The organism is Amycolatopsis sp. NPDC033938 (assembly GCF_055575975.1).
Map to the genome: position 1 here is coordinate 79,020 of NZ_JBVIRO010000001.1, position 52,299 is coordinate 131,318.

The 52,299-nt window shown below is 68.3% G+C and carries 53 protein-coding genes; 21 read left to right on the forward strand and 32 right to left on the reverse strand.

Translation table 11 applies throughout. From position 1 onward, the window contains the following. Positions 1 to 338 precede the first annotated feature (338 nt). A complete protein-coding gene (gene purQ, locus ACZ5ZX_RS00415; protein WP_465499949.1) occupies positions 339 to 1,022 on the reverse strand; it encodes a phosphoribosylformylglycinamidine synthase subunit PurQ in 684 nt (227 codons plus the stop codon). Further along, on the reverse strand, positions 1,019 to 1,258 hold the full coding sequence (purS, locus tag ACZ5ZX_RS00420) for a phosphoribosylformylglycinamidine synthase subunit PurS (protein WP_003056885.1): 240 nt from the start codon (positions 1,256 to 1,258) through the stop codon (positions 1,019 to 1,021). Before purS ends, purQ begins: the two co-directional genes overlap by 4 nt. 66 nt (positions 1,259 to 1,324) lie before the next feature. Between purS and ACZ5ZX_RS00425 the strand changes: the two genes are divergently transcribed. Next, positions 1,325 to 2,110, forward strand: coding sequence for a hypothetical protein (locus ACZ5ZX_RS00425; RefSeq protein ID WP_465499950.1), 786 nt, complete (start codon positions 1,325 to 1,327; stop codon positions 2,108 to 2,110). Between the two features lie 105 nt (positions 2,111 to 2,215). Further along, positions 2,216 to 3,796, forward strand: coding sequence for a GMC family oxidoreductase (locus ACZ5ZX_RS00430; protein WP_465499951.1), 1,581 nt, complete (start codon positions 2,216 to 2,218; stop codon positions 3,794 to 3,796). A gap of 95 nt (positions 3,797 to 3,891) precedes the next feature. Here the strand turns inward: ACZ5ZX_RS00430 and ACZ5ZX_RS00435 are convergent, their stop codons facing one another. Both ACZ5ZX_RS00435 and ACZ5ZX_RS00440 read right to left on the reverse strand, forming a co-directional pair. After that, a complete protein-coding gene (locus ACZ5ZX_RS00435) occupies positions 3,892 to 5,394 on the reverse strand; it encodes an aldehyde dehydrogenase family protein (RefSeq protein ID WP_465499952.1) in 1,503 nt (500 codons plus the stop codon). Positions 5,395 to 5,427: 33 nt separating this feature from the next. Continuing rightward, positions 5,428 to 6,570: an MFS transporter gene (locus ACZ5ZX_RS00440; RefSeq protein ID WP_465499953.1), complete on the reverse strand. Its 1,143-nt coding sequence runs from the start codon at positions 6,568 to 6,570 to the stop codon at positions 5,428 to 5,430. Between the two features lie 61 nt (positions 6,571 to 6,631). Here ACZ5ZX_RS00440 and ACZ5ZX_RS00445 point away from each other — a divergent pair, with 61 nt between their 5' ends. Then, positions 6,632 to 7,576, forward strand: a complete 945-nt coding sequence (locus tag ACZ5ZX_RS00445) for an ArsR/SmtB family transcription factor (protein WP_465499954.1) — start codon at positions 6,632 to 6,634, stop codon at positions 7,574 to 7,576. A 32-nt stretch (positions 7,577 to 7,608) separates the two neighbouring features. Beyond that, on the forward strand, positions 7,609 to 8,244 hold the full coding sequence (locus ACZ5ZX_RS00450; protein ID WP_465499955.1) for an MBL fold metallo-hydrolase: 636 nt from the start codon (positions 7,609 to 7,611) through the stop codon (positions 8,242 to 8,244). Here ACZ5ZX_RS00450 and ACZ5ZX_RS00455 read toward each other — a convergent pair. Further along, positions 8,241 to 9,119, reverse strand: a complete 879-nt coding sequence (locus ACZ5ZX_RS00455; protein WP_465499956.1) for an SDR family NAD(P)-dependent oxidoreductase — start codon at positions 9,117 to 9,119, stop codon at positions 8,241 to 8,243. The genes ACZ5ZX_RS00450 and ACZ5ZX_RS00455 overlap by 4 nt on opposite strands. A gap of 79 nt (positions 9,120 to 9,198) precedes the next feature. On the opposite strand from ACZ5ZX_RS00455, the gene ACZ5ZX_RS00460 reads away from it, so the two are divergent. Next, complete coding sequence (locus ACZ5ZX_RS00460; protein WP_465499957.1) at positions 9,199 to 9,783, forward strand: TetR/AcrR family transcriptional regulator; 585 nt, start codon at positions 9,199 to 9,201, stop codon at positions 9,781 to 9,783. Positions 9,784 to 9,881: 98 nt separating this feature from the next. Here the strand turns inward: ACZ5ZX_RS00460 and ACZ5ZX_RS00465 are convergent, their stop codons facing one another. From ACZ5ZX_RS00465 to ACZ5ZX_RS00480, 4 genes are all read right to left on the reverse strand, one after another. Further along, the gene (locus tag ACZ5ZX_RS00465) at positions 9,882 to 11,045 is read right to left on the reverse strand and encodes a DUF418 domain-containing protein (RefSeq protein ID WP_465499958.1); all 1,164 of its coding nucleotides are present in this window, start codon (positions 11,043 to 11,045) and stop codon (positions 9,882 to 9,884) included. A 138-nt stretch (positions 11,046 to 11,183) separates the two neighbouring features. Then, the gene (locus tag ACZ5ZX_RS00470; protein ID WP_465499959.1) at positions 11,184 to 11,918 is read right to left on the reverse strand and encodes a TetR/AcrR family transcriptional regulator; all 735 of its coding nucleotides are present in this window, start codon (positions 11,916 to 11,918) and stop codon (positions 11,184 to 11,186) included. Positions 11,919 to 11,937: 19 nt separating this feature from the next. Beyond that, a complete protein-coding gene (locus ACZ5ZX_RS00475; RefSeq protein ID WP_465499960.1) occupies positions 11,938 to 12,648 on the reverse strand; it encodes a DUF2334 domain-containing protein in 711 nt (236 codons plus the stop codon). Between the two features lie 95 nt (positions 12,649 to 12,743). Further along, entirely contained in the window at positions 12,744 to 13,625 is an 882-nt protein-coding gene (locus ACZ5ZX_RS00480; protein ID WP_465499961.1) for a phosphoribosylaminoimidazolesuccinocarboxamide synthase, read from the reverse strand. A 35-nt stretch (positions 13,626 to 13,660) separates the two neighbouring features. Here ACZ5ZX_RS00480 and ACZ5ZX_RS00485 point away from each other — a divergent pair, with 35 nt between their 5' ends. Continuing rightward, on the forward strand, positions 13,661 to 14,467 hold the full coding sequence (locus ACZ5ZX_RS00485; protein ID WP_465499962.1) for an SAM hydrolase/SAM-dependent halogenase family protein: 807 nt from the start codon (positions 13,661 to 13,663) through the stop codon (positions 14,465 to 14,467). Here ACZ5ZX_RS00485 and ACZ5ZX_RS00490 read toward each other — a convergent pair. From ACZ5ZX_RS00490 to ACZ5ZX_RS00535, 10 genes are all read right to left on the reverse strand, one after another. Beyond that, positions 14,350 to 15,237 (reverse strand): MOSC domain-containing protein, encoded by an 888-nt coding sequence (locus ACZ5ZX_RS00490; RefSeq protein ID WP_465499963.1) that lies wholly within the window; start codon positions 15,235 to 15,237, stop codon positions 14,350 to 14,352. The genes ACZ5ZX_RS00485 and ACZ5ZX_RS00490 overlap by 118 nt on opposite strands. Before the next feature lie 26 nt (positions 15,238 to 15,263). Beyond that, positions 15,264 to 16,010, reverse strand: a complete 747-nt coding sequence (locus ACZ5ZX_RS00495) for an amino acid ABC transporter ATP-binding protein (RefSeq protein WP_465499964.1) — start codon at positions 16,008 to 16,010, stop codon at positions 15,264 to 15,266. Further along, positions 16,007 to 16,765 carry an amino acid ABC transporter permease gene (locus tag ACZ5ZX_RS00500; protein WP_465499965.1) on the reverse strand — a complete coding sequence of 253 codons (759 nt, stop codon included), beginning with the start codon at positions 16,763 to 16,765 and terminating at the stop codon, positions 16,007 to 16,009. Before ACZ5ZX_RS00500 ends, ACZ5ZX_RS00495 begins: the two co-directional genes overlap by 4 nt. Next, positions 16,766 to 17,548 (reverse strand): ABC transporter substrate-binding protein, encoded by a 783-nt coding sequence (locus ACZ5ZX_RS00505; RefSeq protein WP_465499966.1) that lies wholly within the window; start codon positions 17,546 to 17,548, stop codon positions 16,766 to 16,768. Positions 17,549 to 17,556: 8 nt separating this feature from the next. After that, positions 17,557 to 18,330 (reverse strand): ABC transporter substrate-binding protein, encoded by a 774-nt coding sequence (locus ACZ5ZX_RS00510; protein WP_465499967.1) that lies wholly within the window; start codon positions 18,328 to 18,330, stop codon positions 17,557 to 17,559. Positions 18,331 to 18,335: 5 nt separating this feature from the next. Beyond that, complete coding sequence (locus ACZ5ZX_RS00515; RefSeq protein ID WP_465499968.1) at positions 18,336 to 19,163, reverse strand: substrate-binding periplasmic protein; 828 nt, start codon at positions 19,161 to 19,163, stop codon at positions 18,336 to 18,338. Between the two features lie 275 nt (positions 19,164 to 19,438). Further along, positions 19,439 to 20,869 (reverse strand): adenylosuccinate lyase, encoded by a 1,431-nt coding sequence (gene purB / locus ACZ5ZX_RS00520; RefSeq protein ID WP_465499969.1) that lies wholly within the window; start codon positions 20,867 to 20,869, stop codon positions 19,439 to 19,441. Between the two features lie 49 nt (positions 20,870 to 20,918). Then, positions 20,919 to 21,512: a TetR/AcrR family transcriptional regulator gene (locus tag ACZ5ZX_RS00525; RefSeq protein ID WP_465499970.1), complete on the reverse strand. Its 594-nt coding sequence runs from the start codon at positions 21,510 to 21,512 to the stop codon at positions 20,919 to 20,921. Between the two features lie 39 nt (positions 21,513 to 21,551). Further along, on the reverse strand, positions 21,552 to 22,256 hold the full coding sequence (locus ACZ5ZX_RS00530) for a hypothetical protein (protein WP_465499971.1): 705 nt from the start codon (positions 22,254 to 22,256) through the stop codon (positions 21,552 to 21,554). After that, positions 22,243 to 22,761 (reverse strand): SigE family RNA polymerase sigma factor, encoded by a 519-nt coding sequence (locus ACZ5ZX_RS00535; protein ID WP_465499972.1) that lies wholly within the window; start codon positions 22,759 to 22,761, stop codon positions 22,243 to 22,245. The genes ACZ5ZX_RS00530 and ACZ5ZX_RS00535 overlap by 14 nt, the downstream gene beginning before the upstream one ends. 134 nt (positions 22,762 to 22,895) lie before the next feature. On the opposite strand from ACZ5ZX_RS00535, the gene ACZ5ZX_RS00540 reads away from it, so the two are divergent. From ACZ5ZX_RS00540 to ACZ5ZX_RS00550, 3 genes are all read left to right on the forward strand, one after another. Continuing rightward, entirely contained in the window at positions 22,896 to 23,924 is a 1,029-nt protein-coding gene (locus tag ACZ5ZX_RS00540; RefSeq protein ID WP_465499973.1) for a threonine aldolase family protein, read from the forward strand. 2 nt (positions 23,925 to 23,926) lie between these two features. After that, on the forward strand, positions 23,927 to 24,517 hold the full coding sequence (locus ACZ5ZX_RS00545) for an HAD family hydrolase (RefSeq protein ID WP_465499974.1): 591 nt from the start codon (positions 23,927 to 23,929) through the stop codon (positions 24,515 to 24,517). 90 nt (positions 24,518 to 24,607) lie between these two features. After that, the gene (locus tag ACZ5ZX_RS00550) at positions 24,608 to 25,435 is read left to right on the forward strand and encodes an SAM-dependent methyltransferase (protein WP_465499975.1); all 828 of its coding nucleotides are present in this window, start codon (positions 24,608 to 24,610) and stop codon (positions 25,433 to 25,435) included. Here ACZ5ZX_RS00550 and ACZ5ZX_RS00555 read toward each other — a convergent pair. From ACZ5ZX_RS00555 to ACZ5ZX_RS00565, 3 genes are all read right to left on the reverse strand, one after another. Continuing rightward, on the reverse strand, positions 25,432 to 25,617 hold the full coding sequence (locus ACZ5ZX_RS00555; protein ID WP_037320551.1) for a hypothetical protein: 186 nt from the start codon (positions 25,615 to 25,617) through the stop codon (positions 25,432 to 25,434). The two genes, ACZ5ZX_RS00550 and ACZ5ZX_RS00555, sit on opposite strands and share 4 nt — an antisense overlap. A gap of 134 nt (positions 25,618 to 25,751) precedes the next feature. Further along, a complete protein-coding gene (locus ACZ5ZX_RS00560; protein WP_465499976.1) occupies positions 25,752 to 26,918 on the reverse strand; it encodes a pyridoxal phosphate-dependent aminotransferase in 1,167 nt (388 codons plus the stop codon). Between the two features lie 9 nt (positions 26,919 to 26,927). After that, positions 26,928 to 27,830, reverse strand: a complete 903-nt coding sequence (locus tag ACZ5ZX_RS00565) for a TetR/AcrR family transcriptional regulator C-terminal domain-containing protein (RefSeq protein WP_465499977.1) — start codon at positions 27,828 to 27,830, stop codon at positions 26,928 to 26,930. A 172-nt stretch (positions 27,831 to 28,002) separates the two neighbouring features. Here ACZ5ZX_RS00565 and ACZ5ZX_RS00570 point away from each other — a divergent pair, with 172 nt between their 5' ends. Continuing rightward, the gene (locus ACZ5ZX_RS00570) at positions 28,003 to 29,187 is read left to right on the forward strand and encodes an FAD-dependent monooxygenase (protein WP_465499978.1); all 1,185 of its coding nucleotides are present in this window, start codon (positions 28,003 to 28,005) and stop codon (positions 29,185 to 29,187) included. A gap of 92 nt (positions 29,188 to 29,279) precedes the next feature. Here ACZ5ZX_RS00570 and ACZ5ZX_RS00575 read toward each other — a convergent pair whose 3' ends face one another. The 7 genes from ACZ5ZX_RS00575 to purD form a co-directional block, all read right to left on the reverse strand. Further along, the gene (locus tag ACZ5ZX_RS00575; protein ID WP_465499979.1) at positions 29,280 to 30,392 is read right to left on the reverse strand and encodes a transglycosylase SLT domain-containing protein; all 1,113 of its coding nucleotides are present in this window, start codon (positions 30,390 to 30,392) and stop codon (positions 29,280 to 29,282) included. 46 nt (positions 30,393 to 30,438) lie between these two features. Beyond that, a complete protein-coding gene (locus tag ACZ5ZX_RS00580) occupies positions 30,439 to 30,756 on the reverse strand; it encodes a hypothetical protein (RefSeq protein ID WP_061981869.1) in 318 nt (105 codons plus the stop codon). Positions 30,757 to 30,931: 175 nt separating this feature from the next. After that, positions 30,932 to 31,702 carry an ESX secretion-associated protein EspG gene (locus ACZ5ZX_RS00585; protein ID WP_465499980.1) on the reverse strand — a complete coding sequence of 257 codons (771 nt, stop codon included), beginning with the start codon at positions 31,700 to 31,702 and terminating at the stop codon, positions 30,932 to 30,934. 4 nt (positions 31,703 to 31,706) lie between these two features. Beyond that, complete coding sequence (locus tag ACZ5ZX_RS00590; protein WP_465499981.1) at positions 31,707 to 33,383, reverse strand: hypothetical protein; 1,677 nt, start codon at positions 33,381 to 33,383, stop codon at positions 31,707 to 31,709. Positions 33,384 to 33,393: 10 nt separating this feature from the next. Beyond that, positions 33,394 to 33,978, reverse strand: a complete 585-nt coding sequence (locus tag ACZ5ZX_RS00595) for a DUF3558 domain-containing protein (protein ID WP_465500989.1) — start codon at positions 33,976 to 33,978, stop codon at positions 33,394 to 33,396. Between the two features lie 7 nt (positions 33,979 to 33,985). Continuing rightward, a complete protein-coding gene (locus ACZ5ZX_RS00600; RefSeq protein ID WP_061981866.1) occupies positions 33,986 to 34,372 on the reverse strand; it encodes a PE domain-containing protein in 387 nt (128 codons plus the stop codon). Between the two features lie 136 nt (positions 34,373 to 34,508). After that, positions 34,509 to 35,771: a phosphoribosylamine--glycine ligase gene (gene purD, locus ACZ5ZX_RS00605; RefSeq protein ID WP_465499982.1), complete on the reverse strand. Its 1,263-nt coding sequence runs from the start codon at positions 35,769 to 35,771 to the stop codon at positions 34,509 to 34,511. Between the two features lie 176 nt (positions 35,772 to 35,947). Between purD and ACZ5ZX_RS00610 the strand changes: the two genes are divergently transcribed. After that, positions 35,948 to 37,066, forward strand: a complete 1,119-nt coding sequence (locus ACZ5ZX_RS00610) for a glycerophosphodiester phosphodiesterase (RefSeq protein WP_465499983.1) — start codon at positions 35,948 to 35,950, stop codon at positions 37,064 to 37,066. 173 nt (positions 37,067 to 37,239) lie between these two features. Then, complete coding sequence (locus ACZ5ZX_RS00615; protein ID WP_465499984.1) at positions 37,240 to 38,778, forward strand: amino acid permease; 1,539 nt, start codon at positions 37,240 to 37,242, stop codon at positions 38,776 to 38,778. Here the strand turns inward: ACZ5ZX_RS00615 and ACZ5ZX_RS00620 are convergent. After that, on the reverse strand, positions 38,762 to 39,979 hold the full coding sequence (locus ACZ5ZX_RS00620) for an MFS transporter (RefSeq protein WP_465499985.1): 1,218 nt from the start codon (positions 39,977 to 39,979) through the stop codon (positions 38,762 to 38,764). The two genes, ACZ5ZX_RS00615 and ACZ5ZX_RS00620, sit on opposite strands and share 17 nt — an antisense overlap. Positions 39,980 to 40,063: 84 nt before the next feature. Further along, on the reverse strand, positions 40,064 to 40,999 hold the full coding sequence (locus ACZ5ZX_RS00625) for an LLM class F420-dependent oxidoreductase (RefSeq protein WP_465499986.1): 936 nt from the start codon (positions 40,997 to 40,999) through the stop codon (positions 40,064 to 40,066). A gap of 123 nt (positions 41,000 to 41,122) precedes the next feature. Between ACZ5ZX_RS00625 and ACZ5ZX_RS00630 the strand changes: the two genes are divergently transcribed. Continuing rightward, positions 41,123 to 41,620: an OsmC family protein gene (locus ACZ5ZX_RS00630; RefSeq protein ID WP_465499987.1), complete on the forward strand. Its 498-nt coding sequence runs from the start codon at positions 41,123 to 41,125 to the stop codon at positions 41,618 to 41,620. Positions 41,621 to 41,690: 70 nt separating this feature from the next. On the opposite strand, the gene ACZ5ZX_RS00635 is transcribed toward ACZ5ZX_RS00630, so the two are convergent. Continuing rightward, positions 41,691 to 42,977: an adenylosuccinate synthase gene (locus tag ACZ5ZX_RS00635; protein ID WP_061981861.1), complete on the reverse strand. Its 1,287-nt coding sequence runs from the start codon at positions 42,975 to 42,977 to the stop codon at positions 41,691 to 41,693. A gap of 54 nt (positions 42,978 to 43,031) precedes the next feature. Here ACZ5ZX_RS00635 and ACZ5ZX_RS00640 point away from each other — a divergent pair, with 54 nt between their 5' ends. The 8 genes from ACZ5ZX_RS00640 (at position 43,032) to ACZ5ZX_RS00675 (ending at position 52,164) form a co-directional block, all read left to right on the forward strand. After that, the gene (locus tag ACZ5ZX_RS00640) at positions 43,032 to 43,712 is read left to right on the forward strand and encodes a hypothetical protein (RefSeq protein ID WP_465499988.1); all 681 of its coding nucleotides are present in this window, start codon (positions 43,032 to 43,034) and stop codon (positions 43,710 to 43,712) included. Positions 43,713 to 44,006: 294 nt separating this feature from the next. Next, positions 44,007 to 44,645: a GmrSD restriction endonuclease domain-containing protein gene (locus tag ACZ5ZX_RS00645; RefSeq protein WP_465499989.1), complete on the forward strand. Its 639-nt coding sequence runs from the start codon at positions 44,007 to 44,009 to the stop codon at positions 44,643 to 44,645. A 419-nt stretch (positions 44,646 to 45,064) separates the two neighbouring features. Further along, a complete protein-coding gene (locus ACZ5ZX_RS00650; protein ID WP_465499990.1) occupies positions 45,065 to 46,672 on the forward strand; it encodes an ABC transporter substrate-binding protein in 1,608 nt (535 codons plus the stop codon). Beyond that, on the forward strand, positions 46,669 to 47,619 hold the full coding sequence (locus tag ACZ5ZX_RS00655; protein ID WP_465499991.1) for an ABC transporter permease: 951 nt from the start codon (positions 46,669 to 46,671) through the stop codon (positions 47,617 to 47,619). Before ACZ5ZX_RS00650 ends, ACZ5ZX_RS00655 begins: the two co-directional genes overlap by 4 nt. Then, on the forward strand, positions 47,612 to 48,424 hold the full coding sequence (locus tag ACZ5ZX_RS00660; RefSeq protein ID WP_465499992.1) for an ABC transporter permease: 813 nt from the start codon (positions 47,612 to 47,614) through the stop codon (positions 48,422 to 48,424). The genes ACZ5ZX_RS00655 and ACZ5ZX_RS00660 overlap by 8 nt, the downstream gene beginning before the upstream one ends. Then, on the forward strand, positions 48,421 to 49,998 hold the full coding sequence (locus tag ACZ5ZX_RS00665) for a dipeptide ABC transporter ATP-binding protein (RefSeq protein WP_465499993.1): 1,578 nt from the start codon (positions 48,421 to 48,423) through the stop codon (positions 49,996 to 49,998). The genes ACZ5ZX_RS00660 and ACZ5ZX_RS00665 overlap by 4 nt, the downstream gene beginning before the upstream one ends. Further along, positions 49,995 to 51,035, forward strand: a complete 1,041-nt coding sequence (locus ACZ5ZX_RS00670) for an LLM class flavin-dependent oxidoreductase (protein WP_465499994.1) — start codon at positions 49,995 to 49,997, stop codon at positions 51,033 to 51,035. Before ACZ5ZX_RS00665 ends, ACZ5ZX_RS00670 begins: the two co-directional genes overlap by 4 nt. 10 nt (positions 51,036 to 51,045) lie before the next feature. After that, on the forward strand, positions 51,046 to 52,164 hold the full coding sequence (locus tag ACZ5ZX_RS00675; protein WP_465499995.1) for a glycosyltransferase: 1,119 nt from the start codon (positions 51,046 to 51,048) through the stop codon (positions 52,162 to 52,164). The last annotated feature ends 135 nt before the right edge of the window (positions 52,165 to 52,299 follow it).

Consider the following 52,299-nt stretch of genomic DNA (forward strand, 5'->3'; position numbering starts at 1 on the left):
GGGGGGCGCTCGGGGGGGGGGGGGGGCGGGGGGTGGGGGGGGGGGGCGGGGGGGGGGGGCGGTTCCGGCCCCCGCCCGGGGGGGGGCCCGGGGGGAAGGGGGCCTTCACGCGCAGCCGCGAGCCAGGGGGACAAGGCTGCAAGGAAAGGTCCTTTCCTCGCAAATTTTGCCAGGAAAGGACCTTTCATGGCGTGCGCTGGACCGAAAACGCGTCTCCCCAAGGGCCTTCACGTCGAGCGCCCTCTTGTGGCCGAAGGCCCCTGTGAACACGATGAAGGGGCGCCCTCCGCACTCAACGTGAGTCGAGTACGAAACGGCGCCCCTTCGTCGGGTTTACGTCAGCGCGCGACCAACGAGAGAGCGTCCACGGCGCTGTAGAACATGCCGAGGCCGTCATCGGAAGGGCCGGTGAGGGCGTCGATGGCGTGCTCCGGGTGCGGCATGAGCCCGACGACGCGGCCGTTCGCGCTGCGGATCCCGGCGATGTCGTTGCGGGAGCCGTTCGGGTTTCCGCCGACGTAGCGGAACACCACGCGGCCTTCACCCTCCAGCTCGTCGAGGGTGGCTTGCTCGGCGACGAAGCAGCCGTCGATGTTCTTCATCGGGATGAGGATCTCGGCGTCCTTGTCGTACCGGGTGGTCCATGCGGTGTCGTTGTTCTCGACACGCAGCCACTGGTCACGGCAGATGAAGTGCAGACCCGCGTTGCGGATCATCGCGCCCGGCAGCAGCCCGGCCTCGCACAGGATCTGGAAGCCGTTGCAGATGCCCAGCACCGGCATGCCCTTGTGGGCGGCCTCGATCACCGAAGACATCACGGGCGCGAAGCGCGCGATGACGCCGGCGCGCAGGTAGTCGCCGTAGGAGAAGCCACCGGGGACGACGACGGCGTCGACGCCCTTGAGGTCCTCGTCCGCGTGCCACAGCGGCACGGCTTCGGCGTCGGCGTAGCGGACCGCGCGGGCCGCGTCACCGTCGTCGAGTGTGCCGGGGAAGGTGATGACCCCGATCCGCGCGCTCACGCGTCGACCCGCTTGATGGTCCACTGCTCGATGACGGGGTTCGCGAGGAAGCCCTCGGCGATCTTTTCGAGCGTCGCATCGTCGACGGTGTCGTCGACCTCGATCTCGAAGTGCTTGCCCTGACGGATCTCGGTGATCCCGGTGAAGCCGAGACGACCGGCCGCACCGAGCGCGGCTTGGCCCTGCGGGTCGAGGATTTCGGGCTTGGGCATGACGTCGACAACGACTCGGGCCACGGCAGGCTGCTCCTTATTCACGCAGGTCGTGGGTACCGCCAGAGCCTACTTCACTACTGTTGCCGCATGACCTACGGGCAACCGCAGTACGGGTACCAGCAGCCGCCGAAGAAGCCGAAGACGTGGCTCTGGGTGACGCTCACGCTGGTCATCCTGCTGGCGGGCGGGATCGCGTTCACCGGCTGGGTGACGCCCGGGTTCTTCAAGACCGAGCTCGACACCGAGTCGCGTGCGACGCCGGAGCAGCTGAGCCGGTCGTTCGTGAACGGCGTCGCCGAAGACCGCGTCAGCCGGCTGTGGTGCCCGATCCGCTCGAAGCGGTCCTACACCTTCGAGCAGACCATGGCCGCCTCCGAAGGCGCACAACTGAGCACACCCGCGCATCAGCGTGCGGAGCAGGAGTGGTCCGCCGTGTTCACCGCGTCGGGCATGACCGTCGGGATCGCGATGATCCCCGGCGAAGGCGGCTGGTGCGTGCGCGACGCCAAGATCGGCGGCGAGCCCGAGCCGCTGCGGAGCATCGAGACGAAGCCCGCGCCGCGGCCCGAGGTCAAGACCGGCGAAGAGTCGGGGAAGAAGTTCGTCGACGCGATCAACGAGCGCGACATCCCGGCCGCGTTGTCCGTGCTGTGCGGGAAGGTGCCCGACACGACCCGTGACGGCGTGCAGCAGATCATCCACGGCGAGGCGAGGTACACCGTCGAGAAGGCCGACGTGCTGACCACCGCCAAGCAGACGATCCTGCATCTGGACGGTCTCGTCGACGGGGTGCGGAAGCCAGGACGAGTCGAAACCGAGGACGACGCCGAGGGCGGCCCCTGCGTGACCTCTTTTTCACCCGACTCCGACTGAGCTCGCCCCAATCCTTCGACTGGGGGATGCTCGGAGCGCGACGCTGGGCCAAGATGAGCCCATTGGCGGGATGCCAACACCGGGTGAGCGACAGCAGGAGGCACCGTGGCCGATCAGGACTCCTTCGATTACGTCATCGTCGGCGCGGGCAGCGCGGGCTGCGTGCTGGCGAACCGGCTGAGTGAGGATCCGTCAGCGCGGGTGCTGCTGCTCGAAGCCGGCGGCGAGGACGATGCCGACGAGATCCACATCCCGGCCGCGTTCCCTGGCCTGTTCAAGACGAAGTGGGACTGGAACTACGAAACGGTCGAGCAGAAGCACACCGGCAAGACCCTCTACTGGCCGCGCGGGAAGACACTCGGCGGCTGTTCCTCGATCAACGCGATGATCTACATCCGCGGCAACCGCGCGGACTACGACGGCTGGCGCGACGGATACGGCGCCGAGGGCTGGGGTTTCGACGACGTCCTGCCGTATTTCAAGCGGGCGGAAGGGAACCAGCGGCTCGGCGGACCGTTACATGGCACCGATGGGCCGCTGAACGTCGAGGACCGTCGCTTCACGCACGAGCTTTCCCACGCCTGGGTGGATTCCGCGGTCGCGTGGGGCCTCAAGCGCACCGACGACTTCAACGGCGAATCGCAGGAAGGCGCCGGCGTCTACCAGGTGACGTGCAAGAAGGGCCGCCGCTGGTCCACGGCCGACGCGTACCTGCGGCCCGCGCTGTCCCGCCCGAACCTCACCGTGCGGACCAACGCGCAGACGACCCGTATCGTCTTCGAAGGAACCCGCGCCGTTGGTGTGTCCTATTTGGACAAGGGTGCCGAGACGACGGTGCGCGCGTCCACCGAAGTCCTGCTCAGCGGCGGCGCGGTGAACTCGCCGCAGCTGCTCATGCTTTCCGGCGTCGGCCCGGCGGAACACCTGCGGGAACACGGGATCGACGTGGTGGCCGCGCTTCCCGGCGTCGGCGACAATCTCCACGACCACCCGGCCTGCGGGATCATCTGGTCCACCCGCGGCACCACCGACCTCGTGGACGCGGCGACGCCGGGCGGTCTCGTGCGGTACCAGCTCACCAAACGTGGCCCGCTGACCTCGAACATCGGCGAGGCGGGCGCGTTCCTCCCCGCCGCGGACGGTGTTTCGCCGCCGGACATGCAGATCCACGTCGCGCCGACGTTGTTCTACGACAACGGAATGCGCGAACCGACCGTGCCCGGCTTCACGTCGGCGGCGACACTGGTGGATGTCGCGAGCCGGGGACGCCTGCGGCTGAAGTCGCCGAATCCCTTGTGGAAGCCCGAAATCGACCCGGCCTACTACGCCGATTCCGTGGACATGGAGAAGATGCTGGCCGGGCTGCGCGCCCTGGTGGAGATCGGGAAGTCCGGACCGCTGGCGCGATACCTGGACAAGCCGTTCCTGCCGGAGCGGCACGACCTGACCGACACCGAACTGGCCGACTACGTGCGCGAGAAGACGCAGACGCTGTACCACCCGGTGGGGACCTGCTCGATGGGGACGGGCGAGAACGCCGTCGTCGACCCATCGCTGAAGGTGCGCGGCGTGGAGGGACTGCGAGTGGTGGACGCGTCGGTGATGCCCGTGGTGCCGCGCGGGAACACGAACGCGCCGACGATCATGGTCGCGGAGAAGGCGGCGGACCTCATCCGGGGCTCGTGACCGGTCCTTTCACGCTTCCGGCGATGTTATGAACGGGACTTTCATTGCAGAATCTGCAATGAAAGTCCCGTTCATAACACGCGGGGGTTGACGGCTCAGCGTTTTCCGTGCAGCACGGTCATCAGCTTCGCCACCAGTGCGTCGGTCTTTTCCTTGCGGGAGAACGAGGTCAGCACGATCGGCGCGGTGAAGCGCTGCCGTGCGACGGCCTTCGGCCTGGCGAACTCGCGCAGGCCTTCGGGACCGTGGATCCGCCCGAAGCCCGAGTCGCCGACGCCACCGAAGGGCAGCGAAGCGATACCGGCGAAGGAAAGCGGCGCGTTGATCGACGTCATGCCGGTGCGCAGGCGGGCGGCCAGTTCCAGGCCGCGCGACTTCGAGAACACCGTGGAACCGAGGCCGTACTTGGTGTCGTTGGCCTTCTCGACGGCCTCGTCCATGTCGCGCACCTTGGCGATGGTGACGGTCGGGCCGAACGTCTCTTCCTTGACCGCAGAGGAGTCCTCCGGCACGTCGACGAGCACTGTCGGCTGCACGTACCGGTCGCCGACCGCGTCGACGCCGCCGACCAGTGCCTTGCCGCCGCGTTCGATGGCGTCCGCGATGTGGCGCTTGATCACGGCGAGCTGCGAGGGCATCGTCACCGGGCCGTACTGCGCGGCCTCGTCCGAACCGGCCCGCACGTCCTTCGACTTCTCGACGACCTTCGCGACGAACTCGTCGTGCACGCGCTCGTGGACGTACACGCGCTCGACGCCGATGCAGGTCTGGCCCGAGTTGGAGAACGCGCCCCAGACGGTCGCGTCGGCGGCGGCTTCGAGGTCGGCATCCGCGTCGACCAGGACCGCGTCCTTGCCGCCCGCCTCGATGATCACCGGCGTCAGTGTTTCGGCGGCCGCGGCCATGATCTTCTTGCCGGTACCGGTCGAACCGGTGAAGGCGATCTTGTCGACACCCGCGCCGACGAGCGAAGCGCCTGTCTCACCGAAGCCGGTGATCAGCTGCAGCACCGGCCACTCCGGGACCACCTCGTTGAAGGCGTCGACCAGCCACTTGCCGACCCCCGGGGTGTACTCGCTCGGCTTGAACACGACGGTGTTGCCGGCGGCGAGGGCGTAGGCGATGGAGCCGAGCGGGGTGAAGACCGGGTAGTTCCAGGGGCCGATCACGCCCACGACGCCGAGCGGCTGGTACTCGACCGTCGCCGCCTGGTTCGACATCATCAGCCCGGTCGCGCGGCGCTGTTTGCCGAGCACCTTGCGGGCGTTCTTGCCTGCCCAAGCGATGTGCTCGATGGCGAGGACGCTCTCCAGCTGCGCGTCCGCGAGCGGCTTGCCGGTCTCGTCGCGGACGACCTGGCAAAGCTGCGGCAGCCGCCGGGTGATGACGCCCTTCCAGCGACGAAGCCGCTCCGCGCGACCGTCGAAACCGAGCCCGGACCACCAGTCGGCGGCGTCCCTCGCGCGGGCCACGGTGGCGCGGACGTCCTCCCTGGTGTGCACCGGGTAGGTACCGACGACCTCGTCGGTCGCCGGGCTGAGGGAATCGAAGGTCTCCCCCACGCTGTGCGCGGTCGGCTTCGGCTGGACTGCGGTCATCGACTTCTCCCGTGTCTCGGCTCAAAGCCCAGGCTACGACGTTACTGACGGCGTGCCAATAGCTCGCCTGGGGTGTGCCACCAGCATCGCACAGGTGACGAGGGCCGCGAGGACACCGAACAGCGGCGCCAGCCATACCGGCAGCACACCGATCGCCAGCGACCCCAGCCCGAACCCCGACGCCTGCACGGTGAAGGCCAGCGAGAACCCTTCCGACCGGCGTCGTTCCGGCAGCAGCCGCTGCAGGCTGACCGACGAGACGGCCATCAGCGGACCGGTGCAGAGCCCGATCAGCGCGACGCCGCCGAGCAGCCCGGCCCAGCCGAGACCCGCCGACACCACGATCCCGCCGACCACGAATCCGGCGAGGAACAGCCGCGGATCGCCGACCTTCCCCCGCGCCGCGTACAACGCGCTCCCGGTGATGCTGGCGGCGCACAGCACGACGATCACGACCGCGGTCGTCGATTCGGGCGCGCCGAGCCGCTGGACCAGCGGCAACAGGCCGACCTCGATGGTCGACAGCAGCAAGCCGACGCTGAACAGCCCGGACAGCCAAGGGACACAGGCGGCGACCGGGATCTGCTGCCGATCGACTGTCCTTTGTGGAGCATGAGCCACCGTCCGCCGTGGCACCAGAAGAGCCGCGAGCAGGGCGACGACCGCCATCGCGAGTACGGGGACGGCCGGGCCGGACGTCGCGAGAAGCGCCACCAGCAGTGGTCCGCCGACGATGACACCTTCGAGGATCATCGCGTCGACCGAAACCGCCCGGGGTAGCTGCTCGTCGGTCACGGTCCCGGCGAGCAGTGTCCGGAATCCGCCGTTGAGTCCGCCCGCGACCAGTCCTGGCGGGATCGCCAGCGCGAGCAGTACGAGATCCGGTACGCCGGCGGAAGCGACCGCGGCCAGCAGGAACAGTCCGGCGGCGACCAGCGACAGCAGCGCGACGAGGCCGCGTGCGGGGCCGACGCGGTCGAGCAGCCGTCCGGTCGGCACCGCGCCGACCATCTCGGCGGCCACGAAAACGGCCATCATGACCCCGCCGAGCCGGTACGAACCGGTGGTCTCGGTGGTCAGCACGGTGAAGGCCAGCGGCGCCATCGTGGCGGGCAGGCGGTTCAGCTGCGCCCCCGCCGACCAGCGCCAATACCCGGAATTACGGAGCAAGGTCATACCGCGAACACTGCCGAAAGCGTCCTGGCGAGAACTACTGATTAGGGAATAGCCTAATCGAATGATCGAGCTGGTCCTGACCGCCGAGAGCGCCAACCGCGTCCGGTTCGGCATCTCCCCGCTCGACGAGACCATGGGCGCGATGCAGACCCTGCTCGGGCGGCGCGGTCATCCGAGTCATCTGCCATGGCTGCGCGGGGCCGCCGCGAAGCTGCCGGAGTTGCCCATCGGCGACTTCGCCAAGGTGATGAGCGCACGGCACTACATCACCGACTTCCTCAGCCCACCGCCGAACGGACCCGAGACCACCGCGTCCGCCCAGCTCGCCGAAATCCGCCGCACCGCACCGGCGCAGGTCGCGTATGAGCTGTCCAAAGTGGACGCCGACCTGAGCGGGCTCCCCGAAGACCCGGCCGAGGCAAGGGATCTGCTCGCCGGGCAGATGGAGATCGCCTGGACCAAACTGGTCGAACCGCACTGGCCGCGGATGCGCCGGTTCCTCGCCGCCGACATCGAGGAGCGCTCGCGGCGGCTGGCCGACGGCGGCATCGCGCTGGTACTGGCGGACATCCATCCGCGCGTGCGGCTCGTCGACGACGTCCTGGTCATCGAGATGAAGGAACGCGGCCGGGTTCACCTCGATCGACGCGGGCTGTTGCTGATCCCCGGCGTCTTCGCGTGGCCGTCGGTCGGTGTGATCACGATGGAGCCGTGGCAACCTTCGCTCCTGTACCCGGCTCGCGGCGTGGCCGAACTGTGGTCGGACCCCGAACGCCCGTCCGGCGCGCTCGCCGGGATTCTCGGCCGCACCAAGGCCGCCCTGCTCACGACACTCAACGAGCCCGCGAGCACCACCGAGCTGGCGCGAAGACTGGACTTCTCGGCGCCGACGGTCTCACAGCATCTGACCGCGATGCGCGCGGCGGGGCTGCTCGACGCCAGGCGCCGGGGTCGCGAAGTCCGCTACCTCCGCACCGAACTTGGCGACGCCCTGCTGCGGGCATAGGCTGGAATTGACCGACCGCGAAGGAGAAAACCATGCGTATTGTCCATTTTGGACACGCTTGCGTACTGCTGGAGACCGAGGGCGCACGGATCCTGATCGACCCCGGTGCCTTCTCGGCGGGTTTCGAGGACGAGCGTGAACTGGACGCCATCCTGATCACCCACCAGCATTTCGACCACCTCGACGCCGACAGGCTGCCCGCGCTGCTGGAGGCGAATCCCGGCGCTCAGCTGATCGTGGACCCGGGCTCGGCCGAAGCCGTCGAGAAGCTCGGCGCCGAGTTCCAGATCGCGAACCCCGGCGACGCCTTCGGTATCGGCTCCAGCGGCATCAACGTCGTCGGCGGCGAGCACGCCGTGATCCACGACGAGATCCCGGTGATCCCGAACGTCGGCTACATCGTCGACCACGGCGCGTTCTACCACCCCGGCGACTCGTTCTTCGTGCCCGAGCAGAAGATCGACGTCCTCGGCCTGCCAACCGGTGCCCCGTGGCTCAAGGCGGGCGAAGCCGTGGACTACCTGCGCGCGGTCTCCCCGCGGCTCGCCGTGCCGATCCACGAAGCCGTGCTCGCGCGGCCGCAGATGCACTACGGCCTGTTCGCCAACCTCGCCCCGGAAGGCACCGAGGTGAAGGTCCTCGACCGAGGCGAGCACGTGAAGCTCTAGAGTCCGGCGAGCCGGGACGCCTCGCGCCACAACGTCTCCTCGCGGACCTCGTCGTAGGACTCCGGGGACGACGGCACGACACGCCCCCGGTCGATGTACGCCCCCGATTCGCCAGGACGCGGCCCGGAGAAGACATCCGCGAGCAAACGGCCGGCGATCTCGACCGTGGTGGACAGCGGAGTCCTGCTCAGCACCGGTAGCACGGCACGGAACGCCAGCCGCGTGACCGGACCGGCGTCACGGGCGAGGCCGGTGCCGGGTACCAGACCGGGGTTGTACGAGTAACAGTCCACCCCGGCGGGCAGCCGCCGCGCCAGCGCGTGGATCTGGTAAATGACACCGAGTTTGCTGGTGGCGTAAGCCCTTCTGCCTTCCTGAGTGCGGCTCGCCCGGCGCCCGGTTCCCGGCCGGGCGAGTTCGGTGGGTTGAGCCCAGCGGGGTGCCGGGACCAGGCCCAAGCCGTGCTTGAAGTCGCCGAAGTGGACATCGCTGGCCGTGATGACGATGCGCGACGGCGCGGCGAACCGGTCCAGCAGCAGACCGAGCAGCAGCTGGTTCGCCAGCACGTTGATCCCGAAGGTCCGCTCGAAACCGTCGGCGGTCGTCCGCGTCGTCGACGTCATCTGTACCCCGGCATTGCCGAGAAAACCGCGCAACGGCGGGATTTCCCCCGCGTCCAGCAACCGCGTGACCCGCTTGGCGGCCGCGCGGACGTCGTCAAGTGAGGCCAGATCGCAGGGAATCGTGCCTTCGGCCGCCCCGCTCTCGCGGCCGAGGACCAGTAGGTGCCGGTCCGGGTCATCGCGCAGCCGTTCGGCGGCCACACGGCCGATCCCCCGGCTCGCGCCGGTCATCAGCAGGGTATGGGTCGGCACGGCCGCCTCCTTGACACCAAGTTTCAAATGGTACTGAGTACCATACAGAACTCGATACCGGATCCGCTAGGATCGCCCCATGCCGGATGACCGCCCGCTACTCGCCCGCAAACAACAGAGGGCGCGCGAAAAGATCGTCGAAGCCGCCTTCGACCTGTTCGAGGAGCGGGGATTCGCCGAGGTCACGGTCACCGACATCGCCGCGCGGGCCGAGGTCGGCCGCACGACGTTCTTCCGCTACTTCGGCGACAAGCAGGAGGTCGTGTTCGCCGATGAGCAGCGGCTGCTGGAGACGGTAACGGGCGAGCGCCCCACCACCGCTCCGGCGGATCTCGGCGAAGCGCTGGCGCAGGCCCGCGCACTCGTCGTCCGGTTGTGCCGGGCAGTCACGAGGGATCCCACGCACTACGAACGGCACGAGAGGCTGCTGGCGCGCAACAGCGAGCTGTACGACCGTAGCCTGCGCAAGCTGCGGCGGTTCGCCGACGTGATGACCGACGATCTGGCAGCCAAGGGCACCGACATGACGGTCGCGGCCCTCGCGCCGCAGCTGGCACTTGCCTGCTACCACGCGGGACGCCGGATCGCCGGCCCGGACGCGGCCGGGTTGATCCCGGCGGTCGAAACGGCTTTCGCGGAGCTGGCGGACCTCAGGAAGCGGTGAGCCGTAGGTGGTCCCGCGGTTCTCCAGCGAGACGTCGACGGCGTCGAGGAACGCCTCCCGCGGTCCCGGCCGGGCCGGTGCCCCGAGGTCACCACGTCTTACCGTCGGTAGGCGAGTTTGCGTACCAGGATCTCCGCCGGGCCACGGTAGGACTTGCGGTGCATCAGGTACGCGACGACGACCGACAACAGCCACACACCGAGTCCGCAGGCCGCCGCCACGAAGGTCGGGTTCTTGGCTTGGCCACCGAGGCCCAGCATGAACGGGGGCGCCAGGATCAGCCACGCCACCGACTGGAACAGGTAGGCACTCAGCGTGCGCTGCCCGAGTGCGGAGATCGCGGTGACGACCACGCCACGGTCAGCGGCCGTCCGCTTCCGGTCGAGCGCCATGCCGATGAGGCCGAACAGGCTGATGTAGCCGATCGCGCCGAACAAACCGGCTCCCTCGTACATCGATTTGGCGAGCGCGGCGGTGCCGGCGTCGAACTGGAGATAGTCACCGGTGAAGAGGCCCATCGGCAGGGCGCCCGCGATGGCGATCCCGAAGCCGCCGAACATCCCGGCCCACAGCAGCTTCCGGTTCTTTTCCGGCTCCTCCAGGACGCGTTTCTTCGCCGCCCACGCGCCGACCCAGACGAAGAGGATCGACGACAGCAGGACGGCCGTGGTGATCGGCCATTCCGTCAGGCGCTCGCGCAGGGCGTCGCCGTAGGCCGACGCGAGCGAGGACGGATCCTCGCTCGACGGAACCGGCGCCGCATCCGAGGTGTTGCCGGTGACCACCAGATACATCAGCACGGCGAGGTAGCAGAGACCGAAACCCAGGTACAGCAACGGAATTCGATAGAAGCCCGTGCCGCGCCGCAGAAGCAGCAGGGTGAACACCACGCCGATGACGCCATACGCGCCGAGTACGTCACCGGAGAAGAACAGCACCCCGTCGACAGCGCCGAAGGCCAGTAGCCACGCGTGCCGCCGGAGCAACACGCCACGCGTGGTCGGCCACGGCTGCCCCAGTTCCCGCTGCCGGTCGGCGAACTGCACCATCCCGTAGCCGAGCATCATGCCGAACAGCGGCAGCGCGCACGCGTGCACCAACACGAACAGCACCACGAAGTAAGGACGTTCCAGGCCCTCCGGCGTCTGATCGACTCCCGGTGTGTTCCCGAGAAAGATGCTCGCGGTATGCGCCAGCGCGACCAGCAGCAGCGCGAAACCCCTCGCCAGATCGGGTGCCAGCACTCGCTCACTGGTCGGCACTGACGTGACCGCCCCTGGACGCGCTGGTGTGGTTCGGATTGTGCTCGACACGGCTTGCCCCTCAGTCTCCGGAAGTAATTCGTGTCCAACGTACACTAAATAATGTCCGGCGGATACTAACTCTGGAGCAGGGGTTGTTCAGCGAGCGTCGATGAGGGCGGCTACGCCGTTGAGAACGACATCGAGACCGAAGGCGAAGTCATGGTCGTCGGCCTGTTCTGGCTCCACGCCGAAGCCGAAGGCCAGGAAGCCCGCCGCGTCGGGGAACCGCTCCGCGTCGATCAGCCCGGCGAGCCCCTTGCCGTAGGCCTGCTCGGCCTGCGCCTGGCTCAACCCGCTGTTCTTCCTGCCCTCGGCGAGCTGGATGGCCTGCGCGCACGCGAGGCGGACGTAGCCACCGACCAAGAGCAGGATCCCGCCCTTGGTGCCCCAGTCGAGACCGGTGTCGCGCAGCGTGCGCAGGATCGCGTCCATCCAGGCGACGGCGTGCGGGCCGGCGGGCGGACCGGAAAGCGGTAACTCGACCAGCCACGGGTGGTTCATCAGCACCTCGCGGTTGGCCTCGGCCAGCGTGGTCAGCTCGGCCCGCCAGTCACCGGTGGACTCCAGCGCCGGTGGGTCGCCGATGGCGACGTCGGCCATCAGTTCCAGCAGCTCCGGCTTCGAGCCGATGTGGCGATAGAGCGACATCTTCGTGACGCCCAGCTCCTTCGCCACGTTCGCCAAGGTCACGTTCGCGACGCCTTCGCGATCGGCGAGCTCCACCGCCGCCGCCACGACGCTGTCGATGTCGAGCACCGACGGCCGTCCGCGCGTCGGACGCTCCGACCGCCGCCAGAGCCGCATCAACGTTTCCGGTGCGTCGTCGGTCATCCCGTCAATCTAGTCGCCTTCAGAGGACTGAACGCGGGCGCGGGAGCGAGCCGTAGGTGGTCCCGAAGGCGCGGTTCTCCAACGAGACGTCGACGGCGTCGAGGAACGCCTGCCGCAGTCCCGGCCTGGTGAGGTCGGCGGCGTCGATGCCGAGCCGCACCAGCCCACCGCGTCGCGCGGCCCTGGCGGCGGCCAGCACCAGCGCGAAGCACCGGACGGTCTCCGTCCGCTGCGACGGTCCGCCGAACTCCTGCACCCTCGCGCGCTGGACCTGGCCGGACACCAGATCCCGCACCGAGACCAGATCCGCGCACAGGGTGAACCCGTGCTCGCGCAGGGCCTGCACGGTGCCCTCCGACGCGATCCAGCGCGGTGGCGCGAATCCGTCGACGGCCATGCCGTTGGCGTCGAGCGCCGCCTTCGCCGCGATCAGCCGCAGCCGCGCCTCGTGCGCGGGAAGAGCCGCGAACTCGGCGCGTTTGCCCAGGTAGACGGCACGATGAGTGGGTGGGACTCGGTGGTCGTAACCGTGCAGGAGGACGGAGTCACCACGAGCGCGGCGGGTCCGTACCCATTCGGTCACCGGGCCCTCGCCGGTACGAGCGGCGTAGAGCACGGACAACGGGACCTTGCGCCGGTCGAGTTCGGCCGCGAGGTCGGCACAGCGGTGCAACGTCCGGGTGGTCACGCCGGACAGGGAAACCAGCAAACGTGCGTCCACGATGCCCATTGGGCCAGACCGGCCTTGCGTCGGACTGACGACCGAGTAAACGCCGCAGGTCAGGCATACGAGGATTGACCGGCCCGTTCACTCGGCCGGGGGAATCAGGCCGGCCAGTCGTCCAGCGAACGGCCGGTGATGCGTTCGTAGGCGTCGATGTACCTCGCCCGGGTGGCGGCGACGATCTCATCGGGCAACGGTGGCGGCTCCGGTCTCTCGAGCCGGTGCCAGCCGGACGCGGGACCGGTGAGCCAGTCACGCAGCGGCTGCTTGTCGAACGAGGGCCGGGGGCTGCCCGGTGTCCAGCCGCCGGCGGGCCAGTAGCGGGACGAATCCGGGGTCAGGACCTCGTCGGCGAGTACGAGGTTCCCTTCACGGTCGACGCCGAACTCCAGCTTCGTGTCGGCGAGCAGGATCCCGCGTTCGGCGGCGAACTCCGCACCACGGCGATAGACCGCCAGCGTCGCTTCGCGGACTTCCTCCGCCCGCTTGCGGCCGAATTGCCCGACGACGTCGGAGAAAGCGATGTTTTCGTCGTGCGAACCGTGATCGGCCTTGGTCGCCGGGGTGAAAATGGGTTCGGGGAGCCGGGAAGACTCGGTCAGGCCGGGGGGAAGTTCGACGCCGCAGACCGAGCCGTGCGCGCGATAATCGGCGAGACCGGTACCGGTGAGGTAGCCGCGGGCGACGGCTTCGACCGGCAGCATCGCCAGCCGCCGCACCAGCAGCGCGCGGCCGCGGACCTCGGCGGGGATGCGTTCGTCGTCGTAGGAGACCAGATGGTTGGGGAGGACATCGGAGAGCTGGGAGAACCAGAACACGCTCATCGCGGTGAGCACCCGCCCCTTGTCGGGGATGGGCGTGTTGAAGATGACGTCGTAGGCGGAGATCCTGTCCGAAGTGACGAGCAGCAGATGCTCGTCATCGACGGCGTAAAGCTCACGGACCTTGCCGGCGGCGATCTTCGGGTATTCGAGCGTCGTCACGGCTGCACCCTAGCGATCAAGGATGTTGGCTGATCATGCCGATCCACTGCGTCTCCTTCACGACCGACTACGGCTTGAGCGACGGTTTCGTGGCCGCTTGCCACGGTGTGATCGCGCGGATCGCACCCTCGGCGAGGCTCATCGACGTGAGCCACGAGATCCCTCCGCAGCAGGTCAGGACCGGCGCCGAGGTGCTGGCGCAGACCGCGCCCTTCCTCCCGGACGCGGTGCACCTCGCCGTCGTCGACCCCGGAGTCGGCACCGCGCGGCGCGGCGTCGTGGTCGTCGCCGGGCGCGGAATCCTCGTCGGCCCGGACAACGGACTTCTCCTCCCGGCGGCCGAAGCACTCGGCGGAGTGAAAGCCGCCTACGAATTGACCGCTCCGGAATACCGCCTTCCGGTGACGTCGTCGACCTTCCACGGACGCGACGTCTTCGCCCCCGCGGCGGCGCATCTCGCGCTCGGCGTCGCCCCCGAGGAGTTCGGGCCGCCCGTCGACGACCTCGTGCGGCTGCCGGATCCGTTCGTCGCGGTTTTCCCCGGCAAGCTGGTCGCCGAGGTGCTCACGGTCGACCACTTCGGCAACGTCCAGCTGGCCGCGAGCCCCGCCGACCTCGAACTGGCCGGACTGTCCGGCACGGTCTCGGTCAGCAGCGCCCGCGTGCTGGTGAAAGCGCTGGTCGGCGACACCTTCGGCACGGTGCCGCCAGGAGAGAACGTGCTCTACACCGATTCCGCGGGGCGGCTCGCGGTCGCGGTGAACGGCGGCTCGGCCGCGTCGGTGCTCGGGCTCGGGCCCGCCCAGGAGTGCACGATCACCTCGTCACCGACGGCGAACTGACCCGGCCGGGTCACCGCCATCTTGATGCCGAACGAGACGCCGCCCTCGGGCTCGCGGCGGTAGTCCGCGAGCGACCGGATCGGCTCGGGTCCGGCCTTCCGGCCGGTGGCCTGATCGACCATAGGCACCGTGCACCGGATGCAGACCTTGGCGTAGCCCAGCTCCACCCCGCCCGCGGTGAGCGAGCGGACTTCGTCCTCTCGATGCGGCTCCGGCCAGCCCGCGACGACGATGTTGGGCCGGAAGCGGTCCATCGGCACGGCCTCGGCGCCCCGCGACGCGATCCGCTCGTTCAGACCGTCCAAAGAGGACTCCGACGTCAGCAGGATCGCGTGCGCGTCGGCGAACGCGGCGGTGCCGGGGATCTCGCCGTTGGTGACGCGCTCGTGCTCGGGCGCGAGTCCGACGAACACCGACGGAAGTCCGAGGACCTCCGAGAACCACTCCGCGGCCTCGGCACCCTGGTGGACGCCCTTGCCCTGCCAGGTGAACGTCGACGCCGGATGCCGCGGCCCGTCCGTGACCGGCTCGACCAGGAGTTCTTCGACGCCGGGAGCGGCGAGCCGCAGGCGGGCGCCGTCGTCGAGCACTTCCGCCCGGATCGACGCCATCACCGGATGCTTCCGCTGGCTGCGGAACTCACCCTCCGGTGAAACGACCATCCAGGCACGGTCGAACCGAAGGCCGGCCGGGGTGACGTCGGCCGTGTCGACCGACGTCCCCGCGCAGCCCTTGACCGGGTAATAGACCAGCCTCGCCACTCTCGCCATTGCCGCAGATTAGCGAGTCGCCCGCGTCAAAGCACCTGGGATAGGAACCGCTGCAGCCGCTCGCTGCGCGGAGAGTCGAAGATCGCATCCGGAGCGTCATGTTCGACGATCTTCCCGGCGTCCATGAACGCGACCTCGTCGGCGACACCGCGCGCGAAGCCCATCTCGTGCGTGACCACGAGCAGCGTCAGCCCGCGCTCGGCCAGCCCGGCCATGAGGTTGAGCACGCCCTTGACCAGCTCCGGGTCGAGCGCGCTGGTCGCCTCGTCGAACAGCATGACCTCGGGCTCCATCGCGAGCGCCCGTGCGATCGCGACCCGCTGCTGCTGGCCGCCCGAAAGCGCGCTCGGCCGGTACGGCGCCTTGTCGGCGAGACCGACCTCGGCGAGGCGTGCGTGCGCGATCTCGGCCGCCTCCGCCTTGCCGAGCTTCCGCACACTGCGCAGCGGCAGCGTGATGTTGTCCAGCACGCTGCGGTGCCCGAACAGGTTGAAGTGCTGGAACACCATCCCGACCCGCTGGCGCAACGCGTCCGGGTCGGTGGAGATGACGCTCTCGCCGCCGAGCAGCAGGTCGCCGGAGTCGGGCTCCTGCAGGCGGTTCACACAGCGCAACAGCGTCGACTTGCCGGAACCGGACGGGCCGATGATGCAGGTCGTGCGGCCCTTCTCGACCTTGAGGTTCACGCCCTTCAGCACTTCGAGGGTGCCGAAGGAGACGTGGATGTCGCGGAGTTCGACGCTCGAAGAGCGCACGTCGGCGGGGATCGTCATGACATCGGCACCTTTCCGCTGGTCAGAAGTTCCGGCTCGCCGCCGTCGTCGTCGACCCGGACCTTCTTGCCGGTGCGCAGCTTCTTGTCGATGTAGTTGACCAGATGCGTCAGCGGCACGGTGATCAGCAGATAGAAGAAACCGGCCGCGACCAGCGGCGACAGATTCCCGGTGTTGGCCGCGAGATCCTGCCCGATCCGGAACAGGTCGCGCTGCTCGGCGAGGAACCCGAGGAAGTACACCAGGCTGGAGTCCTTGATCAGCGCGATGAACTGGTTCACCAGCGCGGGCAGTACCCGCCGCACCCCCTGCGGGATGACGACGAGCGTCATCGCCTTGGTGTAGCTCATGCCCAGCGCGCGGCTGGCCTCCATCTGTCCTTTTTCGACACTCTGGATACCGGCGCGGAAGATCTCGCCGATGTAGGCGGCCGCGATCAGGCTGAGCGCCAGAATGCCCAGCGGGTAGGTGTTCCTCGCCATCGACGGGAAGAGGATCCCGCCGCCCTGCCCGATCACCAGGATGGTGAGGATCGCGGGCAGGCCACGGAAGATGTCGGTGTACACCCTTGCAGGCCAGCGGAGCCACACCTTGCTGGACAGGCCCATGGTGGCCAGCAGCATGCCGAGCACGGTGCCGATGATCGCCGCGGACACCGACATGATCAGCGTGTTCAGCAGCCCGGTCTCGAGCAGGTCCGGGAAGACCTCCCAGATGTAGTCCCAGTTCAGGAAGGTGTTGAGGAAGTCGTTCACTTACTTCTGCCCGGCCTTGAACTCCGCGGGCACCGGCGCGTTCGGTTCGAACCGCTGGTGCACCTTTTCCCATGTCCCGTCGGCGATGACCGCCTTGAGCCCGGCGTTGATCTTGCCCGCCAGTTCGGTGTTGCCCTTCTTGACCGCGAAACCGTGCGGAATGGTCGTGGTGATCGCCTTGACCATCTTGAGTTTCGCGTCCGGGTTCTTCGCCGCGTAGTCCTCGGCGGTCGCCTGGTCGAAGACCGCGCCGTCGATCGCGCCCGTCTTGAGCGCGGCGAGGGCGGCGGCGTCCTGCGGGAACTTCACGGCCTGCGCGGCAGGCGCGTTCGCCGACAGCCAGCTGTCGGACACCGTTCCCTGGACGACGCCGATTCGCTTACCGGCCAAGGTGTTCTCGTCGGTGATGCCGACACCTTCGCGGGTTTCGATGCCGAGCGACTGGTAGTTGTACGGCGCCGAGAAGTCGACCGTCTTGCGGCGTTCGTCGGTCTGGGAGATACCGGAACTGCCGATGTCGAACTTGCCGCTGGCGACCTGGCTCAGCAGGGCCAAGAACTCCGTGGAGACGAACTCGAGTTTCAGGTTCTGGTTCGCGGCGATGGCCTTCAGCAACTCGTTGTCGAACCCGGTGAACACGCCGTTTTCCTGATAGGCGTTGGGTTTCGAGTCGCTGAGCGTGCCGACGCGCAGCGTGTCAGCGCTCGCGCTTTCACCGCCGCCGCACGCCGCCAGCACCGCCACCATGGCGGCGCCGGCAACGGCGGCGATTGTCTTCTTCATCGTGATCCTCACGCCTTGAACTGATCGGGGACCGGCGCCGTCGGCAGGAACCGCTCGTGCAGTTTCACCCAGGTCCCATCGGCGATGACCTGCTTCAGGCCCTCGTTGATCTTCGTCTGCAGTTCGGTGTTGCCCTTCTTCACCGCGAAGCCGTGCGGGACGTCGGTGGTGAAGGACTTGACGACCTTGAGCTTCACGTCCGCGCTGTCCTTGACGTTGGTCTCGGCGATCGCCTGGTCGAGGACGTAGGCGTCGACGGCGCCGCTCTTGAGCGCGGCCAGCGCCGGGGCGTACCCGGGGAAGCGCACGGCCTGCGCGTCCGGCACGGTCGAGGTCAGCCACTTGTCGCCGACGGTCGCCTGGATCACCGCGACCCGCTTGCCCGACAAGGCCTTCTCTTCGGTGATCGGCGAGCCGTCCTTGGTCTGGATGCTCATCACTTCGAAGTTGTACGGGCTGGAGAAGTCGACGTTCTTCTTGCGCTCGTCGGTCTGCGCGATGGCCGAACTGCCGATGTCGAACTGGTTGTTCGCGACCTGGCCCAGCAGCGAGGAGAAGTCCGTCGAAACGAACTCCAGCTTCAGGTTCTGCTTGGTGGCGATGGCCTTCAGCAGCTCGTTGTCGAAGCCGGTGAAGTTGCCGTTCTCGACGTAGATGTTCGGCGGGGCGTCGCTCAGTGTCCCGACACGCAGGGTCTTTTCGGTGACGGCTTCACCGCCACCGCAGGCGGTGAGGACCGCGAGCAGTCCAGCGGCGAGCGTCGCGATCAAGGTTTTCTTCATGGTGATCAGACCCCCTGGTTCTGCACAGGCAGGCCGGGGCCACCCTGCTCGAGTTCCTTCGGCAGCGGCTCGGTCTTGAAGAACTGAGCGTGCAGACGGGCGACGGTGCCGTCGGCGATGGCCTTCGCGAGACCGTCGTTGAGCTTCTTCAGCAGTTCCTTGTTGTCCTTGCGGACGGCGAACGCGGACGGCGTGTCCTTGGTCTCGACGGTGTAGCCGAACTCCAGCGGCACGCCCGGGTTCTGGTCGATGTACTTCTGCCCGATGTCCTTCGGCACGACCCAGCCGTCGAGGCTGCCCGCCTTCAGCTGCGCGAAACCGGCGTTGTAGTCGGGGAAGCGCACGACGTTGGCGCCGGGGACCTTGCCGCTGGCGAAGTCGTCCTGCACCGACGCCTGCACGACGCCGAGCCGCTTGCCACTGAACGCGGCGACGTCCTTGAGACCCGCGCCCTTCTTGGTGAGGATCGTGGTGAACCCGGTGCTGTAGCCGTTGCTGAACGCGACGGTCTTCTTGCGGGCCTCGGTGGTGGAGATCGTGGAGCTGCCGATGTCGAACTTGTTGGTGGCGACGGCGGCCAGCAGACCGGCGAACTCGGTGCCGACGAACTCGACCTCGAAGCCCTCGCGCTTCGCGATGTCGCGGAGCAGCTCGTTGTCGTAACCGGTGAAGGTGCCGTTCTCCAGGTAGATGGACGGCGGCGCGTCGGTCAAGGTGCCGACGCGCAGCTTCTGGCCACCGGATGCGGTGTCACCGGAACCGCAGGCGGCGAGGGCGAGGGTGGCCGCTCCCGCCGTGACGACGGCGACGAATTTCGACAGCGTGGATCTCATCGCTTCTTCCGTGGGTTCGGCGCGCAAGGCGCGATACAAGCACGCCAGGCCGCGGGATGGGCGGCCTGGCGCTCCGGGTTCAGCGATCGAGATTAGGGAATTCGCCCGTTCGAGTAACTTCGTCTCAGTATTTGATATCGCGCGACCGGGATCAAGAGACCTTGGTCACCGCGGCTTGGTCGTCGAGGGCTGAAGGACGCTTTCCTCTCATCGCATGCGAGGAAAGCGCCCTTCGCCGCATGCGATGAGAGGAAAGGCCCCTTCAGCCCTCGACGTCAGAGGATCGGTGCCGGGGTGTAGGCGGCGGCCTCCGGGAAACGCTTGAGGATCTCCTCGACGCGCGACGCGATCGCGGCCACCTGACGTGGGGCGACACCGGTGAACGAGATCCGGTCCGCGAGCAGTTTGTCCAGCTCACCGCGGTCGAGCGGGATGCGCTCGTCGGCGGCGAGACGGTCGAGGAGGTCGTTCTCCGCGAGCCCTTGCTCCCGCATGGCGAGCGCGACGCCGACGGCGTTCTCCTTGATCGCCTCGTGCGCGGTTTCCCGCCCCACACCCGCGCGGATCGAGGCCATGAGCACCTTGGTGGTCGCGAGGAACGGCAGATAGCGATCGAGCTCACGGGAAATGACCGCCGGAAAGGCGCCGAACTCGGCCAGCACCGTGAGGAAGGTCTCCAGCAGCCCGTCGAGCGCGAAGAACGCGTCCGGCAGCGCGACCCGGCGGACGACGGAATCGGAGACGTCGCCTTCGTTCCACTGGTCGCCGGCGAGCTCACCGATCATCGACAGGTAGCCGCGGAGCACGACGGCGAGTCCGTTGACCCGCTCGCAGGATCGCGTGTTCATCTTGTGCGGCATGGCCGACGAGCCGACCTGGCCCGGCTTGAAGCCTTCGGTGACCAGTTCGTGGCCGGCCATCAGGCGGATCGTCTTCGCCAGGCTCGACGGAGCGGCCGCGAGCTGGACCACCGTGGACAGCACGTCGAAGTCGAGCGACCGCGGGTACACCTGGCCGACGCTGGTGAACACCCGCTCGAAGCCGAGGTGGGCCGCGACCCGCGACTCCAGTTCGTCCAAAGTGGACTCGTCGCCGAGCAGGTCGAGCATGTCCTGCGCGGTGCCGACCGGCCCCTTGATCCCGCGCAGCGGGTAGCGGGCGATCAGCTCGTCGAGCCGCTCGAACGCGACGAGCAGTTCGTCGGCGGCGGTGGCGAAACGCTTGCCCAGTGTCGTCGCCTGCGCGGCGACGTTGTGCGAACGGCCTGCCATGACGGTGTCGGCGTGCTCCACCGCGATCGCGGCGAGCCTGGCCAGCACCGCGCCGACGCGGCTGCGCATCAGCTCCAGCGAACGCCGCACCTGCAGCTGCTCGACGTTCTCGGTGAGGTCACGCGACGTCATGCCCTTGTGCACGTGTTCGTGGCCGGCGAGCGCGTTGAACTCCTCGATCCGGGCCTTCACGTCGTGCCGGGTGACCCGCTCGCGCGCGGCGATCGAGTCGAGGTCGACCTGCTCCAGCACGCGCTCGTAGTCGGCGACGACCCCGTCCGGCACCTCGACGCCGAGGTCGGCCTGCGCCCGGAGAACGGCGAGCCAGAGCTCGCGCTCCAGCACGACCTTGCGTTCCGGGGACCACAGTTCGACCAGCTCAGGCGAGGCGTAGCGGCCGGCGAGCACGTTGGGGATGCGGGGCTTTTCCGTCACTCGGCCAGCCTAACCCGCCCGCGTTTGGAGGACGAAACGCATGACGGGGCTAGGCCAGGGCGGCCTGCAGCATGCGGGCGGCGGCGGCCCGAGGCTCCGGGTCGACCTCGATCAGCGCGTTGACGACGGCGCCGTCGACCAGCGCGACCAGCCGCTCCAGTTCGGCGCTGTCCACCGGAGTGCCGGAGCGCGCGAAGATCTCGTGGAGCAGCTCGTACAGCTGCGCGGACAGCGTCCGCATCAGAGGGCGAAGGTACGGGCGGCGGCCGGTGCCGACCAGGCGTTCGTAGCGCAGGAGGACGGCCTCGGCGTCGGCCTCGCGATCCGGGCGGATCGGGCCCAGCAGCATGTCCAGCACCAGGTCCACGGTGGCTTCGACACCGCGGTTGCGGGTCGCCAGCTCTTCGAGCCGGTTCCGTCCGGTCGCCAGCTCCTGGTTCGAATGGTGTTCGACAGCGGCGGTGACGAGTTCTTCGAGCGAGTCGAAGTAGTACGTCGTCGAGGCCAGCGGCAAACCCGCTCGTTCGGCCACCGCGCGATGCCGCACGGCGTCGAAGCCGCCCTCGGCCAGCAGTGACGCGGCGGCCTCGATGAGCTCGGCGCGCCGTCGCTCACCCTTCGGCGTTGTCGCTGCGGCTGTCATGACGGGTTATTTTGCCAGGCACCTTCAGTACAGGCGTCTTCAGTAGCGGGCGGCGAGCACACCGGCGAACCGGTCGACGTCGGCCTCCCCGAACACCGGACCGCCCGAGCCGTCGCCGAGGCTCACCACGACCACCAGCGATCCCTTGGCGGTGGTCCGCTCGGCACTGGATGCCCCGGCGGGCAAGGACGGAAGAGCCGTGCCCGCCGGGAAGACCGCGGCGGAAACCGTGCCGCCCGGTATCTGGAACCCCGCGGACCTGGCTCCCGTCGTACAGATGTCGCCGGGCGTCGACTTGGCGACATCCACGGGGACCGGGAGCTCGCCAGCGAGGGCGGTGGCGAGCTCCCGATCCACCTGGTCGCACCCGTAGGTGCCTTCGGCCGACATCTGGCCGGTCTTCTCTGGCCCGCCGCCCCCCTGCTGAGGCGGCGGGTTGGAGAAGTTCGAGGACTCCCCGCTGTCAAGAGGACGTGCGGAAGCCGCTTCGGGTTGCCCTGCGGAAGCGGCCCCGTTGTCGGATTTCGCCGCTGTGGGCGAACCGAAATCAACATCGCCGAGCACGCCGAACATGCCCACTCCGCCCAAGACCAAAACCAGTGCACTACAGGCCACCGCGATACCGTTGCGGCGGCGGGCAGTGGCGCGTTTGGCGGCACGGACGACGTCGGCGGTGTCGAAGCTCGGTGACGGCGCGTCACCGGGGGCGTCACGGAACAGCGCCTTCAGCTCATTCTCGTCCATCCCGTGCCACCTCCTCCTTCTCCATGACCTGCCTGAGGTTCGCCAGCCCGCGCGCGGTCTGGCTCTTCACGTTCCCCTCGCTGCAGCCGAGCGTCTTCGCCGCCGCGCCGACGTCCAGCCCCTCGAAGAACCGGAGCACCAGCACGGCCCGCTGCTTCGGGGGCACCTCCCGCAACGCGGCCAGCAGGGCTTCCCTGGTGACGACCTGTTCACCGAGGTCGAAGCCGTCCTGCGGCGGTTCGGGCAGCTCTTCGGTCTGCCACTCCCGTCGCCACGGTCGCCTCGATTCGTCGATGGCCGCCCTGACCAGCGTTTTCCGCACATAGGCGTCGGTCGCCGCCCGCTCCCTGATCTTCTTCCACCTCCGGTGCAGCGCGACGAACGCCGTCTGCGCGAGATCGTCCGCGCGATGCCAGTCGCCGCAAAGCATGTACGCGGTCCGGCGCACGGAGTCCCGCTTCGCGGCGAAGTACTCCGCGAACTCTTGTTCGTCGCGCTGGTTCACGCGGTTGTTGTCTCCGCTCTTGCCTCGTCGGTGGGTAGGACGGAACCGGGGGCGTCCACGGTTGCATGAGCGGGCGCGGCGGACCAGCCGGGAGGAGGTTCATGGCGGACCGGACGATGTGATGTGATCGTACCGTGACCTTGAGCCCTGACTCGTTGATCGATTTCCGCTCCGACACCGTCACCCGGCCGGACAGCGTCATGCGCGAGGCCATGGCGAAAGCCGAGGTCGGCGACAACGTCCTCGACGGAGATCCGACCACCGCCGCCCTCGAACAGCGTGCCGCGAAACTCCTCGGCATGCCCGCCGCGCTCTGGACCCCGAGCGGGACCATGGCGAACCTGATCGCGCTGAGCCTGCATCTCCAGCGCGGAGACCGGTTCCTCGCGCCGCGCGGTTCGCACGTGATCACCGACGAGCTCGGCTCGGCCGCCTGGCTCGCGGGCGGCATGGCGGATCCGCTGGAACACGACGCCGGGCCCGGACGGCCGACGCCGGACACGCTCTCCGCGGCGATCGGCCTCCCCACCGGGCCGTACTACTCGATGCGCACCACGCTGCTGTGCCTGGAGAACACGCACAACTCGGCGGGCGGCGCGGTCACCCCGCCGGACGAGCACGCCCAGCTGCTCGCGGTGGCGAAACAGGCCGGGCTCACCGTGCACCTCGACGGCGCCCGCCTCTGGCACGCGGCGGTCGCGCTGCAGGTCCCGCCGGCCGCGCTCACCGTTGGCGTCGACAGCGTTTCGGCCTGCTTCTCCAAGGGCCTCGGCGCGCCGGTCGGCTCGGTGCTGGCAGGCAGCCCGGAGTTCATCGAGCGGGCGCGGCGGATGAGGCAGATGCTCGGTGGCGGCGTCCGGCAGAGCGGTGTGCTGGCCGCGGCCTGCCTGGTCGCTCTGGACCGCGTCGACGAACTGGCCGAAACGCACGAGAACGCGGCACGGCTCGCGGCCGGACTCGCCGAACACGGCTGGGAGGTCAACGAGCCCGAGACCAACATCGTGCTGGCCGCCGCTCCCGATCTCCAAGGCCGTCTGAAGCTGCTGGACGGGCTCGGGATCCGCGTGCTGCCGACGGCCGGCCGGGTCCGTTTCGTGGTGCACCGCGACCTTTCGGCCGCCGACATCGAGGAAACCCTTCACCGCATCAGGACCGGGAGCTGACCGTGAACTGGATCGTCTTCGACTACGGCGACGTCATCAGCGAGCACACCGACGCGCTGCCGACCCTGGCCAAGGCCTTCGGCCTCGAAGTGGCCGAATTCGAGCCGCACTACTGGGCCGAGCGGGTCCGGTACGACTCCGGCGGCACGGACCTCGAGTACTGGCAAAGCATCGGCCGCGCGCTCGACGTCGAAGTCGACCGGGCGTTCTCCGACGAGCTGACCCGGATCGACGTCACCGGCTGGTCGCACGTGGAACCGGCGGTGCTCGAACTGCTGGAAGGCCTGCACGAGGCGGGCGCCGCGCTCGCGCTGCTCTCCAACGCGTCGTCGACCTTCGGCCGCTGGGTGCGCGAACAGGAGTGGGCGCGTCTCTTCCGGGTGACGCTCTTTTCCGGCGATCTCGGCTGTATGAAGCCCGACGCGAAGATCTACCGGATCCTCCTCGGCGAACTCGGCGCCGAACCGGCCGACTGTCTTTTCTTCGACGATCGTCAGTCCAATGTGGACGGTGCACGGGCGGTGGGAATGAAGGCGGAGCGCTGGGTCGGCGTGACAACAGCGAAATCTGCCTTCGGCTCTTCGGAGGAATAATTCACCCTCGTCGCTCATCCGCTTACGCGCGGTGAATCCGATGACCTAAGCTGGCCTTCGTCCCGAACCGAGTCATCACGGTAGGTGCCCATGCCAGGTCCAGTCGCCCGGCGTCCGATCGTGCCCGTCGATTTCGACCGGCCGAGCATCGCGCGAGTCTTCGACGCGCTCATGGGCGGCCAGGACAACTACGAGGCCGACAGGGTGGTGCTGCGCCAGATCCTGGAGCTGGCACCGGACGCGCAAGTGATGGCCAAGGAGGTCCGGCACTGGCTGGTCCGGACCGTGCGCTACCTGACCGACAGGGCGCGCATCGACCAGTTCCTCGACCTCGGTTCCGGCTTCCCGACCGGGGACAACACGCATCAGGTCGCGCAGCGGTACAACCCCGAGGCACGAGTCGTCTACGTCGACCACGACCCGGTGGTGCTGGCGCACGGCCGCGCGCAACTCGCGGCGAACGACTTCGCGCATATGGCGGGTAACGACCTGACGGAACCGGCCGAGCTCATCGAGGAGCTCACCAGTACCCACCGGCTGGATTTCGACCGCCCGATCGGGCTGATCCTGTGCGCGATCGTCCACCACATCTCCGACATCGACGAAGCGCGGAAGATCATCCGCGCCTATGTCGACGCGCTGGCCCCAGGCTCGTTCGTCGTGGTGCTGCACCAGCACAATCCGGCCGACGGCTCCGAAGCGGCCGATGTCGCGACGGCACTCGAAAAGCGCTTCAGCGGCACCGGGCTCGACACGGCTTTCCGCACGCGGGAGGAGATCGAGTCGCTCTTCGAGGGGCTCGATCTCGTCGACCCGGGGCTGACGTACCCGCATCTGTGGTGGCCGGACGGCCCGCGCTTCACCCCGCTCGCGCCCGTGAACTTCACGTCGCTGGGCGGGGTGGCGCGCAAGCCTTAACGGCGGAGCTGTTTCGGGGTGCCCTTGCCCTTGATGGCCCCATACGCGGCCGTGCCGAGGAAGACCGCACCGCCGATGACGGCGATCCAAAAGACGGCCTTCACCAGGAAGCCGAGCACGGACCCGAGCACCATGAAGGCCACCCAAGCCAGAAGCAGCCCGCCGACGATCTTCCAGAACATGGCATCCTCCGATTGCCTCACCTCGCCCAAACGGGCCCGGTGAGTCCAGGTTGTCAGGCAGAACTCGCGAGCGCCTTCGTTCTGCCCAACGTTCAGGGAGAATTCGGGGTTCCCCCTGACCGGTCAGCGCCGACCTACGAGCGCTGACCGGTGAGCCAGTCGCCGAGCCTGCGGACACCCTCGTCGATGTCCTCGCGCGAACCCGCGAACGAGAACCGCACGAACCTGCCGCCGTCGACGGGGTCGAAGTCGATGCCGGGAGCGACCGCGACGCCGGTGTCGGCAAGGATCCGCTGACACCAGCTGAGGCTGTCGTGCGTGTACGCGGAGACGTCTGCGTAGGCGTAGAAGGCGCCTTCGGCCGGCGCGAGCTTGTCGATACCGATGCCCTTGAGACCGGCGAAGAGCGCGTCGCGGTTGGCGCGGTAGCGCTCGACGTGACCGTCGGCCTCCGCGTACGACTCCGGGGTGAACGCGGCGATCGCGGCGTGCTGGGAGACCGCGGGCGGGCAGATGGTGAAGTTGCCGGTCAGGACGTCGATCGCGCGGTGCAGCCGCTGGGGCGCGAGCATCCAGCCGAGCCGCCAGCCGGTCATGGCGAAGTACTTCGAGAACGAACCGAGGACGAGTGCCTCCGTCCCGTACTGCCAGGCGCAGTCGAGTCCGGCACCGTAGGAGATCCCGTGGTAGATCTCGTCGCTGATCAACTGCACACCGCGTGACGCGCACCAGCCGCTGATCGCGGCGAGTTCACCCGGAGGCAGCACGGTGCCGGTGGGATTGCTCGGACTGGCCACGATGAGTCCCTTGATCGGACCCAGTTCGTCGAGCAGGCCGACCGTCGGCTGGAAGTTCGTCTCCGGGCCGGTGGCGAACTCGACGACCTCGCAGCCCAGCACCTTCAGCAGGTTGCGGTAGGCCGGATAGCCGGGCCGCGCCATCGCGACGCGATCCCCCGCTTCGAAGGCGCTGAGGAACGACAGCAGGAAGCCGCCGGAGGAGCCGGTCGTCATGATGACGTCCTGCGGGCTCACGTCGACCGAATAGGTGCGCTTGTAGTGCGCCGCCACGGCCTCGCGCAGTTCGAGGATGCCGAGTTGCTCGGTGTAGCCGAGGGTGTGGTCTTTCAGTGCCCGCTGGGCGGCTTCGAGCACCGGTCGCGGCGCCGGCGCGGACGGCTGCCCCGCGACCAGCGGGACCAGGTCGCCATGGCTGCGCTGCCGTGCCTGCGCGGCCGAAAGGACGTCCATGACATGGAACGGCGGGACGTCGGAACGAGCGACGGGACCGGGAAAGGACATGGGGTGAGGCTAACCCGCCCTCGCGAGGAGAACCGCGAAGCCGTCGAGGAGGCGCTGAAGGCCGAACTCGAAGAGCGTGTCGAGGTCGAAGTCGAACGGGGCACGCATGACGACGTTGGTGAAGTTCGGGAACCGGCCACCGGAGACCAGGTCCCAGAGGATCGGCTCGTGTTCGGCGAGCCAGTCGTCCGCGGTGAGCGCGGTACCGGATTCGGACTCCGCCTCGGCCTCGAAATTGAGGGCCGTGCCGCGGACGTGATTGAAGATCGTGATGTGCGCGTACATGATCGTCGACGACGGGAGGCCGTGGCCGTCGAGGGCACGGGTGGCCCAGTCGGCGTGGTGGAGCAGATTCGGCAGCGGCTGCGGGCGGGTGACCGAAAGCGCCTGCGCGAGCCAAGGATGGCGGCGGAACAACGCCCATTGGGCCCTGGCCATCAGCTCCAGTTGCGCCCGCCAGCCGGACGGCGGGTCTGGCGGGAAGCGGACTTCACCGAGCGCGACGTCGGCCATCTCGAGGATCAGGTCGTCCTTCGCGGAGACATGGCGATAAAGCGCCATCGTCGCGACACCCAGACCGGACGCGATGCGGCGCATGGAGAGCGCGCGGATGCCCTCCGCGTCGGCGATCCGGATCGCGGCCTTCACCACTCGCTCGCGTGAAAGCTCCGCTTCGGTCCTCGGCGCGGCTTTCGGAGCACGGCTCGCGACGACCGTGCCGGTACCGGGTTTGGCGACGACCAGGCCATCGCGTTTGAGGGTGGCGAGCACCTTCGTCGCGGTCGCCATCGCGACCCCCCACTCGGCGATGATCTGCCGCGTCGACGGGATCTTCTGCCCCTCGCGCAGCTCGCCGGTGACGATCCGGCGCCGGATCTCGGCGGCGATCCGCAGGTAGGGCGGATCGGTCATGATCGACTCCTTGCCATAGTGCGCTTCGCCCTGTCTGCGTCCCATTTGAGCCGATGCACTAGGCGTAGTGCACTAGTGCATCGAAGCTTTTATGGGCGTTTTCCTGGAGATTTGTTGCCGCATTCGTACGTTGTACGCAGTGCTTCAAAACAGCGTACACAGGGGAGCTCACATGCAGAAGGTGCTGATTTCGGGGGCGGGAATCGCCGGGACGACGCTGGCGTACTGGCTGCGGAGACACGGCTTCGCACCGACGGTCGTCGAGCGGGCGCCCGCGCCGCGTGTCGGCGGACACGCCGTCGACATCCGCGGCACGGCGCTCGGCGTCGTCGACCGGATGGGAGTACTCGGGCGGCTCCGGGAGCTGCGCACGGACATGCGCGGGATGTCGTTCGTGAACGCGGCGGGGAAGACACTGGTGAAGGTCACCGAGCACACGCTGACCGGTGGACTCACCGACAGCGACGACGTCGAGATCCTGCGGGACGACCTGATTGGCGTACTGGCTTCGGTCGCTCAGGAAGGTGTCGAGTACGTCTATGGCGACTGGATCACCGGAATCACGCAGCGTCCCGAGGGAGTGCGGGTCGCTTTCGCCGACGGCGAGGCACGGGACTTCGATCTCGTGATCGGCGCGGACGGGCAGCACTCGACCGTGCGTTCGCTGGTTTTCGGGGCGGAGAAAGAGTTCTCACACCATCTGGACACTTATCTGGCGGTGTTCACCGTGCCGAATTTCCTCGATCTGGACCGCTGGCAGACCTTCCACCTGATGCCGGGGAAACTCGCCGGCCTCTACAGCGCCCGTGCGAACACGGAAGCGCGCGCGATGCTCGGCTTCCAGTCGCCGGAACTCGATTTCGACCGGCATGACCTTGAACAGCAACGAAAACTCATCGCCGACCGATTTCTCGGCCAGGGCTGGGAAGTGCCGAGGCTGGTACGGGAAATGGCTTCGAGTGAGCTGTACTTCGATTCGATGACGCAGATCCGGATGGACCGGTCTTCCGAGGGGCGAGTCGCTTTGGTCGGTGACGCGGGCTACGGCCCTTCGCCACTTTCGGGGCAGGGCACGAGTTTGGCGCTGACCGGGGCCTACGTGCTGGCGGGTTCGCTTGCTGTCCACAGTGACCATCGCGCCGCTTTCGCCGAGTACGAAAGGGAAATGCGGCCGTTCGTGCTCCGGAATCAGGCGCTGGCCGCGTTGAACCAGCGGAAGCACACGCGATTCGCGCAATGGAAGCAGATCCAGTCGATGCGGATGCTGGGGTACTTGCCGTTCCGGGATCGGGTGATGAAGGCGGCGATGCGGCCGTTGACGGAGGCGTCGAACGCGTTGGTACTGAAGGACTACTGAGGACTGGAGGAGTCGGCCGAGTTGGTCGTGAGTGGCGTTTCGTGTTCTAACCCGAATCGCCACTCACGACCAACCCAGCCCAACGTTCGTCCTTAGTAGCCCTGGTAGCCGCCGCCACCGGCCATGGACTTCAGGCCCGGGTGCCCGTCGAACCCGCCGTACCGCGAGAACGTGTACCGCACGCCCGCGATGATGTTGTCGACCGGGTTGTAGATGTCGTCGTGCCCGGGAAGCTTGTGCGCGTTGAAGGTCGGGTCGATGCACTGCATCAAACCCTTCGACGGCGTGCCCTTCGCCGCGTTGGAGTCCCAGTTGTTGATGGCGTTGGGGTTACCGCCGGACTCCTTCTCGATGATCGTCCAGATCTTCTGGATATCCGCCTCGGTCACCGGGATCCCGTTGGCCTGCAGAATCTTGATGGCCTCCTGGATCCACTGCTGGACGTTGCCGGGCGGCGTCGTCGACGGCGGGCCGCCGCTCGGTCCGAGGCCGCCGCCCCCACCGCCACCGCCGCCTCCTCCGCCACCGCCGCCGGTGTGGAGACCGCCGGTGCGCTTGGGGACGGTGCCGTCCTTGCCGGGCATCGGCACCTTCGAGTAGCCGCCGCCCTCGATGTCCTTCTTCATCAACTGCTGTGACTTGCTGATCAACCCGTCGGCCTGGGTCAGCAACCCGGTGATGGTTTCGGTCGCCGAACTGGCCGTCTTCTGGTTGGCGGCGTTCGCCGCCGCGATGATCTGGTCCGCGGTCGGGTTCGGCGGCTGAACTTTTTTGTCCGGATCCGCCGCGTCGGCCGCTTGTTTACGAGCCGCCGCGACCTTCGGGGTCTCCGTGTCGATGCACGTCTGAATGGTGGTCTGCGCCGTCTTGGCGGCGTCGTCGATCTTGCCTTTGATGTCGCTCAGCTGAACCTGGAGTTCGCCCAGATCCTTGCTGATCTCCTCCAGGTGCCCCTTGACCCTGTCACCCGCGGAGGTGATCTGCTTGACGTAGTCGAAGAAGGCGTCGGCGGCGGGACCTTTCCAGACGCCACCGTTCAAGGCGTCGGTCGACGACTTCAGCGCGGCGCTGTGGTCACCTGCCTGCGACGCGGCGGCATGGAACTGATCCGCGGCCTTCTGAATGGCTTCCGGCTTGATGCCTTCGACCTGCTTGGCCTTTTCGGTGACTTGCGACCAGTTCGGCGGGAAATCGATATCGCCCACTACGCCCCCCTAGGAATCAGGCCCCCCGGGGCCGGTTTTCGCGTGCTCACTGCTTGCCGTGCTCGTGCAGCTTGAGATTGTCGACGTGCACGGCCTCAGTCTCCTGAATCAGCCCTGCGGCCTTTCGCAGCACGAAAGCGGTGGCCTCCATCAGCTTTCCGGCGGAATCGAACTCGTTGTGCACGCCGTCCTTGAAAGAGCCGACGGCACCGTGAACGTCACCCGAGCCACCCATCGTGCCGAACGGGCTTTCCTTCTCGTCGTCGACGCCGGTGACCTGCTTCTTGCTCTTCTCGAACTCGTCCTTGAGCCGCTCCACCTGACCGGCGGCGATCCCCATCGACTCCGGGTCGTACACAGGCACGGTTCGTCATCCCCTTCGGCGCAACACGGAAAACTCGTATCCGTCCGATCAGACGCGCAGCCGATCAGGACGGTTCCCGCGCATACTGTAAGACCTCGACAGCGGGCCGTGTGCGTATCCACGCCAACTTCCACCCCGCCGATATCGACTTCGCGAAACAGCCGAATCGGGCAAGTCAGAAATCGGCGACTTCCCGGATCCGCGTCGCCAGCAGCTGGTTGTCCGCCGGGGTGATGGTCGCCCAATCCCGCCCGTCGCGGTTGCGCGCGACCTGGAACAGGTAGCGCCCCGCGTCCGTGTCGTAGAAGGCGACCACGCTGTCCGCGCGGCGGGGACGGCCGTCCCGGCCAGCGCGTTCGACGCCGAACTGGCCGCGTGCCTCCTGTCCGAGCAGCATGCCCGCCAGTTCCTGGGCTTGCCACAGCGGGACGTCCCGGTCTTCAAGGGCGGTGACCAGCGCTTTCGCGTCGCCGCGGGCGGCGGCGTCGGCGTCGCGGAGGATGTCGTGCGGGATGCTGATCGACTGGCCGACGCCGGGGGCGAGATCACCCGCGACCGAGACGGCGGCCTCGGCGAGGGAGCTTTCGCGGGCGGGGATCAGCCACACCTGGCCGGAGTCGATGACGCCGAGCAGCGCCTGGTTGCCGACGCTGACGGCCTGTCCCTTGATCTCGCGGTCGGTCCACACCCAGACGTCGATCGCGACCCGGGGGTGCGCGAACAGGTTCAGCATGTCGACCAGCTCGCCCGACGCCTGGTGTCCCCGCGCGAGACCTCGCGCGCGCAGGGATTCCCAGGCCTCTTCGATCAGTGCCGCTCGCTCCGTATGGGTCGTTCCGGGGCTCGGCACGTCGAGTGCGACATGGCGGCGGGGCAGCCGTTCGGCTTCCCAGAGCATCTCGAACTCGAGTGCGGACAGCACGAGGCTGCCGTTGTTGTTCGGCACAGGTTCAGCGCGCTTCCCGATTGCCGTGGTCACCGATGACGTCGGGCGAAACCATGCGCTCGTCGGTGAACAGGTCCTTGTCGTCGACGCCGAAGCGGCGGATGTGCTCCGCGTCCTCATCGACGTCCTGGGTGGCCGCGCGCTCCATGAACTTCGGCTCGGCCTTCGGCTGCTTCGCGCCGATCTTCTCCGAACGCCGCATGGCCTCCTCTTCGGGAAGCTCGCCGATCGGCAGCTGACGGGTGGGCTTGCCGCCGCCTTCCTGACGCGGACGGCGATCGCGTTCCTTGTCGCCGCTCAGCGCACCACCGGCGACACCGGCGCCGAGCGCGGCGGCACCGGCACCCAGGTCGCCCGCGGCCGGACCGGTGATCTTCGGGACGGCGGGGAAGCCTCGGCCGGACTCGTTGCCCGCGGCCGGCGGGGCCTGCGGTCCGGAGCCGACCGAGCGGCCCTTGCCGAGCGCCTGGTCACCGCCGCCCGCACCACCGCCGACGCCACCGAAGACGCCGGGGCCGGAGCTGGAACCGGGGCCCTTGCCGAGGGCGCCGTCGGCACCGGGGCCGGGTCCGAACGACTTGCCCGGCGGCAGCGCCGAGGTGGAGCTGCTGTTCGGCGGCAGACTTCCGGTGGACTGGCCAGGGGGAACGTAGGTGGAGCCAGGAGGCGGCAGGTTCGGCGCACCCGGTGGGACGAACGGCGGAGAAGCGGGCGAGCCGGTGGCCGGATACGACGGCCTGCCCTGTTCGGGCTGCGGGCCGGGCCGGTTCGGGGTCACCCATCCGCCGCCAGGGGCAGGGGCGGGAGCCTTGGACGGCACCGTCGGCGCGGCGGCCGCGGGGGCCGTGGCGCCGCCGCTCGGAACGGAGGCGCCGGTCTTCCTCGCCACTCCGCCTCCGCCGACGGCGACACCGTAGGCAGGAGTCGGCGCGTCGTACGAAGGCGCCTTCGGGTTGCTGATGGGCTGGGCGACCGGCGGCGGCACGTACTTCGACTCGACGGCGGCCGACGCGGGCCGGACGCTGCCGTCGGGGGTCAGCTCGGTGGCCGTACCCGCGAGGTCGAGCGCGCCGGAACCGCCACCGACCCCGGCCGCGGTGGTGTTCTGGGTCAGGTTCATCGACTGCGGGTCGGCCAGCGTGTCGGTCGACAGCAGGTTCTCGCCACTCGTCTTGGCGTAGTCGTTCAACGCCTCCTGCGCCTGCGCCCGCGCGTTGCCCGCCGCGTGGACGCTCTTGGCATGGTCGGTCTCGAAGCCGATGAGGCTCAGCACGACGTCGCCGAGGGTCAACCCGCCGGCGCCCTTCCGGACCACTTCCGGATCCGGGAGCTTGTGCAGTGTCCGGTTGAAGGCCTCACCCTGGGCGAAGATCATCTCCGCGGAGTGCGAGACCTTCGAGTTCGCGTCCTGGGAGAAACCGGCCTGCTCGGTGAACACCTGTCCGGCGGCGCCACCCGCCTCGCTCTGCCATTCCACGCCGAGCTTGCCCAGCTCGTCACGCAACGTCTTGTCGGTGTCGGCGAGCGCGGACGCGACGGCCTTCAGCGCGTCGACGGCGGTGCCGATGCTGCCGGTGCCGTCGCCGCTGCGGAAGCGCTCGATCTCGGTCGCGATCCCGGTGTCGGTGTAGCCGTCGAACCGGAGATCACGGAGCTTGCCCGCGAGGTCGGAAACGTTCACGGCGCCCTCCCTAGTTGCGTGCTTTCAAGGTCTGCAGAGCCATATCGGCCGCCTGCGCGGACATCTCGCACAGCTGCGGCATGGTGAAGGCGCCGGCGGTGACGGTGATGGCCCGCGCCGCCAGCGTCTGTCCTCGGGCGACACCCACGAGCGTCTCGCAGTCGCCCGGTTGCCCGGCGTCGCGATAGTTCGTGATGGCGGGAAACCCGCCGATCGCCTTCGGTTCGGTCGTCATGCTGTTCTTGCGGCGCTTGCCGGTGATCCACTCTTCCACGTCCGCGGTGACCGTGCGGACGTAATAGCTGTGGAAGGGCTCCACGGCGTCCGAGTCGAAGACACAGGTCGGGCCGTCGATCGGTTCCGCGGCCGCACGCGGTTTGCTGTTGATCTTGAGCTGGTCGAGCTGCGGAGCGGCGAGCAGTGCGCACGGGTCGACGCCTTGCAGGCTCAGCTCGGCGGGCCTGGTGGGAAGCGCGGACGCTTTGGCGTCCCGGGTGGCCGAAGCCAGCGCCGGTTCGTTCGGGAAGGCCTGCCCGCCCGTGTCCGTGGTGCATCCGGCCAGCGCCAAGGTCAGCACCCCGCCGAAAACCAGCACCCGGCCCTCACGCCGGATGCGCACCGCGGTCCCCGAACGCCGCGGCCTTGTCGGCGTCGCTGGTCTTGTACTCCTTCGCCGCCGTGCGGAGCTGCTTGACCAGCCCCCGCAGCCCGGCGACATACGCCCGGACCTGCGCGGCGTACGAGGCGTCGCCGTCGGCGACGAGCTCGTTCCAGACGCTGGTCGCGTGCACGCTCACGGTGTCGTTGGCCGGAGTGTCGATCCGCAGCTGGTCGAGCCGCGTCAGGAGCTTGTCCTGCAGTGCGTCGACCTGCTCTTCGACGATCTTCGCCACTTCGAGCAGTTTCGACGGATCGACCCTGATGTCGGCCACCGACGGCGGCGCCGGAACCGCCGACGCGAGGTCTTGGACCTTGCTCGATGCTGCCATTCCCCACCCCTTGGACATTGCGCACGGTGACCGTTCGTCCTGCCTGAGGCTACCAACGCGGATGTATCGGCTGCCTAAGCTTTGCAGGAAATACCGGGTTGGACGCGCCCGGCGGCGGAACGGTTCCCCGGCAAATTCACGCGACCGGAGTGGCGATCTCTCCCTTGGCGGCGAGCAGGGCGATGTCGGTGCGGTGGTGCGAGCCTGCCAGGTGGACCTTCTCGACCGTCGCGTACGCGTTCTTGCGAGCGGCCTTCAGGTTCTTGCCGGTGCCGACGACCGAAAGGACGCGACCGCCGGAGGAGACCACGGCGCCGTCGTCGCGGCGGCGGGTACCGGCGTGCAGCACGCCTTCGATCTCGCCGCCGGTGATGACGTCGCCCGTCCGCGGCTTACCGGGGTAGCCGTCGGCGGCGATGACGACGGTGACCGCCGCGCCGGAATCCCAGTCCAGCGGCGGCAGCTCGGCGAGTTTGCCGGTCGCCGTCGCGTGCAGGACCTTGCCGAGCGGGCTGCGCAGCAGCGCCAGGACGACCTGGGTCTCCGGGTCACCGAAGCGGCAGTTGAACTCGATGACCTGCGGGCCCTCGGAAGTCAGCGCGAGACCGGCGTAGAGCAGGCCGGAGAAGGTGGCGCCGCGGTTGTCGAGTTCGTCGACCACGGGCTGCACGATGCGGGCGACGACGTCGTCGACCAGGTCCTTCGGTGCCCACGGCAGCGGCGCGTAGGCACCCATGCCGCCGGTGTTCGGGCCCGCGTCGCCGTCGCCGACGCGCTTGAAGTCCTGCGCGGGCAGCAGCGGGACGACCGTGCGGCCGTCGACGAAGCAGAAGAGCGAGGCTTCCGGGCCATCCAAAAAGGACTCCAGGAGCACCGGGTGGCCGCCGTCGAGCAGCATCAGGGCGTGCTTGCGCGCGACGTCGACGTCCGTGGTGACCACGACGCCCTTGCCCGCGGCGAGACCGTCGTCCTTGACCACCCAGGTGGGGCCGAAGCGGGCGAGCGCGGCGTCGAGGCGGGCCGGGGTGTCGACCACCTCGCAGTGCGCCGTCGGCACGTTGGCGGCCGCCATGACGTCCTTCGCGAACGCCTTCGAGCCCTCGATCCTGGCCGCGGACGCGGACGGACCGAAGCAGGCGATGCCCGCCTTCCGGACCGCGTCGGCGACACCGGCCACCAGCGGGACCTCGGGGCCGACCACCACCAGGTCCGCCTGCCACTGCTTGGCGAGGGCGGCGACCGATTCGGGATCGGCCGCTTCCACGCCGAGCTGCTCGGCCACCGAAGAGGTGCCGGCATTGCCCGGAGCGCAAGCCAGTGCGGTGACGGAAGGGTCTTCCGCGACCGCGAGGACAAGTGCATGCTCACGGGCGCCGGACCCGATTACCAGTACGCGCACGACGCACAGGGTAACCGGGCCGGTGAGCTACGAAGACGTCGCCGTCCTCGAGCGGGTGGTTCCATCCGGCGTTCACCCGGCGGTCAGCGCTCCGCCGGTCCGTCTTCGCCGTCCGGACGCCTCCTGCGTCAAGGGTTGCGCGGTACCCCGAGTTCAAGTGAAAGAGGTCATCCACCATGCGAAAGCGCCTGGGCGTGCTCGCCCTGTCCGGACTCGCCGTACTCAGCGTCACAGGGCTGGCCGGCGCCGCCGAGCCGAGTGCCCAAGATGTGTCGGCGCTGGCGAAGGGCCACGATGGGCCGGTGATCGTCGGACACCGCGGCGCCCCCGGCTACCGCCCGGAGCACACGCTCGCCTCGTATGAACTCGCCTACCGCCAGGGCGTCGACTGGGTCGACGTCGACCTGGTGCCCACCAAGGACGGTCAGCTGGTCGCCCGGCACGAGAACGAGATCGGCGGGACCACCGACGTCGCGAAGCACCCCGAGTTCGCGAACCGGAAGACGACGAAGGTCATCGACGGCACGTCGTTCACCGGCTGGTTCACCGAGGACTTCACCCTCGCCGAGCTGAAGACGCTGCGCGCGACCGAGCGGATCCCGCAGCTGCGGCCGAACAACAGGATCTACGACGGCCGCTACCAGATCGCCACCTACCAGGAGGTGCTCGACCTGACGCGCCGCCTCGGCCGCGAACTGCGCCGTGAGCTGGGGACCTACCCGGAGGTCAAGCACTCGACGTACTTCTCGTCGATCAAGAACCCGACCGAGCCGAAGCTGGTCGAGCTGCTCAAGCGCAACGGGCTCAACCACCCGAAGGCGCCGGTGATCATCCAGTCCTTCGAGGTGTCGAACCTGATCGCGCTTTCGCGGCAGGTGCGAGTGCCGCTGCTGCAGCTGACCTCGGCGACCGGCGCTCCCGCCGACTTCGTCGCCAAGGGTGACCCGCGGACGTACGCCGACCTCGTCACGCCTGCGGGCCTGAAGGAGATCTCGAAGTACGCGGACTACCTGGGGCCGGAGAAGGCGCAGGTCATCCCGGTGGTGAACGGTGCGCTGGGGCAGCCGACCAGGCTCGTCGACGACGCACACAAGGCCGGCCTGAAGGTGGGGCCGTACACGTTCCGCAACGAGAACAACTTCCTCCCGCAGAACCTGCGCTCCTCGGCGAACCTCGCCGAGTACGGCAACGCGTTCGCCGAGCAGGAGGCGTTCCTCAAGGCGGGTGTCGACGGGTACTTCGCCGACCACCCGGACACGGCGCTGGAGGCCGTGAAGGCGTTCGAGGGGCGCTAAGCCTCTCTCGCGTGCCAGGAAAGGTCCTTTCCTTGCGAAATTTGCGAGGAAAGGACCTTTCCTGGCGTCCGGAGGGGGCGAGGTCTTGACGGGACCTTGACATGCGCAGGTCGGCGGGCCTAATTTCGGCGGATCTCAATGGTCTGTCCGCATACCTTTTAAGTGGGTGCCCGATGGATGTCCCAGCCAAGCAGGCCGCCGAACCCGCCGACGAAGACAGTGCCCGGCTCCATCAGCTCGGCTACGCGCAGGAACTCCGGCGCACGATGTCGACCTTCTCCAACTTCGCCGTCTCCTTCACGATCATCTCGATCCTCTCCGGCTGCCTGACCCTCTACGGGTTCGGCATGAAGACCGGCGGCCCGGCCGCGATGATCTGGGGCTGGCCGCTGGTCGGCCTGTTCGTCATCCTCGTCGGGCTGGGGATGGCCGAGGTCTGCTCCAGCTATCCGACGGCGGGCGGCCTCTACTACTGGGCCGCGAAACTCGCCCCACGCAACGGTGCGGCGTGGTCGTGGTTCACCGGCTGGTTCAACCTCATCGGTCAGATCGCCGTCACCGCCGGGATCGACTTCGGCGCGGCGCTGTTCCTCAACGCCTTCCTCGACCTGCAGTTCGGCTTCGAGGCGACGCCGGGTCACACGATCCTGCTGCTGGCGATCATCCTGCTGATCCACGGCCTGCTGAACACCTTCGGCGTCAAGATCGTGGCGCTGCTGAACAGCATCAGCGTGTGGTGGCATCTGGTCGGCGTGCTGGTCATCGTCGGCGTGCTGATCATCGTGCCCGCCAAGCACCAGGACGCGTCGTTCGTCTTCGGCGAGTTCGTGAACAACACAGGGTGGGCGTCACCGGTCTACGTCTTCCTGCTCGGCTTGCTCGTCGCGCAGTACACGCTGACCGGCTACGACGCCTCGGCGCATATGACCGAAGAGACCAAGAACGCGGCGAAGGCCGGGCCGCGCGGCATCATCAATTCGATCCTCGTCTCACTGGTCGCGGGCTGGATCCTGCTGATCGGCCTCACCTTCGCCATCCAGGACTACGACGGCGCCGTCGGCTCCGAGACCGGAGTGCCGCCCGCGCAGATCTTCATCGACGCGACCGGCGCGACGACCGGCAAGTTCCTGCTGCTGATCTGTATCGGCGCGCAGCTGTTCTGCGGAATGGCGTCGGTCACCGCGAACTCGCGGATGATCTACGCCTTCGCCCGCGATGGCGCGATCCCGGGTTCGAAGTTCTGGCACCGCATCAACAAGCGCACCCAGACACCCACCAACGCGGTGTGGCTGGCCGCGGGCGGCGCGCTCCTGCTCGCCCTGCCGTACCTCTGGAGCGCGACCGCCTACGCGGCGGTGACCTCGATCGCGGTCGTCGGCCTCTACGTGGCCTACGTGATCCCGGTGTTCCTGCGGGTGCGCAAGGGCGACGACTTCGAACCGGGGCCGTGGAACCTCGGCCGGTGGGGCAAGCCGATCGGCATCGTCGCGACCATCTGGGTCTGCTTCATCTTCGTGCTGTTCATGCTCCCGCAGGGATCACCGGTCACCATCGACAGTTTCAACTACACGCCGATCGCCTTCCTCGTCGTCCTCGGTGGTGCCGCGGTGTGGTGGTTCGCCTCCGCACGCAAGTGGTTCACGGGTCCGAAGGTGCAGGGTTCCGAAGAGGAACTCGCCGCCGTGGAACGGGAACTCAAGGAACTGGGGTAGCGGGCTCCTGGGCGCGGCCGGCGCGGACTCCGGTCACCGCCGCCGCGCCCAGCCCACCGACAGCGGCGAAGGCGTAGAAGCCCCAGGGGTAGGCGATCCCCGCTGTCAGCAAGGCACCGCCGAGGATCGGACCGCAGATCGCGCCGATTCGGCCGACCCCCGCCGCCCAGCCGATTCCGGTGGCCCGCATGGCGGCCGGATACGTCTTGCCGATGTAGGCGTACACGAGGACCTGTGCGCTGAACACGAAACCGCCGGTAAGGAACACGGCGACGTACAACCCGGCCGCGGGCAGCTTCACGCTCAGCAGGGCGAGGAAGACCGCCGCCCCGAGGAACCAGGAGATCACTGACGGCCGTACGCCGACCTTGTCCGCCACCCGGCCGGCGACGAGCAGGCCGGCGACCCCGCCGAGGTTCAGCGTGAGCAGCAGGCCGAGCGCCGCGCCGAGCGGATAACCGGCCTGGCGCATGATCTCCGGCAGCCAGGTGTTGAGCCCGTAGACCAGCAGCAGCCCCATGAACGACGTCACCCAGAACGCGAGGGTGGCCCGCAGGAGGCCGCCGCGGAACAACCCGCCGACGACCTCCACCGCGGACTTCTCCTGCGTTTCCCGCGCCCGCTCGAAGGACTCGGATTCGGGCAGGTACTTGATCATCAACGGGACCAGCACGAGCGCGGGCAACGCCCCGGCGACGAACATCGCGCGCCAGCCGAGCGGTTGGATCAGCCAGATGCCGAGCAGGGCGGTGAGCACCGCGCCGACGTGGTAGCCGGTCATCACCGTGGTGGTCGCGCTGCCGCCCTTGCCCTTGCGGGCGTACTCGGTGACGAGCGCGATCGCCGTCGGCAGGCAGCCGCCCAAACCGAGCCCGGCGAGGAAGCGGAACAACCCGAAGAAGAACGCCGAGGGCGCGATCGCGCACAGCGCGGTGCACGCCGAGAAGGCGCCGACCGCGATGATCAGCGCCTTCCGCCTGCCGATGAGGTCGGTGATCGTGCCGATCGCCATCGCGCCGATCATCATGCCGATCAGCCCGAACGTCGAGATCACCGACGCCGTGCCCGGGGTCAGCCCCCAGACGTGGTCACGGAGCAGCGCGGGCAGCACCGTGCCCAGGACGACCAGGTCGAATCCGTCGAGCAGTACCGCCGTCCAGGCGAGCGGGACCACCCACGAACGGGCCGCGGCAGGGGACATGGAGACCTCCAGCTGTGTTCGCAATGCGCACGAGTATGCACAATCCGAACGCTGTGAGCAAGGCCACTGGCCCCCTGGGATTCATCAGCCCTTGGCGAGGTCTCCGAGAACGCGCCAGGTGCGGAGCCGCTCCTCCGGGCCCCGGGTGCCCGCCTGGGTCGCGACGACCTCGGTCGCCCCGGCGTCGAAGTAGCGGCGGATCTCGGCGGCGACGGTCTCTTCGTCCCCCGCGATCACCAGCTCTCCCGCGGAATCCACGCCCTGTGCGTCGAAGACGGCGCGGTACGAGGGGATGTCGCGGAAGAACGCGTACTGCCGGTCGACGATGGCGCGGACGGCGTCGGGATCGTCGGTCACCACCACCGGCACCATCGCGATGATCCGCGGCGCCGGGCGGCCCGCGGCGGCCTTGGTGATCTCCGGGACGATCAGCCCGGAAAGCGCCTTCGGCCCGGCGAGGTACGGGATCGTGCCGTCGGCGAGTTCACCGGTGACGCGCAGCGCCTGCCGTCCCATCGCGGCGATGATCAGCGGGATGTCCGAGGATCCGGCGACCCGCACCGAAGCCCCGAAACCCTTGGCGTGCGCGCTGACCGTCTCGCCCTCGAAGTCGATTTCGCCGCCGTCGAGCACCTGTCGGAGGATCGTGAGGTACTCGCGAAGGTGCTTGATCGGCGACGGGTACTCGATGCCGTACGCCGGTTCGAGCCAGTTCTTCGCGCCGGTTCCGAGGCCGAGGACGAACCGTCCCCCCGTGGCGGCCTGCGCCGTCTGCGCGAGACCGGTGATCAGCAAGGGATGCCGCGGATAGATCGGGACGACGCCGGTCCCGACGGTGATTCCCGGGACGGCGCGGCCCGCGAGAGCCGCGACGGTGATCGCGTCGTGCTCCATCTGCTGGGAGAACCAGACTGACGTCAGGCCCGCGTCCGCGGCTTGACCGGTCTGCGTGACGAGTTCGTCGACGATGTTGACCGCGTTCGCGGTATCCCCGGACGGGAGAGCAACTCCAATGGTCATGTTCAACGCTAACCGGGCTGTCGAAAGGATATTTCGCCGTTCACCAGCTGAGATCACGCGCGCGGTTTCGCGGGGTGGCCCACTCTGGGCGGCGTCCGACACCCTCGATCCTGGAGTGACCCGATGTCGCTGACCGATGTCATCGAAGGAACCAAAACCGCCGTCGACGCCGACCCGCGCAACGCCGCCGTTTCGTTCAGCGTCGCCAACGCGTTGAAACCCGGAACCGCGACGCAGGTGGACGTCCGCGTGCGCGACCACTCGCTCACCGTCGACGAACCCGCCGCGCTGGGCGGCACCGACACCTCGGCCAACCCGGTCGAATACGCGCTCGCCGCGCTTGGTTCGTGCCAGGTGATCACGTACCAGTTCTGGGCGGCGAAGCTCGGGGTGCCGCTCGAAGGGGTCAAGGTGACCGTGGACGGCGACATCGACCTGCACGGGTTCTTCGGGTTCTCGGAGTCGACCCGGCCCGGCTTCGGCGATGTACGGGTCTCTGTCGAGCTGAGCGGCCCCGCGGGGGCGGAGGTCTACGAGGACCTGAAGCGTCAGGTGGACGAGCACTGCCCGGTGCTGGACCTGTTCCGGAACCCCACTCCGGTGAAGACTTCGCTCGCCTGAGACGCAATGAAAGGTCCTTTCCTTGCAAATTTTGCAAGGAAAGGACCTTTCATGGCACGCGTGAGGTGCGTCAGACGAACTGGTGTCGCACGATCGTCTGCTCCCGGCCCGGACCGACGCCGATCGCCGAGATCCGCGCGCCCGAAAGCTCTTCGAGGCGTTCGACGTAGGCCCGCGCGTTCGCGGGCAGCTCCTCGAAGGTGCGGCAGCCCGAGATGTCCTCGAACCAGCCCGGCAGCTCTTCGTAGATCGGCAGCGCGTGGTGCACGTCGGTCTGCGTCATCGGCATGTCGTAGGTACGGAAGCCGTCGACCTCGTAGCCGACGCACACCGGCACCTTCTCCAGCCCGGACAGCACGTCCAGCTTGGTGAGGAAGTAATCGGTGATGCCGTTGACCCGCACCGCGTAGCGCGCGATGACCGCGTCGAACCAGCCGGTGCGCCGCGAGCGGCCGGTGGTGACACCGAACTCGCCGCCCTGCTTGCGCAGGTACTCGCCGGACTCGTCGTCCAGCTCGGTCGGGAACGGGCCGGAGCCGACACGCGTGGTGTAGGCCTTGAGGATGCCCAGCACGGTGGTGATCTTGCCGGGGCCGATGCCCGAACCCGCGCTCGCGCCGCCGGACGTCGGGTTCGACGACGTCACAAACGGGTAGGTGCCGTGGTCGACGTCGAGCAGCGTGCCCTGCGAGCCTTCGAGCAGCACGGTCTCGCCGCGTTCGAGGGCCTGGTTGAGCTGCAGGCGCGTATCGGCGATGCGGTGCGCGAACTTCTCGCCGGCGGCCAGCACCTCGTCGGCGACCTGGTCGGCGTCGAGCGCCTTGCGGTTGTAGACCTTGACCAGCACCTGGTTCTTGAACTCCAGTGCCGATTCGACCTTCTGCCGGAAGATCTTCTCGTCGAGCAGGTCCTGGACGCGGACGCCGACGCGGGCGATCTTGTCCTGGTAGCAGGGGCCGATACCGCGGCCGGTGGTGCCGATCTTGCGGCTGCCGAGGTAACGCTCGGTGACCTTATCGATGGCGACGTGGTACGGCATGATCAAGTGCGCGTCGGCGGAGATGAGCAGCTTGCTGGTGTCGACGTCGCGCTCCTCCAGCCCGGCGAGCTCGTCGAGCAGCACGGCGGGGTCGATGACGACGCCGTTGCCGATGACGTTGGTGACGCCCGGGGTGAGGATCCCGGACGGGATGAGGTGAAGCGCGAAGTTCTGCCCGTCGGGAAGGACTACGGTGTGGCCCGCGTTGTTACCGCCTTGGTAACGCACGATCCACTGGACGCGGTCGCCGAGCAGGTCGGTGGCCTTGCCCTTGCCCTCGTCCCCCCATTGGGCCCCGATCAGCACGATGGCCGGCATGTGACACTCCAGGTGTTCGGCGACTTGTGGTTTGGCGCTGGTAAATGCCGGTGCATGAGCGTAACGGAGGGCCTTCGGGTGCGCGGAATAGTGGTGGTCTGTCCGGAGGGCGAGCCCACACTGCCGGAGATCGACGACGTCGAAATGGTGCGCGTCCCGAGCCGTCCCGGCAAGGCGGATATCGACCCCTTGCTGGGCGAACACGATCATCTCGTGGTCGCGGGGACCGACGCCGATCTCGCGGCGGTCGCGCTTCGACTGTTACGAAAGGAACAGCTCTCCGGCGTGTCGCTCGGCTTCGTGCCGTCGTCGCCGGACTCCGACGTCGCCCGTATCTGGAGCCTGCCGACGCAGCCACTGCGCGCCCTCGGGCTCGCGATGCGCGGCGAGGTCGACCCGGTACCGCTGATCCGGGACGACACCGGCGGCGTGCTCGTCGGCCGCGGCGTGGTCGGCATGGTGCGCGGGGTGGCCTACTGCGACGAGCACACCGTGCTGCGCGGCCCGGCACGTTCGATCGAGGTCGAGCCGGACGCGAGTGGGCCGGGGCTGATGGTCCGGGTGACCAAGGGGACGCTCTTCAAACGGCCCTCGACGCAGTACGCGCGGGCGTTCCAGCTCGGCTGCATCCCGACCCGGCCGAGCAGCGACGGCGTCGTCCACCCGCGCGCGATGAGCCGGTGGACCTGGTACCGGCACACCGAGGATCTCCGGCTGGTCCGCGGGCTGATGTAGCCCGTTCCCCCGATCGGCCCAGAACCTTCCGCTGGACTTTCCGAAACTCCTTCACGCGGCGTCCCGGCTCTCCCCGCTCTGGCCACCCGATGCCGCGCGAGGCCCCGACCTGCGCGTTTCGTCCTCTCAATGCGGTAGTTGCACGCGCAAGGACCGCGGTTGAAGGACGAAACGCAGCGTGTTGGTCACTCGACGTTCACAAATGTCCAGCAGGGTGTCACTCGACGGTGTTGCGTGGGCCATTTCCGTCCCTCAAGGTGACCAGGTCCCCAAACCTGACACGGAGGCAGCAATATGCCAACTGCGCTTGCTGTTCGTCGCTCCTTCACCGTTCTCGCCGTCTCGGCGATCGTCTCGGCGGGCGTCGTCGGCGTCGCCGAAGCGACCCCGCCGGGCATCCCGACCGCCGACACCGCCAAGACACAGCTCGCCGCGCTGACCGTCCAGCCGGACGGCTCGTCGACCGGGTACAGCCGCGACAAGTTCCCGCATTGGTCCGACCAGGGCAACAGCTGCAACACCCGCGAGGTCGTGCTCAAGCGGGATGGCACGAACGTGCAGCAGGACAGTAGTTGCGCCGCCGTCTCCGGCAGCTGGTTCAGCCCGTACGACGGGGCGACCTGGACTGCGGCGTCCGATGTGGACATCGACCACGTCGTGCCGCTCGCCGCCGCCTGGCGCACCGGGGCGTCGTCGTGGACCACCTCCCAGCGCCAGGCGTTCGCGAACGACCTCAGCGCGCCGCAGCTGATCGCCGTCACCGACAACGTCAACCAGGAGAAGGGCGACAAGTCGCCGGATGCCTGGAAACCGCCGACCGTCGGCTACTGGTGCACCTACGCGAAGATGTGGACCACGGTGAAGTACAAGTACAAGCTCACCATCAAGTCGGCCGAGAAGACCGCGCTGACGGACATGCTCAACCGCTGCTGAACCTGGTCGGTCCGTGAAGGCCTCCGGTGTCGGACATGTTCGCCCAGGTGAGGTGGCCTGACTCCAGTAAGTGCCGTCCGTCCGGGTGGGGAAGATTCCGGCCGTTGAGCGTCCGGAATCTTCCCCGCTCGGTCCCCGATCCTCCGTTGATCAAGGGGTGGGAATCGGACGCATCAACCCTCGCCGGATCCCTTGTGAACGGTTGGAGAGCCTCAGGAACCGCCTCTCAAGTTCCTGGCATTGACCTTGAGAGTAGGGAAGGAGGCCTTCACGGACTTTCGGGGCTGTCAAGCGGAAAGGTGGGACGTTTCGCGGACTGGGAGGCGAACTCAGTATGTGGGCGGGCCTCAAGGCCGTGATTAGCGTGAATCGGGTAGGCGCAAGCAAAAGCGCTCCCGTTCCCCGCTGGAGGCCACCCGGTGTCCCGTACCGCCGCCACAACCCTTTTCGCCTTGTCCGCCCTCGTTCTCACCGCCTGCTCCCCGGCCGGTGGGACGACGGGCGCCGACGCCGGTCCGCCCAAACCCGGCGGCACGCTGCGGCTGGGGATCTCGTCGAGCCCGGACTGCGTGGACCCGCAACAGGTCGGCACGAACGCCTCGCTCAACGTCGGCCGTCAGCTGGTCGATTCGCTGACCGATCAGGATCCGGCCACCGGCGAGATCAAGCCGTGGCTGGCCGAAAAATGGGAGAGCAACGCGGATTCGACCGCGTTCACCTTCCACCTGCGTGACGGCGCGACCTTCTCCGACGGCAGCCCTGTCGACGCCGCCGCGGTCAAGACGAGCTTGGACGGGGTCAAGGCGCTCGGCCCGAAATCCCAGCTCGGCTCCGGCTATCTGGCCGTCTACAAAGGAACGACGGTGGTCGATCCGAAGACGGTGAAGGTCGAGTTCTCCGTTCCCAGCGCGCAGTTCCTGCAGGCCAGCTCGACGATGTCGCTCGGCATCCTCGCGCCCGCCGCGTACAAGAAGACGGCCGAGCAGCGCTGCCAGGGTGACGGGCTGATCGGATCCGGTCCGTTCGTCTTCGAAAGCCTGAAGCAGAACCAGGAAATCGTCGTCACCAAACGCAAGGGTTACGCCTGGGGCTCGTCGCTGTTCAAGCACCAGGGTGAGGCCTACCTCGACAAGATCGCGTACCAGGTCGTGCCGGAGCCCGGCGTCCGCACCGGCAGCCTCGCCTCCGCGCAGCTCGACGCCATCACCGACGTCCAGCCGGTCGACGAACCGCAGTTCACCGGCAACGGCTTCACCGAACCCGTCCGCCCGAATCCCGGCATCGTGTTCAACCTGCACGCCAACGTCACCAAGGGTGTGCTCACCGACGAAAAGGTCCGCCAGGCGGTGGTCAAGGGCATCAACCGGGCCGAAGTCACGAACACCGTGCTGACGCCGAATTACAAGCCCGCCACGAGCATTCTCGGCTCCGCTACACCGTTCCACGCCGACCTTTCCACGCTGCTCGCCTACGACCCGGCCGGTGCGACGTCGTTGCTGGAGAGCGCGGGCTGGGTTCCCGGTCCCGACGGGATCCGCACGAAGAACGGTCAACGACTGACCGCGAAGGTGGTCTTCTCCCTGGTGTTCAACCAGAACAAGAGCGTGCTCGAACTCGTGCAGCAGCAGCTGCGCAAGATCGGTTTCGATCTCCGCATCGAACAGCACACCACCGCCGAAACCGTGCAGATCACGCAAAGCGGCGATTACGAGTACCTCTGGTACAACACCACGCGGGCTGATCCGGATATCCTGCGCAACCTGTTCTCCACCAAGGCGAACAACCGCAGCAAGCTCGCGCCGGGCAACCCGCTGGACGCGCCGCTCGACGCGCAGTCGTCCACTGTGGACCCAGCGAAACGTAAGCCCGCGGCCGAGCAGGCACAGCGCGCGATCATCGAAAGCGGCTACTCGGCCCCGGTCTTCGAGCTGACCCAGGTGCTGGCGCACGGGCCGAACGCGCACGGCATCGGCTTCGAAGCGTCGTCCCGGCTGCAGCTGTTCGACGCCTGGGTGTCCGGCTCGTGACCAGGTACCTGCTCCGTCGGATCCTGCAAGCGTTCTTCGTCCTGTGGGCCGCGTTCACCGTGTCCTTCGTGATCCTCTACCTCCTGCCGGGTGACGCGATCAGCGCGAAACTGGGCGGAGGTGAGGCCGGGATTTCGGTGACGCCGGAACAGCTCGCCGCGGCGAAGGCGGAATACGGCCTCGACGACGCCTTGCCGGTGCAGTACGGGAAACGGCTGGTCGCCGCGCTGCAGGGCGACTTCGGCCGCTCGATCGCCACCGGGGACGACGCCACGGACATGGTCGTCTCGGCGTTGCCACCGACGCTCGCGGTCACCGGATTCGCGCTGCTGCTCGCGATCCTGTTCGGCGGCGGCGTCGCCATCGCCGGGACCTACACCCGGCATCACTGGCTGAGCAACGTCCTGCTCGCGCTGCCACCACTGGGGATCTCGTTGCCGCCCTTCTGGGTCGGGCTGCTGCTCATCCAGTTCTTCTCCTTCCAGCTCAGGCTGGTGCCGGCGCTGGGGTCGAACGGTTTCGCGTCGCTGATCCTGCCCGCGATCACCCTCGCCATCCCGACCGGCGCGATCATCGGGCAGGTGCTGGCGAAGAGCCTCCGCACGCAACTCGCCGAGCCCTACACCGAGATCGCGCTGGCGAAAGGCGCCAGCCGGTGGAGAGTCCATTTCGGACACATACTGCGCAACGCGGCGGTGCCGACACTGACCATCGCCGGGGTGGTCGCGGGCAACCTGATCGCCGGTTCGGTGATCACCGAGACGGTGTTCTCCCGCGACGGCCTCGGGCGGGTGACGTCGTCGGCGGTCACCGCACAGGACATCCCGGTGGTGCAGGCGGTGATCGTGCTCGCGGCACTGGTGTTCGTCGTGATCAACCTGCTCGTCGACCTCGTGTATCCGCTGCTGGACCCGCGGATCGAACACCGGGAGAAGGCCGATGCCTGACGTCCTCGTGCGCACCCGCCGACCCGGCCTGGTGGTCGCGGTCGCGGTTCTCGCGTTCGCCTTGCTCGCCGCGCTCGTCCCGGGCCTCTTCACCGGTCAGGACCCGCTCGCCGGCGTCCCCGCCGAGAAGATGCAGGGCCCCTCGCTCACGCATCTGTTCGGCACCGACGAGACCGGACGCGACATCTTCGCGCGGGTGGTGCACGGCGCCGCGCTTTCGTTGCAGGCGACGGTGATCGCCGTCGTCGTGGCGCTGGCGGCCGGTTCCGCGCTGGGTCTGCTCGCCGGATTCCGGGGCGGCGCCCTCGATTCGGCGATCATGCGCGGGGTCGACGTCCTGCTGGCGATCCCGTCCATCCTGCTTTCGCTGGCGTTGGTCACCGCGCTCGGCTTCGGCACGACCAACGTCGCGATCGCCGTCGGCGTCGCCAACCTCGCGCAGTTCGCCCGGCTGATGCGCGCCGAAGTACTGCGCGTCCGCAGTGGCGTGTTCGTGGAGGCGGCGCGGGCGGGTGGTGTGCGCTGGACCGGTGTGCTCGGACGCCACGTGCTGCCCAACGCGCTCGGTCCGGTCCTCGCGCTGGCGACGCTCACCTTCGGTACCGCGGTGCTGGAGGTGTCCGCGCTGAGCTTCCTCGGCTACGGCGCCACCCCGCCGACGCCGGAGTGGGGCTCGCTCGTGGCGGGCGGCCGCGGCTTCCTCGCCACCGCCTGGTGGATGACGACCTTCCCCGGCTTGACCGTCGCGGCCGTGGTGCTGTCCGCGAACCGGCTGTCACGGGCGATCGAAGGAGACATGCGATGAGCGAACTGCTGACCATCCGCGACCTCGCGGTTTCCTACCAGAACGTGCCCGCGGTGGACGGTGTGGGGTTGTCCATCCACAAAGGACAGATTGTCGCGGTGGTCGGCGAGTCCGGTTCCGGCAAGAGCACGACGGCGCACGCGGCGATCGGCCTGCTCCCGCGCGGCGGCCGGATCGAACGCGGCGAGATCACCTTCGACGGCCGGGATCTCACCAAGCTGTCCGACCGCGCTTGGCGCTCCGTGCGCGGACGTGAGATCGCACTGGTGCCACAGGATCCGACGGTCTCGCTGAACCCGGTCCACCGGATCGGCGACCAGGTCGCCGAAGTCCTGCTGATCCACGGCCTGGCGGACCGGCGCGGTGCCGGCGCGGAGGCGGTGAAGCTCTTGCGCAAGGCGGGGATCAGCGACCCGGAGGCGCGGGCGCGGCAGTATCCGCACGAGCTGTCCGGCGGCCTTCGCCAGCGGGCACTGATCGCCGCGGCGCTCGCCGGGCGGCCGAAACTCATCATCGCCGACGAGCCGACCAGCGCACTCGACGTCACCGTGCAACGGCAGATCCTCGACCATCTCGAAGAACTCGCCGCGGAAGCCGGCACCGCGATCTTGCTGATCACGCACGACCTCGGCGTCGCCTCGGATCGGGCCTCGCGGATCGTCGTGCTGTCGCAGGGAAGCGTCGTCGAGGAGGGGACCACCGGCGAGATCCTGTCCACCCCGTCGGAGAAGTACACGCGCGACCTGCTCGCCGCCGCGCCCAGCCTTTCCGACACGCCGCTGCGGGAACCGAAGCCGCCGTCGTCCGACATCCTCGTCTCGGTCCGCGGTCTCGGAAAGACCTTCGGAGCCGTCCGTGCCGTCGACGGCGTCTCGTTCGACATCGCCCGCGGGCGAACCCTCGCGCTGGTCGGCGAATCCGGCTCGGGGAAGTCGACGACGGCGCGGATGCTCCTGCGCCTGGAGACCCCGACCGACGGCACCGTCGAGTTCGACGGCCGGGACATCACCACGCTGCGCGGCGAGGAACTGCGGCGGCTGCGACGCCGGTTCCAGCTGGTGTACCAGAACCCGTACGCCTCGCTGAACCCGAAGTTCAGCATCGAGGACGTCGTCTCCGAACCCCTGCGGGCTTTCGGTGTCGGCACGAAGGCAGAGCGACGGGCGCGAGCGGCGGAGCTCGTCGACCAGGTCGCGTTGCCGTCCTCGGTGCTGAAACGCAAACCCGCCGAGCTGTCCGGCGGGCAACGGCAGCGGGCGGCGATCGCGCGGGCGCTGGCCCTGCGCCCGGAGCTGATCGTCGCCGACGAACCCGTTTCCGCACTGGACGTTTCGGTACAGGCGCAGATCCTGCGGTTGTTCGTCGACCTGCAGGAAGAACTCGGGTTGGCCTATCTGTTCATCTCGCACGACCTCGCGGTGGTGCGCCAGGTCGCGGACACCGTCGGCGTACTGCGCGGTGGCGAACTCGTCGAACTCGGCCCGGCGCAAGAGGTCCTGTACCGGCCGAGCGCGGACTACACCCGGGAGCTGCTCGCCGCGATCCCCGGCCGGAAACCGTTGGAGGCACGGTGAAATTCGGGCTCTTCTCGCTCGTCGCGAACCATCCCGACCCGGTGACCGGGGTGACGCCGACGCAGCACGAACGGCTGCGCCGAGTAGTCGACGAAGCGGTGTTCGCCGAGGAACTGGGGTTCGACGCGTACGGCGTCGGTGAACGCCACGGCGAGCCGTTCCTCTCCTCGGCGCCGCCGGTGATCCTGGCCGCGATCGCCGAACGCACCGAACGCGTCCGGCTGCTGACCACGCTGACCGTGATCAGCGTGCTGGACCCGGTCCGGGTCGCCGAGGACTACGCGACCCTGGACCAGCTTTCCGGCGGACGGCTGGAACTGATGATCGGCAAGGGCAACGATCCCCGGCACTTCCCGCTGTTCGGCCTCGAAGAAGAACGGCAGTGGGAGTACCAGGCCGAGAAGTTCGCCTTGCTGCGCCGCCTCTTCCTGGAGGAAGGGGTGACCTGGGACGGCGAGTTCCGTACGCCGCTGACGGATGTCACGACGCAACCGCGTCCGTTCCACCCGCGGCCGAGGATCTGGCACGGAAGCGCGTCGAGCACCGAGTCGACCGAACTGGCGGCGAAGTTCGGTGACCCGCTGTTCACCGCGAACGGCTTCCACCCCAAGAAGAAGTACGCCGATCTGATCGACCACTACCGGCGGCGATGGGCCGACCACGGCCACGACCCGGCGGACGCGCTCGTCGGCTCGGGAGCGGGTGGACTGTATGTCGCCAAGACGTCACAGGCGGCGTTGGACGGTTACCGGCCGTACTTCGAAGCGCTGATGAAGACGCCGGCGTACCGGCACAACAAGTCGGAGTTCACCACGTTGGAGGACAAGATCGCCAACGGTTCCGCGCTGGTCGGGAGCCCGGAACAGGTGATCGACAAGATCGGGGACTACCACGCGTCCTTCGGGCACGAGGTGCAGGCGGTCTCGGTCGACGGGCTGACGTCGGACGAGGCGCGTGACGTCCTGGAACTCTTCGCCTCGGAAGTCATCCCGATCGTGCGCGAAGAACTGCCCTCGCGGGTCTGGGAAAACCAGTAGGTTCGGTCACGTGCGCATCCTCTTCTCGTGCCGCCCGGCCTATGGCCACCTGTACCCGCTGATGCCGCTCGCGATCGCCGCCAGGGACGCGGGACACGAGGTGCTCTTCGGTACCGGTGAAGCCTTCGTGGACAAAGTCCGCGCGCTCGGTTTCGACACCTACAAGGTCGGCGAATCGATCCAAACCGCCAGCGACGAGGCGACCCGGAGACACGGCGAGGACAATCCGATCGAGGTCGTCCTCGCCATGTTCGGCGAGATCCTGCCGCAGGCCACGATCGCCGACCTGACCCCGCTGCTCGCGCGGCTGCGGCCGGATCTGGTCGTCTACGAGATGAGCGACATCGGCGCGGCCACCGCCGCCCGCCGGGCCGGGATCCCGGTGCTGTCCCACGTCATCGGCCGCTCGATGCCCGCCGAACTGATGGCGATCGCCGCCGAGCGGCTCGCGCCGCTGTGGGACGGCACGACCCCCGCGAACCTGATGCTGGGCGACGCCGGGATCGACCTGTGGCCGGACAGCCTCCGCGACCCGGAACTGGCGGGCATCCCCACGCTCTTCCGGCTGCGGCCGGTGCCCTGGAACGAACCCGGCACCCTCCCGTCGTGGCTCGACGGCCGCGACCGGCCGCTGGTGTACCTGACGCTGGGCACGGTCGCCTTCGGTGCCATGGACGTGCTGCGCGCGGCCATCGACGGCCTTTCCCGGCTGCCCGTGGACGTCCTGGTCGCGCGCGGCCCGGGTGATCCGGCCGCCTTGGGCGAGGTGCCCGCGAACGTCCACGTCACGGGGTTCGTGCCGCAGGCCGAAGTCCTGCCGCGGGCGGATCTCGTGGTGCATCACGGCGGCACCGGGACCGTACTCGGGTCGCTGTCGGCCGGGGTGCCGCAACTGGTGCTGCCGCAGGGCGCGGACCAGTTCGTCAACGCCGAATCGCTGGAGGCTGCGAACGCCGGGCGAGCGCTGGTCGGCGACCAGATCACCGCGGACGCCGTCGAGGAGCGGGCCAAGACGCTCCTCGACGACCGGCGGGTACGTGAGGTCGCGGCCAAGCTGCGGCACGAGATCGCCGCCATGCCTTCGCCCGCCGAGGTTGTGCGGAGGCTGGAGGAGTTCGCCGCGCGCTAGTGAGGCCGCACTGGTACGGATCGGTGCAGGTGGTCGTGAGTGGCCAATTGGGGTGTAAACCACAATTCCACGAACCACCCGCCCCAGGCGGCGAGGCGCACGCTAAACCCGGCGACCGGGTCGTTAAGCCGGCAC

Excerpts from the sequence above, each read along its gene's own strand:
- ACZ5ZX_RS00515 (WP_465499968.1), bottom strand. The coding sequence starts at position 19,163 with ATGAGATCCACGCTGTCGAAATTCGTCGCCGTCGTCACGGCGGGAGCG.
- ACZ5ZX_RS00555 (WP_037320551.1), bottom strand. The coding sequence starts at position 25,617 with ATGTTCTGGAAGATCGTCGGCGGGCTGCTTCTGGCTTGGGTGGCCTTC.
- ACZ5ZX_RS00435 (WP_465499952.1), bottom strand. The coding sequence starts at position 5,394 with ATGACCGCAGTCCAGCCGAAGCCGACCGCGCACAGCGTGGGGGAGACC.
- ACZ5ZX_RS00440 (WP_465499953.1), bottom strand. The coding sequence starts at position 6,570 with ATGACCTTGCTCCGTAATTCCGGGTATTGGCGCTGGTCGGCGGGGGCG.
- ACZ5ZX_RS00425 (WP_465499950.1), top strand. The coding sequence starts at position 1,325 with ATGACCTACGGGCAACCGCAGTACGGGTACCAGCAGCCGCCGAAGAAG.
- ACZ5ZX_RS00550 (WP_465499975.1), top strand. The coding sequence starts at position 24,608 with ATGCCAGGTCCAGTCGCCCGGCGTCCGATCGTGCCCGTCGATTTCGAC.
- ACZ5ZX_RS00620 (WP_465499985.1), bottom strand. The coding sequence starts at position 39,979 with ATGTCCCCTGCCGCGGCCCGTTCGTGGGTGGTCCCGCTCGCCTGGACG.
- ACZ5ZX_RS00665 (WP_465499993.1), top strand. The coding sequence starts at position 48,421 with ATGAGCGAACTGCTGACCATCCGCGACCTCGCGGTTTCCTACCAGAAC.
- ACZ5ZX_RS00615 (WP_465499984.1), top strand. The coding sequence starts at position 37,240 with ATGGATGTCCCAGCCAAGCAGGCCGCCGAACCCGCCGACGAAGACAGT.
- ACZ5ZX_RS00660 (WP_465499992.1), top strand. The coding sequence starts at position 47,612 with ATGCCTGACGTCCTCGTGCGCACCCGCCGACCCGGCCTGGTGGTCGCG.
- ACZ5ZX_RS00600 (WP_061981866.1), bottom strand. The coding sequence starts at position 34,372 with ATGGCAGCATCGAGCAAGGTCCAAGACCTCGCGTCGGCGGTTCCGGCG.
- ACZ5ZX_RS00460 (WP_465499957.1), top strand. The coding sequence starts at position 9,199 with ATGCCGGATGACCGCCCGCTACTCGCCCGCAAACAACAGAGGGCGCGC.
- ACZ5ZX_RS00645 (WP_465499989.1), top strand. The coding sequence starts at position 44,007 with ATGCCAACTGCGCTTGCTGTTCGTCGCTCCTTCACCGTTCTCGCCGTC.
- ACZ5ZX_RS00570 (WP_465499978.1), top strand. The coding sequence starts at position 28,003 with ATGCAGAAGGTGCTGATTTCGGGGGCGGGAATCGCCGGGACGACGCTG.
- ACZ5ZX_RS00450 (WP_465499955.1), top strand. The coding sequence starts at position 7,609 with ATGCGTATTGTCCATTTTGGACACGCTTGCGTACTGCTGGAGACCGAG.
- ACZ5ZX_RS00565 (WP_465499977.1), bottom strand. The coding sequence starts at position 27,830 with ATGACCGATCCGCCCTACCTGCGGATCGCCGCCGAGATCCGGCGCCGG.
- ACZ5ZX_RS00445 (WP_465499954.1), top strand. The coding sequence starts at position 6,632 with ATGATCGAGCTGGTCCTGACCGCCGAGAGCGCCAACCGCGTCCGGTTC.
- ACZ5ZX_RS00470 (WP_465499959.1), bottom strand. The coding sequence starts at position 11,918 with ATGACCGACGACGCACCGGAAACGTTGATGCGGCTCTGGCGGCGGTCG.
- ACZ5ZX_RS00610 (WP_465499983.1), top strand. The coding sequence starts at position 35,948 with ATGCGAAAGCGCCTGGGCGTGCTCGCCCTGTCCGGACTCGCCGTACTC.
- ACZ5ZX_RS00490 (WP_465499963.1), bottom strand. The coding sequence starts at position 15,237 with ATGGCGAGAGTGGCGAGGCTGGTCTATTACCCGGTCAAGGGCTGCGCG.
- ACZ5ZX_RS00525 (WP_465499970.1), bottom strand. The coding sequence starts at position 21,512 with ATGACAGCCGCAGCGACAACGCCGAAGGGTGAGCGACGGCGCGCCGAG.
- ACZ5ZX_RS00625 (WP_465499986.1), bottom strand. The coding sequence starts at position 40,999 with ATGACCATTGGAGTTGCTCTCCCGTCCGGGGATACCGCGAACGCGGTC.
- ACZ5ZX_RS00640 (WP_465499988.1), top strand. The coding sequence starts at position 43,032 with ATGAGCGTAACGGAGGGCCTTCGGGTGCGCGGAATAGTGGTGGTCTGT.
- ACZ5ZX_RS00530 (WP_465499971.1), bottom strand. The coding sequence starts at position 22,256 with ATGGACGAGAATGAGCTGAAGGCGCTGTTCCGTGACGCCCCCGGTGAC.
- ACZ5ZX_RS00475 (WP_465499960.1), bottom strand. The coding sequence starts at position 12,648 with ATGGGCATCGTGGACGCACGTTTGCTGGTTTCCCTGTCCGGCGTGACC.
- ACZ5ZX_RS00485 (WP_465499962.1), top strand. The coding sequence starts at position 13,661 with ATGCCGATCCACTGCGTCTCCTTCACGACCGACTACGGCTTGAGCGAC.
- ACZ5ZX_RS00630 (WP_465499987.1), top strand. The coding sequence starts at position 41,123 with ATGTCGCTGACCGATGTCATCGAAGGAACCAAAACCGCCGTCGACGCC.
- ACZ5ZX_RS00505 (WP_465499966.1), bottom strand. The coding sequence starts at position 17,548 with ATGAAGAAGACAATCGCCGCCGTTGCCGGCGCCGCCATGGTGGCGGTG.
- ACZ5ZX_RS00495 (WP_465499964.1), bottom strand. The coding sequence starts at position 16,010 with ATGACGATCCCCGCCGACGTGCGCTCTTCGAGCGTCGAACTCCGCGAC.
- ACZ5ZX_RS00510 (WP_465499967.1), bottom strand. The coding sequence starts at position 18,330 with ATGAAGAAAACCTTGATCGCGACGCTCGCCGCTGGACTGCTCGCGGTC.
- ACZ5ZX_RS00560 (WP_465499976.1), bottom strand. The coding sequence starts at position 26,918 with ATGTCCTTTCCCGGTCCCGTCGCTCGTTCCGACGTCCCGCCGTTCCAT.
- ACZ5ZX_RS00635 (WP_061981861.1), bottom strand. The coding sequence starts at position 42,977 with ATGCCGGCCATCGTGCTGATCGGGGCCCAATGGGGGGACGAGGGCAAG.